At 65.6% G+C, this 43,993-nt stretch carries 36 protein-coding genes; 17 read left to right on the top strand and 19 right to left on the bottom strand.

The window, feature by feature from the left end; translation table 11 throughout:
- Both HV681_RS27015 and HV681_RS27010 read left to right on the top strand, forming a co-directional pair.
- On the top strand, positions 1-1,522 hold a 1,522-nt coding region (locus HV681_RS27015; RefSeq protein ID WP_217467872.1), incomplete at its 5' end, for a hypothetical protein.
- Positions 1,523-1,563: 41 nt separating this feature from the next.
- Positions 1,564-2,418, top strand: a complete 855-nt coding sequence (locus HV681_RS27010; protein ID WP_175126170.1) for a hypothetical protein — start codon at positions 1,564-1,566, stop codon at positions 2,416-2,418.
- Positions 2,419-2,501: 83 nt separating this feature from the next.
- On the opposite strand, the gene HV681_RS27005 is transcribed toward HV681_RS27010, so the two are convergent.
- The 13 genes from HV681_RS27005 to HV681_RS26945 form a co-directional block, all read right to left on the bottom strand.
- The gene (locus tag HV681_RS27005) at positions 2,502-3,773 is read right to left on the bottom strand and encodes a glycosyltransferase WbuB (protein WP_175126169.1); all 1,272 of its coding nucleotides are present in this window, start codon (positions 3,771-3,773) and stop codon (positions 2,502-2,504) included.
- Positions 3,770-4,330, bottom strand: coding sequence for a putative colanic acid biosynthesis acetyltransferase (locus HV681_RS27000; RefSeq protein ID WP_056563330.1), 561 nt, complete (start codon positions 4,328-4,330; stop codon positions 3,770-3,772). The genes HV681_RS27005 and HV681_RS27000 overlap by 4 nt, the downstream gene beginning before the upstream one ends.
- A complete protein-coding gene (locus HV681_RS26995) occupies positions 4,327-5,214 on the bottom strand; it encodes a glycosyltransferase family 2 protein (protein WP_175126168.1) in 888 nt (295 codons plus the stop codon). Before HV681_RS26995 ends, HV681_RS27000 begins: the two co-directional genes overlap by 4 nt.
- 13 nt (positions 5,215-5,227) lie before the next feature.
- Positions 5,228-6,358, bottom strand: a complete 1,131-nt coding sequence (locus tag HV681_RS26990) for a glycosyltransferase (protein ID WP_175126167.1) — start codon at positions 6,356-6,358, stop codon at positions 5,228-5,230.
- Positions 6,351-7,643 carry an O-antigen ligase family protein gene (locus HV681_RS26985; protein WP_175126166.1) on the bottom strand — a complete coding sequence of 431 codons (1,293 nt, stop codon included), beginning with the start codon at positions 7,641-7,643 and terminating at the stop codon, positions 6,351-6,353. The genes HV681_RS26990 and HV681_RS26985 overlap by 8 nt, the downstream gene beginning before the upstream one ends.
- A 28-nt stretch (positions 7,644-7,671) precedes the next feature.
- Positions 7,672-8,589 carry a glycosyltransferase family 2 protein gene (locus HV681_RS26980; protein WP_224776689.1) on the bottom strand — a complete coding sequence of 306 codons (918 nt, stop codon included), beginning with the start codon at positions 8,587-8,589 and terminating at the stop codon, positions 7,672-7,674.
- A 5-nt stretch (positions 8,590-8,594) separates the two neighbouring features.
- Positions 8,595-9,899 carry a lipopolysaccharide biosynthesis protein gene (locus HV681_RS26975; RefSeq protein ID WP_239213175.1) on the bottom strand — a complete coding sequence of 435 codons (1,305 nt, stop codon included), beginning with the start codon at positions 9,897-9,899 and terminating at the stop codon, positions 8,595-8,597.
- A gap of 44 nt (positions 9,900-9,943) precedes the next feature.
- A complete protein-coding gene (locus HV681_RS26970) occupies positions 9,944-10,897 on the bottom strand; it encodes a GDP-L-fucose synthase family protein (RefSeq protein WP_175126164.1) in 954 nt (317 codons plus the stop codon).
- 6 nt (positions 10,898-10,903) lie between these two features.
- Complete coding sequence (gene gmd / locus HV681_RS26965) at positions 10,904-12,013, bottom strand: GDP-mannose 4,6-dehydratase (RefSeq protein ID WP_175126163.1); 1,110 nt, start codon at positions 12,011-12,013, stop codon at positions 10,904-10,906.
- A gap of 10 nt (positions 12,014-12,023) precedes the next feature.
- Positions 12,024-12,386, bottom strand: coding sequence for a VanZ family protein (locus HV681_RS26960; protein WP_175126162.1), 363 nt, complete (start codon positions 12,384-12,386; stop codon positions 12,024-12,026).
- Positions 12,387-12,507: 121 nt separating this feature from the next.
- On the bottom strand, positions 12,508-13,938 hold the full coding sequence (locus HV681_RS26955; RefSeq protein WP_175126161.1) for a mannose-1-phosphate guanylyltransferase/mannose-6-phosphate isomerase: 1,431 nt from the start codon (positions 13,936-13,938) through the stop codon (positions 12,508-12,510).
- Positions 13,939-13,943: 5 nt separating this feature from the next.
- Positions 13,944-14,396, bottom strand: coding sequence for a GDP-mannose mannosyl hydrolase (locus HV681_RS26950; RefSeq protein WP_175126173.1), 453 nt, complete (start codon positions 14,394-14,396; stop codon positions 13,944-13,946).
- A gap of 46 nt (positions 14,397-14,442) precedes the next feature.
- Positions 14,443-15,852: an undecaprenyl-phosphate glucose phosphotransferase gene (locus tag HV681_RS26945; RefSeq protein WP_175126160.1), complete on the bottom strand. Its 1,410-nt coding sequence runs from the start codon at positions 15,850-15,852 to the stop codon at positions 14,443-14,445.
- Positions 15,853-16,092: 240 nt separating this feature from the next.
- On the opposite strand from HV681_RS26945, the gene HV681_RS26940 reads away from it, so the two are divergent.
- The 7 genes from HV681_RS26940 to HV681_RS26910 all read left to right on the top strand — a co-directional run bounded on the left by HV681_RS26940 (position 16,093) and on the right by HV681_RS26910 (position 25,767).
- Positions 16,093-17,229 (top strand): polysaccharide biosynthesis/export family protein, encoded by a 1,137-nt coding sequence (locus HV681_RS26940; RefSeq protein WP_175126159.1) that lies wholly within the window; start codon positions 16,093-16,095, stop codon positions 17,227-17,229.
- 65 nt (positions 17,230-17,294) lie between these two features.
- Entirely contained in the window at positions 17,295-19,556 is a 2,262-nt protein-coding gene (locus HV681_RS26935) for a GNVR domain-containing protein (protein WP_175126158.1), read from the top strand.
- 21 nt (positions 19,557-19,577) lie between these two features.
- Positions 19,578-20,975 carry a phosphomannomutase/phosphoglucomutase gene (locus HV681_RS26930; RefSeq protein ID WP_175126157.1) on the top strand — a complete coding sequence of 466 codons (1,398 nt, stop codon included), beginning with the start codon at positions 19,578-19,580 and terminating at the stop codon, positions 20,973-20,975.
- Between the two features lie 13 nt (positions 20,976-20,988).
- A complete protein-coding gene (pgi, locus tag HV681_RS26925; RefSeq protein WP_175126156.1) occupies positions 20,989-22,656 on the top strand; it encodes a glucose-6-phosphate isomerase in 1,668 nt (555 codons plus the stop codon).
- A gap of 12 nt (positions 22,657-22,668) precedes the next feature.
- Positions 22,669-23,733 carry a UDP-glucose 4-epimerase GalE gene (galE, locus tag HV681_RS26920; protein WP_175126155.1) on the top strand — a complete coding sequence of 355 codons (1,065 nt, stop codon included), beginning with the start codon at positions 22,669-22,671 and terminating at the stop codon, positions 23,731-23,733.
- A gap of 182 nt (positions 23,734-23,915) precedes the next feature.
- Positions 23,916-24,863 carry a serine O-acetyltransferase EpsC gene (epsC, locus tag HV681_RS26915; protein ID WP_175126154.1) on the top strand — a complete coding sequence of 316 codons (948 nt, stop codon included), beginning with the start codon at positions 23,916-23,918 and terminating at the stop codon, positions 24,861-24,863.
- 85 nt (positions 24,864-24,948) lie between these two features.
- Complete coding sequence (locus HV681_RS26910) at positions 24,949-25,767, top strand: NAD-dependent protein deacetylase (protein WP_175126153.1); 819 nt, start codon at positions 24,949-24,951, stop codon at positions 25,765-25,767.
- A 161-nt stretch (positions 25,768-25,928) separates the two neighbouring features.
- On the opposite strand, the gene HV681_RS26905 is transcribed toward HV681_RS26910, so the two are convergent.
- From HV681_RS26905 to HV681_RS26895, 3 genes are all read right to left on the bottom strand, one after another.
- Positions 25,929-26,783 (bottom strand): inositol monophosphatase family protein, encoded by an 855-nt coding sequence (locus HV681_RS26905; protein WP_175126152.1) that lies wholly within the window; start codon positions 26,781-26,783, stop codon positions 25,929-25,931.
- A 121-nt stretch (positions 26,784-26,904) separates the two neighbouring features.
- Positions 26,905-28,374: an NAD-dependent succinate-semialdehyde dehydrogenase gene (locus tag HV681_RS26900; protein WP_175126151.1), complete on the bottom strand. Its 1,470-nt coding sequence runs from the start codon at positions 28,372-28,374 to the stop codon at positions 26,905-26,907.
- Between the two features lie 143 nt (positions 28,375-28,517).
- Complete coding sequence (locus HV681_RS26895; protein WP_175126150.1) at positions 28,518-29,780, bottom strand: 4-aminobutyrate--2-oxoglutarate transaminase; 1,263 nt, start codon at positions 29,778-29,780, stop codon at positions 28,518-28,520.
- Positions 29,781-29,876: 96 nt separating this feature from the next.
- Here HV681_RS26895 and pdxR point away from each other — a divergent pair, with 96 nt between their 5' ends.
- Positions 29,877-31,388, top strand: coding sequence for a MocR-like pyridoxine biosynthesis transcription factor PdxR (pdxR, locus tag HV681_RS26890; RefSeq protein WP_367647278.1), 1,512 nt, complete (start codon positions 29,877-29,879; stop codon positions 31,386-31,388).
- Between the two features lie 7 nt (positions 31,389-31,395).
- On the opposite strand, the gene HV681_RS26885 is transcribed toward pdxR, so the two are convergent.
- Positions 31,396-32,310 carry a DUF72 domain-containing protein gene (locus HV681_RS26885; RefSeq protein ID WP_175126149.1) on the bottom strand — a complete coding sequence of 305 codons (915 nt, stop codon included), beginning with the start codon at positions 32,308-32,310 and terminating at the stop codon, positions 31,396-31,398.
- Between the two features lie 114 nt (positions 32,311-32,424).
- On the opposite strand from HV681_RS26885, the gene HV681_RS26880 reads away from it, so the two are divergent.
- From HV681_RS26880 to HV681_RS26850, 7 genes are all read left to right on the top strand, one after another.
- Positions 32,425-34,554: an ATP-dependent helicase gene (locus tag HV681_RS26880; protein WP_175126148.1), complete on the top strand. Its 2,130-nt coding sequence runs from the start codon at positions 32,425-32,427 to the stop codon at positions 34,552-34,554.
- A gap of 84 nt (positions 34,555-34,638) precedes the next feature.
- Entirely contained in the window at positions 34,639-35,649 is a 1,011-nt protein-coding gene (locus HV681_RS26875) for a magnesium and cobalt transport protein CorA (RefSeq protein ID WP_175126147.1), read from the top strand.
- Positions 35,650-35,738: 89 nt separating this feature from the next.
- A complete protein-coding gene (locus HV681_RS26870; RefSeq protein WP_175126146.1) occupies positions 35,739-36,419 on the top strand; it encodes a thermonuclease family protein in 681 nt (226 codons plus the stop codon).
- 198 nt (positions 36,420-36,617) lie between these two features.
- Positions 36,618-38,855, top strand: coding sequence for an ABC transporter substrate-binding protein (locus HV681_RS26865; RefSeq protein WP_175126145.1), 2,238 nt, complete (start codon positions 36,618-36,620; stop codon positions 38,853-38,855).
- Complete coding sequence (locus HV681_RS26860; RefSeq protein ID WP_056563262.1) at positions 38,852-39,829, top strand: ABC transporter permease; 978 nt, start codon at positions 38,852-38,854, stop codon at positions 39,827-39,829. The genes HV681_RS26865 and HV681_RS26860 overlap by 4 nt, the downstream gene beginning before the upstream one ends.
- Before the next feature lie 5 nt (positions 39,830-39,834).
- Entirely contained in the window at positions 39,835-41,346 is a 1,512-nt protein-coding gene (locus HV681_RS26855; RefSeq protein WP_175126144.1) for an ABC transporter permease, read from the top strand.
- Positions 41,343-43,034 carry an ABC transporter ATP-binding protein gene (locus HV681_RS26850; RefSeq protein WP_175126143.1) on the top strand — a complete coding sequence of 564 codons (1,692 nt, stop codon included), beginning with the start codon at positions 41,343-41,345 and terminating at the stop codon, positions 43,032-43,034. Before HV681_RS26855 ends, HV681_RS26850 begins: the two co-directional genes overlap by 4 nt.
- Positions 43,035-43,128: 94 nt before the next feature.
- Here HV681_RS26850 and HV681_RS26845 read toward each other — a convergent pair whose 3' ends face one another.
- Positions 43,129-43,674 carry a MarR family winged helix-turn-helix transcriptional regulator gene (locus HV681_RS26845; protein WP_175126142.1) on the bottom strand — a complete coding sequence of 182 codons (546 nt, stop codon included), beginning with the start codon at positions 43,672-43,674 and terminating at the stop codon, positions 43,129-43,131.
- Positions 43,675-43,701: 27 nt separating this feature from the next.
- The coding region (locus tag HV681_RS26840) for a hypothetical protein (protein WP_175126141.1) at positions 43,702-43,993 on the bottom strand (292 nt) is incomplete at its 5' end.

Here is a 43,993-nt window from a genome sequence, read left to right as displayed (position 1 = left end):
ATTTGCTGAAGTCCGTGTTGGCAGCACGATCGTCACGTACCGCGTGTCCAGCGCTGAGGCGCGCTTTCAATACGCCCAGTTTCATGGTGAGCAACACATGAACACCGAACGACTAAGGAAGTGGGGTATTACGGTCAAGCGGCCATTGCGCAATCAGGCGGCGACGGTGCTCCTATACGAAGAGGTGCGCGTGGGGGACCAGGTAAAACGCATTTCTTCCGCTCCATCTACAGTGAACAATCGACAGCCGTTCCAACTTGAAGGCAACGTGTTCAAGCGTATGTTGGAGCGGGGTCGTCAAAGTCCGGCCTACGGCGCCGCGCAGACTGGGATCGTGCGCGCCGAGTATGCATTCACGGGACTTGCCGCCGTATCAGCCATCATGGCACTGCGATCATCGATCAAAGATCTCGCAAACGGGAGGATTGATTTTTCATTTGCCGGATTCACTAGCGGCGCAAGTGCCTTGGCTGCAGTATCGGCCGTAATTAGCTCGGGCTTGTTCGTTAAGGCCGACCTGATCCAGCTGCGGACATTGGCCAAAGGAGAATCACTTGCCGCAGCACGAAAGGCCGCTTTTCCAGCTCGAACACTCGCCACAAAAGCTGGCGCAGTAACTACCGCATTCGGTGCCATCGCCGACGCGATTCGCGCTTCCCATGCCTTCACAATTCAACAAAATTCCGAGGCTGGTCGACTATATATGGCGTCAGCTGGATTTGGAGCGTTGGCGGCTGCTGGGTTGTTCCTAAGTGCCTCAGGCTTCGTCCTTGGTGTTGTCGGGTCAGTCGGCTGGATTGTGCTGGCCTTCATCGCCACTGCAGGCGTAATTTATTTCAGCATACAGGCCGCTCTCGCCAAATTTCAGCCCGACGAAGTCTGGTTGTCACACAGCTATTGGAGTCGGGGTGCGCGAGCTTATCGTTATAAGTCTTTAGACGAAGAACTTACTGCTTTCCATGGTGCCGTTTACGGCGTTCGCGCTGTAGCTAATTGGGAAGCTCCCTCGATGTCTGTGCGCGATATTGCAGTCCGCAGCATCCCTATTTATGGACTCTGGCAAGACAGCGTTGCTCTACGGCGCGATATCGCGAAGGACGGCATAGGAACTCTTTCGCTATCTGTAGTCCTCCCTCGCTATCCCACTCTGGGCGAAGATTCGCCGCTTATAAGACACGTCGACGTTTTCCAATACACGCTCAAAGCGAAGCGGAACGGCAAAATCCTGAATATGGTCCAGGGACCCATCGCAGCAGCCCCGGGCTACCACTTCCCATATGACACGGAATGCATGGTTACTGGCAAAGACTTCATTCGAGACGGTACCCGCCAGTTGAGCTGGCAAATCATCATGCGTGAAGACACGGAAGTCATGCTGGACTATTGTTACCGGCCAGACATCGTAAATCAGCCCAGCGTCGCGCTATTCCCGCAGCAGGAGCCGCTCGTCTTTACACGAGGTACTTGGCTTACAGATCCCATCGACGAAGCGTTGGTCGCTCCAGTGCGGGAGCCTCAGTAATGCGAACTACTAAGCGGCATAGGCAGGCGCGGCCATCGTTTATGGAGATTCAAAACAACTGGCGGCTCTTTCGCTTTGCAAGCACGTTATTGCCTACGGCCCCCGGCTCATACGAGACTCCTGCTATTCAAGCGGTCCGGTTCAATGATGATTGCATTGAAGTTGTTTCTGATACGCTGCAAACCGAACTAGAGGGATTTGGCCTTCGAGCCTTCACTTTCTTTGGGCTTCTTGTATTTCTCATCGCAGTGATCGTAGGTGTCGACAACTGGTTTGGAGTGGTTTGGGTGCCTATTCTAGGCCTTCCTGTCATAGGACTTCTTGGGTTCTTCCTTTCTCGCATCTTGTTGCCGCGTTACAGGTATCGCTGTTCGAAAGTCCGTTTCGACCGCCGATCCCGCCGCGTCTATTACGTCCCGTATCCCGAAGAAAGCTCGGACACCATATGGGAACTGGACTGGGATCGGTTGCAAGGCATTGATTGGACAACAGGTAGAGCACAACCTTATCTCTACCTTGTCGGTTATACCTGCAACCTGCCGGAGCCTCAGTTGGTCAAGATACCGGTGATGTATAACGGCGAGATTTGGGCAGACCATATCTGGGCTTGGCTTCATCGGTTTATGGCCCAGATCGAAGACTTGCCCCCACCCAAAATCATCACACTCCCCCAAAGTCCGCGTGATGTATTGATGCGCTACGGTGGCCGTTGGATCGTCAGGTCTCTCACCACAAAGAAGGGGCGGCTGTGGTTGCCGCTGACGATCTGGGTTGATTTGGCGATTCTGCTCGTGTTCATGCCGTCCATGGCCTTGCCGCAATTGATCGTTCTCCTATACCCGGAGATTCAATTTCCGGAAGAGAACAATCGACATTGTGGCTTTGCTTCAGGCTAAACAAGAACGGCGGGGCAAGGCGACGCTGTCCGTGGTGTCCCTTGTCCGCCAAGGCATGCGCCAAGTCCAGAACACGCCGCCCTTCAAACATCCCCCTCACTCGCCCGCGTTCCCGCCGGCGCTCCGCGGCCCTTGCGCTTCGCAATCGCCATAAACTCTCGCTCCGCCGCACCTAGCACCGCGTCCACATGCAGATGCGCCATCGCGTACTGCCGTGCCGCCGCGCCCAAAGTTTCACGGATTTGTGCGTTATAGCTGAGCTTGCGCACCGCCTCGGCCATCGCCACGGCATCCTCGGGCGGTGTCAGCAGCCCGCAGCGCGACACGACATTAGCAAGCTCCGTACCGCGCGCCGCGCCGCAGACCACCGGGCGGCCGCTGGCCAGCATGCCGGTCAGTTTTGAAGGCATCACCAGGTCGGCGGCGCCGGCGCGTTGGGGCAGGAGGTGGATATCCGCAGTGCCCAGCAGCGCGCCCAAGCGTTCCGCAGGCTGCAGATCCAGAAAGATGACGCGCGTCAGGCCGCGGCATTTTTCCTCCAGTGCCGCGCGTTCCGGGCCCTGGCCGCAGAACAAAAACCACAGGCGGTCCTCGCGGTTGAGACGCCGCGCCACGTCCGCCAGAATCTGCAGACCCTGCTTGCCGCCCATGTTCCCCGAATACAACGCAACGATGGCGTTATCCGGAATGCCGAGCTGCGCACGGTAATCGCCGCCTTCGGCCAGCGGCGTGATGGCGTTGACATCGATCCAGTTGGGCAGCAGCACCGCACGGGCGGGATCGATGCCTTTTGAAAGCGCCAGATCCAGCATCCGGTTTGAAATCGTCGACACGCGGTCAAACCGGCGCATCAACCAGCGCTCGGCGCGCTTGACCATCGATCGCAAGGCGCCGCCCTTCAGCAGCCCCAGTTCAAACGCCGCGTCGACCTCGAAGTCCTGGATGTGCAGCCAGGCGCGCGCGCCGGTCAGGCGCGCGGTCAGCCATGCGGCCGGGGCGCAGAAGAGGGCGGGTTCGACGACCAGGATGATGTCCGGGCGGCGCATTGCGGCGCGCAGCAGCGACGGCAGGCTGGACAGCGCGAAGCTTGCCAGGTGCACCAGGCGCTTGGCGCCGCCAGGTCTTTCGGGCACCCACAAGGGCGCGCGTCGCACGGTCACGCCGCGGCGCGTTTCCTTGGCATAGCGCGAGCCGCGGTAGCCCTCGTGCACCTTCCATTGCGGGTAGTAGGGCGGGGCGGTGACCACACTGACTTCGTGCCCGTGCGCGGCCAGCCATTCGGCCAGTTCGGCGGTGTACTTGCCGGTGCCGGTCAGTTCGGGCGCGTAGTTGATGCCATAGATGAGTATTTTCATGTTGGCGTGGCGGTGCGGGGCCGGATGGGTCGGCACGGGTTGCCGTGGCAGACCATTGCGGCCGGCATGTTGCGGAACACCGAGCTGCGTGCGCCGATGACCGCCTCGCGCGCGATCGTCACGCCCGGTCCGACGAACACGTCGGTCGCCACCCACGCGCCGTCTTCGACGCGCACGGCGCGTTCACGCAGCGGGAAGTCGGGCCGGCCGGCGTCGTGGTCCGCCGCGCACAGATAGCTGCGCTGGGACACCACGGCGTGCGCGCCGATGTGAATCGGACCCAGGCTGTAGATCACCGCGTCGTCGCCGATCCAGGCGTAATCGCCGATCTCGACCTTCCAGGGGTAGGTGACCGTGGCCGTGGGCCGGATCAGCACCTTGTGGCCCACGCGCGCCCCGAAGCACCGCAGCAGCCAGCGGCGAAAGCCGTAGGCCACCTGCGGCGACCAGCGAAAGAGCGTGCCTTGCACCATCCACCACAACTGCACGGTCAGCGCCGAACGCCCGCGCTGACCCGGCGCCAGCGCGAACTGGTCCAGGCGTTGCAAGGTGCTCATTTGGCCGCTCCCGCAACGGCATCGCGCTGCGACGCGGCCTCGCTGGCCCGGCGCGCCTTCAGGATTTCTTCGGTCTTGATGCGGATCTGCCAGTAGTACATGGCGCGTGCGACGGCGTAGTCATAGCCCGCCTTGCCGTCCAGGAAGCCCAGCTTGAAGACGTAGGAATGCAGAAACGAGATGGGCGCCTTGAACGGCATGGCCTGGAAGATTTTCTTGAGCAGCCCGCGTCCGCCCACATTGGCTTCGCGCGGGTCGTTCATCAGGCCCTTGGTGCGCAGGTTCGCTTCCCAGTCCGAATAGCGGTTGTGCTTGTCGAAGTAGTGATAGAGCGAATCGTGGTCGTTGTGCACCATGCGCTGGCGCAGCGCGAACGTTTCGCCCTGGACCTGCGGCTGGTAGTGGCCCTCGACCTCCCACATGTTGGCGACGTCCAGGTCGTCGTAGTCCAGGAAGCGCGAGCGGTCGCGCGCCAGCAGCGCCAGCTTGTAGACGCGATGGCCGTGTTCGAGCTTCTTGCCGCAGAACACGTAGTCGAACGGCACAAAGGCGCCGCCCGCGCCGGCCGCAAAGCGCGGCAGCACCTCGCGTATCTCGGCGGCGAGGCTTGGCGTCATTTCTTCGTCGGCGTCGACATACAGGACGACGGGGTGCGAAAAAGGAAGCTGCTCCAGGCACCACTGCTTTTTCTTCGGATACTTGCCGTCCCAATTGAAGTTCGAGACGTGCGCGCCCATCGCCGTGGCGATCGCGCAGGTCGCGTCCGTGCTGTTGGAGTCGACGACGAAGACCTCGTCGAACTCCACCAGCCCCTTCAGGCACTTCGCGATGTTGCGTTCCTCGTTCTTCGTCATCACCACGACGGATACCGGTATCTTCTGCATGATGCTGTCCTGTTCAGGGCGTTCCGCGCTGCATGAGCGGGCGGAAGAGATCGATGACGTTGCGGCAGTGCCGCTCAAGGGAAAAGGCGTCCGCGCGCTCGGGGCCCTGGGCCGCCAGCTTCTCGCGCATCTCGCCGTCGTAGGCCAGGCGCCGCACCGCCTCGGCCAGCGCCTCGGCGTCGCCAACCGGCACCAGCAGCCCGTAGCGGCCGGCGTCCAGGATCTCGGCCGGACCATGCGGGCAGTCCGTGGAGATCACGGGCACGCCCAGGCACAGGGCCTCCACCAGCACGTTGCCGAAGCTCTCGCGCACGGAGGTGAGCGCAAAGGCGCCGGCGCCGGCGATGACCGGAAAGGGGTTGTCGATATGGCCCGCCAACGTGACCTGCGTGCGCGATGGCCTGTCGTCGATGCGCTTTTGCAGGGCGGCGTGCTCGGAGCCTTCGCCCAGGATCGTGAATGCGATACGCGGGTCGTCCAGCAGCGCGGCTGCGTCGATCAAGGTGGCATAGTCCTTCACCGCCTCGAGCCGGCCCACGGCCACGACGTGGTAGGGCGACTCGCCACCGTCGTTCAGCCTGGGTTGCGCGCCTTGCCGGCGCACGTTGTCCAGCGGCACGCCGTTGTAGATGGTGTGGACCTTGCCGCGCAGCGGCGGGAACATGCTGACCAGGTCTTCCTTCACGCCGCGCGACACGCCCACCACGGCGTCATGGCGCCGGTAAGTCTGGCTGACCAGCCAGCACTTCAGACGGCGCATTTTCGATGCGCCGTAGTGGATGGCCGGGCTGCTGTGCTCGAAGGCCACGGTTCGGAAGTTGCCGCGCAGGATCTTTCTGGCCAGCACGACCAGCATGTTGCACAACAGACCGTGCGAGCAGACGATGGCGGGCTTTTCGCGGCGGATGTGCTGCAGCAGCTTGAAGAACGCCACGGGCAGCGCCAGCCGCAGCTTGGTTGGGGACTCGATGATCGGAAATGCGCGGGTGACCTTGGGATTGGCGATGGGATACTCGCGATTGCGCGAACGCAGCAGGAACAGGGCGGAGTCCACCCCCTGTTCGGGCAACGCATCCACAATGAAGGCGACGCATCTTCCGACGCCGCCATGCAAGTCCGGTGCGACAAACAAGACATCAGACATGGGGTATTACTCGCGTGGGTGGCGCCCGGCGCACGATATCCGGGCGAGGGCTGGGAGCGGGAGATTCTTGGCGAGGCACGGGCATGATCTGTGCATTGCGCATCAGCGACAGGCAATAGCACAGCAGGAAGCCGGTAAACGCGGTCTTGGGCGCATAGGCCAGACCGCCGGACATCGAGTCGATGAAGATGTAGATGGGCGCGGTGGCGAGCAGATATCGCCGGTGCATCTCCAGCCCGGGATGGGCGTAGCGCCGAAAGAGCGAGAACAGCAGGATCAATAGTGGCGGCAACATGATCATGATCGTGCCGACCACGCCGAACTTCATCAGGTAGAAGGCCCATGAGTTGTGCGCGAACGTGCTCAGCTCGAAGCCGTTTTCGCCCATCACCCAGCTGCGAAAGCCCGCGCCCTTGCCGAACACGGGGCTTTCCGCGAAGAACTGCATCTGGCCCTCCATCTCCTGGACGCGCGCGCCGTAGCTGGAGTCTTCGTCCAGGCGCTCGACGCTGAAGATCCGATCGGTCAGCACGTCCAGATAGCCGATGGCGCCGAAGATCAGCACCCCGGCCACGGCCGCGGGCGCGAAGATCATCACGGCGCGGCGCCGGATGTCGGCGCTGCCGGCCAGCAGCACGGCGATGATGACGGAGATCGCCAGCTGGAGGTACTGGCTGCGGTTCAGCGAGAACACCAGCGCCATCACCATGTACAGCGTCAACATGTAGGCCTTGGGGCCCGATACGTTCAGCGTGCGACGGAAGTACAGCAGTGACACCACGCCCATCGGGATCGCCCACACGCCCAGCCGCACGTTGCGCAGGGGATTGGCGACGCTGAAGCCGGCCGCCTGTTCCACCAGCATCAACGTGGCAACCGCCAGGCTCGCCGCAACGATGTACTTCTGCAGGATCGCATAGGCGTGCGGACTGTCGATGTCCTTGTAGCAAAGGAACGGCGTGCAAAGGAAGTAGAAGACGATGCGCAGGTCGCGCGCGACGTCGCCGGTCTCGATGCCGGGGTGATGGCTCGACACCACCAGCAGATAGATCACCGAGATCGCCTGGATGCCCAGCAGCACCCCCAGCGCGCCGCGCGGGAACGCGTACGCACCCGGGTCGGCCAGCCGGAGCGCCTTGACGCCCAGCATGGCCACGAACAGCAGGTCGAAGGGCGAGAGCTTGAAGCTCCCCACCCCGATGACGAACCTGTCGTCGTTCAGCGCCAGCGCGGTGAAGACGAACAGGCCCAGGAGGTGCAGGGTGGAAAGCCGGCGCGTAGTCATTGCAGTTCCGTATCAGTGTCGGTCCGGCCTAGTGCGCGGCCCAATCGTCGCGTCCGAAGATCTTGGTGGTCAGCTTCTCCAGCAGATACGTCAGATCGCCCTGGCGTGCGTGCGCGGCGACTTTCGAGGCGCGGCAGGACAGTTCGAACAGCTTGCCCAGACCCGGTTCGGTACGCCGGATGCGGCTGACGATCTGTTCGCGCTCTTCCAGCAGCACGTCCTGCATCAGTGCCGTCTTGGTCTCGTCGTGGGCGGTGTAGACGCCCAGCGCGTCCGGCACGATCAGGTTCTTGCCTTCGCGCAGCAGCCGGCTCCACAATTCCAGGTCCATGCAGTAACGCATGCTTTCCTGCAGCAGGCCGTACTTGCGCAGCAGGTCGCGGCGGAAGATGGCCGACTGGTTCGGGATCGACGCCTTCACCACCGTCAGCGTGCCGCGGTTGACGGGCGTGTAGTGGATCTTGCGGAAGATGTGGTTGTTGGCATCCGCCACGAACAGGTTGCCGCTGACGATCGGCGCGCGGCCCTTGGCGGCGGCCGTGCCCAGCTTGCGCAGCGCGCCCGGGAAATACAGGTCATCCGAGTTCTGCCAACCGACATAATCGCCCGTGGCGCGTTCGAAGCCCTTGTTGATCGCGTGCGACTGGCCGCGGTCCGGTGTGCTTTCCCAGTAGGACAGGTAGCGCTCGTACTTCTTGATAATGTCCACGCTGCCATCCGTGGAGCCGCCGTCGATGATGATGTATTCCAGCCGCGGATACCCCTGGTTCAGCACGGACAGGATGGTGCGCTCCAGGAACTTGGCCTGGTTGAACGAGGGCGTCACGATCGTCACCTTGGGCAGCAGGCCGCTGGCGATGGGCGCTGGCGGACGGAGCTCGCGGACGAAGTCGATGAGCTGGCGTGAATACTCGTTGTGGCGCTTGCGCATGTAAGACCTCAGCATGTTGGTTATCGGGTGGCCGCAGGCATGGCGCCCGGAAACTCGGGGCGGGATTGACGGATGGCGAGGGCCACGCCGGCCAGCGTGATCGCCGCGTAGGCCATGCGGCCCCAGGCTGCGGCGTGTTCCCCCGCCACGTGAACCAGTCCCGCCATGACGCACAGCATTGCCAGGCCGCCCAATCCGTTCAGGATCGCGACGGCGCGGGAATTGCCGAGCCCCAGCAGGGAGAAATGCGCCGCAGCGTTGAGGGACAAGAGGCCCGACGCCACGATCAGCAATTGGAATGTGCCCAGATGGCCGCCGGCGACGTTGTCGCCCAGCAGCACGTTCAAGAGCGGCCGGCTGACCGCCAGCACGGCCAGCGTGGCCCCGGCCGACAGCGCCAGGTTCCACAGCATCATGCGGCGGATCTCGCGTTCGGCCGCGCCCGGGTAGGGCGGCGAGACCGACAGGCGGGTCACGCGCGGCATGGCCTTCTGGAAGATGGCGACGGACGCGGTGTGGATGATCTGGCCCACTTGCACGCCCACGGTATAGATCGCCAGCGCCGCCGGTCCCATCAGGCTGCCGACCAGCACGCGGTCGACCGAGCCGAAGGCCAGCGCGCTCAGGCTGTTCAGCCACGACCAGCGCGAGAACCGGAAGGCGGCCATCATGGCGCCGCGATCGCGCACGGGCCGCACGATGTAGCGGTCGTAGGCGCGCGAGAACACGCGCATCTTGACGCTGCCCGCGATCAGGAGGCCCAGCGCCTGCGCCAGTCCCGTCCACGTGGGCGAGGCGGTGTACCAGGCGGCCGCGCACGCGAGCGCCATCGTGCCTGTGCGGCTGAAGACCTCGCACAGCGCGGTGGCGCGAAAGTCCTCGCGCCCCTTCAGGCAACCGGAAAAGAGCTGGTCATACTGCTGCGTGAGATAGATGGCGAGCGCCGGCATGGCCAGCATCGTCACCGCCACGCCGCCGAATGTGGCTTCTGGCCAGCCCAACCCCACCACGCCCCACAGCAGCACGGCAGCCAGGGTCACGACGGCCAGCGCACAGCCGATCAGCGACATGCTGACACCGGCCGCGCGATAGGCGCCGCCGGGTTCGTGCGCGCTCTCGGACACCAGCTTGGTCGCAGTCACCGCCGCGCCCAGGTTGGCCGCGTTGCCGAAGCCCGCCAGCGCGATGATCATCGAATACTGGCCGAAGCCGACCGTGCCGAGCTGGCGGAACAGGATCGGCAGCGCCACCAGCGCCGCGACGGGACCGATGCCGTACTCCACCAGCCCCCAGAAGGAGGCATTGCCGGCGATGTGTTTCTTCACGAATCCAAGCATCGGTAACCCTGTCTGTCATGCTGGCGCGGCCGTCAGGCCACCGGCAGCGCCTGTTGCGTGCGCTCGCGCAGGAAATGGCCGTAGGCCAGCGTGATGCCATGCGTCAGAGAGATCTCCGGCCGCCAGCCCAACGCCTGCACGCGCGACGAGTCCATCAGCTTGCGCGGCGTGCCGTCGGGCTTGGAGGTGTCGTAGACGATCTTGCCCTCGTAGCCGATCACGCGCGCCACCAGCTGCGCCAGGTCCGCGATGGAGATGTCCTGGCCGGCGCCGATGTTGTAGATGCCCTCGGCGTCCGGATGCTCCATCAGCATGACGCTGGCCTGCGCCAGGTCGTCCACGTACAGGAACTCGCGCAGCGGCGACCCGGTGCCCCAGATCGTCACGCTTTCCGCGTTGGCCTCGCGGCCCTCGTGGAACTTGCGGATCAGGGCCGGCAGCACATGGCTGCTGTGCAGGTCGTAGTTGTCGTGCGGGCCATACAGGTTGGTGGGCATGGCGCAGATGAAGCGCGCGCCGTGCTCCCGCTGGTAGGCCTCGCACAGCTTCAGGCCGGCGATCTTGGCGATGGCGTACGGTTCGTTGGTGGACTCCAGCGGACCGGTCAGCAGCGCGTCCTCTCGGATGGGCTGCGGCGCCTCGCGCGGGTAGATGCATGACGAACCCAGGAACAGCAGCTTGCGCACCCCGGCCGCATACGCTGCGCGGATCACGTTGCACTGGATCATCAGGTTCTTGTACAGAAAATCCACCGGATGCGTCTGGTTGGCCAGGATGCCGCCCACCTTGGCGGCGGCCAGGTACACCACGTCGACCGGCGTGGTCGAAAAGAAGCGGTGCACCTGGTTCTGGTTTTCCAGGTCCAGTTCCGCGCGGCTGCGGGTCAGCACGTTCTCGTAGCCGCGCCGGTGCAGTTCGCGGGTGATCGCCGCGCCCACCATCCCGCGGTGGCCGGCGACGAAAACGCGTTGGTCCAGGTTCGTCATGGCGGGCTACTCCTTGTAGGCGTAGATTTCGTAGCCGTTCTGTTCGACCAGCGCATCGCGCCGCGCGTCCTTCAGGTCCGCCTCGACCATCTCCTTGACGAGCTGCGCGAACGTGGTGCGGGGCGACCAGCCGAGCTTTTCGCGGGCCTTGGTGGGATCGCCCAGCAGGGTCTCCACTTCAGTCGGACGGAAGTAGCGCGGATCGACGCGGACGATGACCTGGCCGGCCTTGACGTCATGCACCGGCGAGAACAGCACCGTGGCCGTCTCTTCCAGGCCTTCGCCTTCCCACGCCAGCAGGATGCCCAGCTCGCGCGCGGCGGTGTTGATGAACTCGCGCACGCTGTACTGCATGCCCGTCGCGATGACGTAGTCTTCGGGCGTGTCCTGCTGCAGCATCAGCCACTGCATTTCGACGTAGTCGCGGGCGTGGCCCCAATCGCGCAGGGCGGAGAGGTTGCCCAGGTACAGGCATTCCTGCAGGCCCAGCACGATGCGCGCCAGGCCGCGGGTGATCTTGCGCGTCACGAACGTTTCGCCGCGCTTGGGCGATTCGTGATTGAACAGGATGCCGTTGCAGGCGTACATGCCATAGGCTTCGCGGTAGTTCACGCTGATCCAGTAGGCGTAGAGCTTGGCGGCGGCGTAGGGGCTGCGCGGGTAGAAGGGGGTGGTTTCCTTCTGCGGCGTTTCCTGCACCAGGCCGTACAGCTCGGACGTCGACGCCTGGTAGAAGCGCGACTTGTTTTCCAGCTTCAGGATGCGGATGGCTTCCAAGAGGCGCAGGGTGCCCAGGCCGTCGGCGTTGGCCGTGTATTCCGGTTCCTCGAACGAGACGCCCACGTGGCTTTGCGCGGCCAGGTTGTAGATCTCGTCAGGCTGCACCGACTGGACGATGCGGATGAGGCTGCACGAGTCCGTCATGTCGCCGTGGTGCAGGACGAAATTGCGGGGCTGGTCGTGCGGGTCCTGGTACAGATGGTCGATTCGCGCGGTGTTGAACAGCGAAGCGCGCCGCTTGATGCCGTGGACCTCATAGCCCTTGGCCAGCAGAAGCTCCGCCAGATAGGCCCCGTCTTGGCCAGTTACGCCGGTAATCAGTGCCCGTTTTGGCATGGTTGTGTCCTTAAGACTTAGTGACTGCACGAAAGGAGCCGATGGCTGCGTTACCAATGTGCAAAGAGATTACTGTTGCACCAGCCGCTGAGATATCGGCCAAAAGGTCTAAGAGTTCAGCCTCTCGGTAGGGAAAAAGGGACTGGATGGATTCGTCCACCACTCCCAATGCGGTAACCGTCAGCATGGCCACCAGCGCCGGGCGCCGGTTGACCGATACGTAGATCAGCCCGGTCAGGAAGGCGTAGGCGGCCAGATGCAGCCGCTTGTCGCCAAAGGCATCGGACATGTCCGCCGCCAGCCCGGGCAGGTTGCCCACCGTGATCAGAACGATGAAAAAGAGGGCCGCCACGGGCAGGCAGATCCTTGCCATGCCCGGGCGCCAAAAGGGAACCCGCTCCGGAGGAGGCTCTTCGCCGCCGGGCCGCCCCAAGGCGAAGACGGCCCCCTCGGGGGGCAGCAAGCGCGCGGAGCGTGTGCGGCGTGGGGGCTCCCTAAACACGGCCGTAGATGTCCTGGAAGCGCACGATGTCGTCTTCGCCCAAATAGGCGCCCGACTGCACCTCGATGATTTCCAGCGGAATCTTCCCGGGGTTCTCCAGGCTGTGGATCTCGCCCAGCGGGATGTAGGTCGACTGGTTCTCGGTCAGCAGGTACTGCTTGTCGCCGTTGTAGATGCGCGCCGTACCCGACACCACGATCCAGTGCTCGGCGCGGTGGTGGTGCATCTGCGACGACAACCGCGCGCCCGGCTTCACGGTGATGCGCTTGACCTGGTATCGCGGCCCCTGGCCGACCGAGTCGTACGACCCCCACGGCCGCTGGACCTCGCGGTGGTGGTTCAGTTCGCTGCGGTGCTGCGACTTGAAGACCTCGACCAGGCGCTTGACGTCCTGCGAGCGCGACTTGTGCGCCACCAGGACCGCGTCGGCCGTCTCGATGACCACGATGTCGTCCAGGCCCACCGAGGCCACCAGCCGGCTGGTCGAATGGATGAGGCAGTTGCGCGAATCCTCCACCATGACGTCGCCCGTGGTGGAGTTGCCTTCCACCGACTTCTGGGCGATGCCCCATACGGCATCCCACGCACCCACGTCGCTCCACGAGGCGGCCAGCGGGATGACCACCGCGCTGTCGGTGCGCTCCATGATGGCGTAGTCCATCGAATCGCTGGGGCATGCCTCGAACGCCGGGCCGTCCAGATGGAAAAGGCCGTTGTCGCCATGCCCCGTCGCCACGGCCGACTGCGCCTGCGCGAGGATCTTGGGCGCCAGCCGGCCCAGCTCGGCCAGGAAGACCGACGCCTGGAAGGCAAACATGCCGCTGTTCCAGTAGTAACCGCCGTCGTCGATGAAGCGCTGGGCGACCTCGGGCGACGGTTTTTCCACGAACCGGCGCACACGGCGCGCCGGGGCCATGGCGCCGGGCTCGTCCGCCTGGATGTACCCGTAGCCGCTGAGCGGCGCGGTCGGCTTGATGCCGAACGTCACCAGTGCGCCTTGGCGGGCCGCATCGTACGCCTGGGCAAACGCCGCGCTGAGCACCTCGCCGTCTTCCAGCACGTGGTCCGACGGCATGATGAGCATGATGGGATCCTCCCCCTCCTGCATGGCCCGCAGCGTGGCAGCAGCGATGGCCGGCGCCGTGTTGCGCGCAAACGGCTCCAGGATGACCTCGACGTCCTTGATGCCCAGCTCATCAGCCTGCTCCGCCGCGATGTAGCGATGCGCCTCATTGCAGACCAGGATGGGCCGCTCTTGCGCGCCCGCCGACTCCAGCCGTCGCAGGGTGTTCTGCAGAAGGCTGCGGTCATCGGTCAAACGGATGAACTGCTTCGGCAACAGTTCGCGCGACAGCGGCCACAGGCGCGAGCCTGAACCACCGCAAAGAATCACTGCCCGGTACGGAGGACGGGGGTTGGTCATGGCTCTCACTCCTTGAAGTAGGCCTGGGTGTACGGATGCACGCCGGGATCGGCGGCGATCACTTCCCGCGGCAGCCAGCGATAGCCGCTGTGCTGGGACAGGGGAAGGCTTGCGGTATCCAGAGAAAGCTCGGCCTCATACGCGAGGACGACGTAGTGGGTGGAGCGTCCCGCCTCACCCGCGAAATTGGTGCCGTAGAAGTGCTCGTACACGCCGCGCGGCGTCCACTCGAGGTCGGGCAACGACAGGCCCAGCTCGTCGTGGACGATGCGGCGCAGCGCGTGGCGCAGCGACTCGTTCTTGCGGATCCGGCCACCCGGCACGAACCACGCGCCCTGGGCGGGCGGATTGGCCCGCAGCCCGGTCAGGTAGTTGCCGGCGCCATCGCGCAGCAGGAGATCGATCGACACCAGGGGCAGCATTTCCACTGCCTGGCGGAAGTCCGAGCGGCCAAGCATGCCGCCACGAGGCCCCGGCGCTTCACGCACGGGCCATCCCAACGGTTCAGTAGACATTGCGGCCCGTCCATCCCGAAATCGCGGTGCGCGCGATGATCAGCAGGTCCATTCTGAACGTCCAATGCTGGATGTAATAGATGTCGTGTTCGACGCGGTCGCTCATCTTGCGCAGCGTGTCGGTCTGGCCGCGGAAGCCGTTGACCTGCGCCCAGCCGGTGATGCCGGGCTTGACGCGGTGGCGCATCATGTAGCGCTGCACCAGGTCCTTGTACATTTCGTTGTGCTCCAGCGCGTGCGGGCGCGGGCCCACCACCGACATGTCGCCCATCAGCACGTTCAGGAACTGCGGCAGCTCGTCCAGGCTGGTGCGGCGCAGGAAGCCGCCGATGCGCGTGACACGGTTGTCGTTGCGCGTGGCCTGGGTGACCACGCCGTGTTCCTGGTGCACGGTCATGGTGCGGAACTTGTAGACGTGGAACACCTTGCCGTCCACGCCGAGGCGGGGTTGCGTGAAGAACACGGGGCCGCGCGACGTCAGCTTGATCAGCATGGCCACGGTCAGCATGACGGGCGCCAGGCCGATCAGCGCGCACAGCGCGAAGCTGCGGTCGAAGGCCTCCTTGGCCCAGCCGCGCACGCCGGCGGCGGGCAGGCTGTTCAGTTGAATCGCGGGCAGTCCCAGGAACTCGCCGATGCGATGGCCCAGCAGCTGGATGGACATCACATCGGGAATCCAGCGGATATCCACCAGGTCGTTGCGCAGGTGATAGAGCACTTCGCGCAGCTCCTGGCCGGCTTCCATCGGCAGCACGATCCAGATCTCGCGCACCTTGTTCTCACGAACGAAGTCGGTCAGGTTGTCCAGGTCGTGCAGACGGCGGACCTGCGGCGGCAGGATCTCATGCGGTTCGGCGTAGATCCCCGATATCTGATAGCCGGCCTCGCGGTACTTTTCCACGCGGCGCCACATGTCGTGGCCCAGCGCGCCAAAGCCCACGAGCAGCACCCGCTTCTTGTCCATGCCGCGATCGCGCGCCGCGCCCAGCACCGCATAGACGGCGATGCGCACGCCGGCCAGCGCCAGCGCCGTCATGCCGAACCAGGTTGCAGCCCATAAGCGGGATATCGCGCCGGTCTGGTGCATGAGAAAACTGACGAAGATGCCCAACGCAAACACGGTGGCCCACGCGGCAAGGCTGCGCACCACCAGATCGGTGAGCAGGCGTCCGCGCCACGACACATACAGGCGGAAGGCCGGGAAGAGCGCGATCACGCCCAGGCCGCACAGATAGATCAGGAACAAATGAATCTGCGGAGGATCCGTGAAAGCATCTTCCGAGAACTTCAAGCCGGTGGCAGTCAGGCCGCAGGTGATGACGATCGCGGCGTCGAGCAAGCGATACAGATAGCTTGCCCCACTGAACCTTGCCGACGTGTCCGTTTGGGACGGGTCCATCGCGCACTCCTGTTCGGGGAAACGCCTTGCGCAACGCAAAAACTGTGCAGTGCCGCAAAGCATGTGGCTACCGACAAAATCTTATTGAGTGCGCAACTCACCCGAAACCTCCAAACGGTGTAGGAGAAGGCTTAGGGCATCCGTCGAATGTGCGGGCTTAGGAAAAGCGTGTGGAATGTCGCAACCCGTTACGCATCGGGCTCCTTTCCAGGCAACGAAGTCATTCACAGTGGATTCGCCATGACTACATTTTTCGGAACGATGAGCCGAGCCATAGCCGCTATCGCGCTCGTGTCCTCGCTAGGCGCTTGCGCCCTATCACCCGGTATGACGTTCAACGCCAATCAGCTCGCGGATCCGCTGGACCCGAACTCCAAGGCGGTCATCAAACAGATCACGCCGTCCCTCGTTCTTGAAGAGCAGCGCGCACGTGAAGCGCTGATCGATAACGAAGGCATCGGTCACCTCATCGGCAAGCCGGCTCCCTACCTCATCGGGCCGGGAGACATCCTCTCGATCGTCGTGTGGGATCACCCCGAGCTCGTGCTTCCGACGCAAACCTACGCCATCGGATCAGGGGCAACGGAATTAGCTATTGGGGATACCGCCTCGGGCATTCCGGGCTATACGGTCTCATCCGCTGGATATATCCAGTTTCCGTATACGGGACTGCTGAAAGTGGCGGGGTTGACTGAACTTCAGGCGCGCAATCTCATAGTCAATAGTTCGGGCAAGTACATACAGGACCCGCAGATCACCGTACGCGTTCTGGGATTCCGCAGCAAGCGCATCTTCGTCGATGGCGAGGTAACCACGCCGGGTACGGTTGCGATCAATGATGTGCCCATGACCCTGTTGGAAGCGCTCAACAGGGCCGGAGGCATCCTGCCAACCGGAGACCGCAGTGCGGTTTATGTGATCCGCGATGGCAAGCGTACTCGCGTGAACCTTCCCGCGCTGATCGAGCGCGGCCAGGACCTGAATCAGGTCATGCTCAAGGCAGGGGACATCGTGAGAGTCACGCCGCGCGAGGATAGCAAGGTGTTCGTGATGGGTGAGGTGTTCATCCCCGGGGCTTCCGTCATGCGTGATGGACGCTTGTCGCTGACCGAGGCATTGGGTCTTGCTGGCGGGCCCAACCAGATCACGGCCGACACCTCGCAGATTTTCGTCGTGCGCGCCACGGAGGAGGCAAAGCCTTTGGTGTATCACCTGAACGCCGCATCGCCGCAGGCACTGGCGGTGGGCGCCAAGTTTGAATTGCAACCCAAGGATGTCGTGTTCGTGGATTCGGCGGGCCTGGTGCGGTGGAACCGCTTCATCAGCAACCTCTTCCCGAGCGCGCAGACCGTACAGACCGTCAGGTCCATCGATTAGTCCGCCTCAAAACCCCGCCTTTGGGGGCGCCGCAACCGCGGCGGCGCCCTCTCCTGGAGAGCTGCATGTCGTTGCCCATCGAATCGTTCGAGCCGTCAGTACCGGCCCGTCAGCAGGAAACCCCGTTGTCGTCCCACGTGGACGCCATTTTTTCCAATCGCTGGATGATCATTGCGATCACCATGTTCGCGTTTCTCGGCGCGCTCGCCTATGTGATGGTGACGCCGTCGGTCTATTCGGCTGACATCATCGTGCAGGTGGAGGAGGAGCTCCCGAACGGACAGGCGCGCAGCCTGCTGGGCGATGTCTCATCCATGTTCGACACCAAGGCGGAAACGTCGGGCGAAATGGAAGTGCTGCGCTCGCGCATGGTCGTCGGTCCCGCCGTCGACAAGTTCCTGCTCTACATCCATGCGAAGCCGCGCTACTTCCCCGTGGTGGGCGAATGGCTGGCGCAGCGCTACGAAAGCCTGCCGTATCCGTCCAGCCTGCCGCGCGGGGGCTATGCGTGGGGCGGGGAGTCCATTGCAATCTCGCAACTGGACGTGCCCAACGAGTGGCTGGGCAAGCCGTTCCGGCTGACCACGCTGGGCGAGGGCCGCTACACGCTCAGCGACAAGCTGACCGGCGCCACGTTCACCGGCACGGTGGGCAAGCCCGAGCGCTTCCTGTTGCCGGGTGGCGGCGCGATGGACGTGCACGTCGACGCGCTGTCGGGCCGTCCCGGCACCGAGTTCACGGTGTCGCGCAGCTCGCGCCTGGCGGCCATCGAGGATGTGCAATCGCGCTTGGGCATCTTTGAGCGCGGCCGCACGTCGGGCGTGATCGGCGTCACGCTGGAGGGCAACGATCCGGCGCTGACCACCGCGGTGCTGAACCAGATCGGCCAGGAATACGTGCAGCAGAACGTGAACCGCAAGTCCGCGCAGGCCGAGAAGTCGCTGGTGTTCCTGGAGCAGCAGCTGCCGCAACTGAAGGCCGAGCTTGATGCAGCCGAAACCAAGTACAACCAGCTGCGCAACAAGCGCGGCACGATCGACCTGAGCGAAGAAGCGAAGCTGATCCTCGGGCAGTCGGTCGACGCCCAGACCCGCGTGATGGAACTGCGCCAGAAGCGCCAGGAACTGATCACGCGCTTTGCGCCGACGCACCCGAGCATCGTGGGCATCGACCGTCAGATCGCATCGCTGACGGGCGACGTCAACCGCCTGGGCAACAACATCAAGCAACTGCCGGATCTGGAACAGGACGTGGTGCGCCTGGTGCGCGACGTGCGCGTCAACACCGAGCTCTACACGGCGCTCTTGAACAACACGCAGCAGCTCAAGCTGATCCGCGCCGGCAAGGTGGGCAACGTGCGCATCCTGGATGCCGCCGTGCAGCCTGACAAGCCCGTGCGTCCGAAGGGCGCGATCATCATCGGCGTGGCCACCGCAGCCGGTCTGATCTTCGCCATGCTGTGCGCGTTCGTGCGCAACGCCTTGTTCGGCGGCCTGTCGGAGCCGGAAGACGTCGAGCGCCATACCGGCCTGCCGGTGCTGGCCGCCATTCCGTACAGCGACGTGCAGGACAAGCTGTGGCGCCGCAGCCGGCGCAAGAACGCCACCGTGCCTGCGCTCCTGGCGCAGAGCCAGGGCAACTCGCCACCGATCGAGAGTTTGCGATCCTTCCGCAACGTGCTGCAGGCCTCGCTGCGCCAGTCCGCCAACAACATGGTCATGTTCACTGGTCCGGTGGCGGGTGTGGGTAAATCCTTCCTGTCTGCAAACTTTGCCTTCATCCAGGGGGGCGTCGGCAAGCGCGTGCTGCTGATCGATGCCGACTTCCGCAAGGGCCAGCTCAACCGCTATTTCGGCGTGCCGAAGGAAGATGGTCTGTTCGAAGTGCTGACCGGCACGATCCCGCTCAGCCGCGTCCGCAAGCACAGCGTGTCCGAAGGCGTGGACTTCATCGCCACGGGCGCCGTGACGTTCGATCCGTCGGAGCTGCTGGCCTCGCCGGTGTTCGGCGAGACCCTGCGGGAACTGGCCACGCAGTACGACATGGTGATCCTGGACACGGCGCCCGTGCTGTCGTCGCCGGATGCCGCCGTGGTCGGTACGCATGCCGCGGCAGTCATGGTGGTGGTGCGGTCGGGCATGAATACGGTCGGCGAGATCCGCGAAACGGCCAAGCGCCTGATCCAGGCGGGCGCGCCGGTCGATGGCGTGGTCTTCAACGGTCTCAAGCTGCTGCCGGAACGTTTCGGGTTCCGGTCCAAGTACGGTGGTTATCGCTACTCCCGTGCGGCGTACTACGGTGATTTCAAACAGAACGGTCCCAAGTGAACGCCACACGGAGAAACTGGCATGCACGGAACTTTTGGCTGGGACACGCCGCAAATTCTGGATGCGGTTTTCAAGGCCTATGACATACGGGGAACGGTCCCGGACGAGCTGGATGCCAGGTTTGCCCACAGCCTCGGGATGGCGGTGGGCGCCAAGGCGCACGCACAGGGGGTGCGGTCGATCGTGGTGGGACGCGACGGCAGGCTGAGCAGTGTCGAGCTGTCCGCGGCGCTGCAGGCCGGGCTGCGCTCGGCCGGCATGCACGTGATCGACATCGGCATGGCGACCACGCCGATGGTGTATTTCACGGCCCGGTTGATGGACACCGGGACCGGCATCGCGGTGACGGGCAGCCATAACCCGCCCACGCACAACGGCTTCAAGATCGTGATGGAAGGCGGCTCGCTGTACGGCGACGGCTTGACCGCGCTGCGCGACGCAATGCGCCAGCCGATCGATTCGGCGCCCACGCCCGGCGGTCGCACCCAGATGCAGATCACGCCCTGCTACGCGGCGCGCCTCGTGGGCGACATCCGCATGGCGCGGCCCATGAAGATCGCCATCGACTGCGGCAGCGGGGTTGCGGGCGCGGTGGCGCCGGCGCTATTCCGGGCGCTGGGCTGCGAGGTGACGGAGCTGTTCTGCGAGGTGGATGGATCCTTTCCGGGGCATCACCCCGATCCGGCCGACCCCCACAATCTGCAGGACCTTATCTACTGCCTGCGCTATTCGGACTGCGAGGTCGGACTGGCGTTCGACGGCGACGGCGACCGGCTGGGCGTCGTCACAAAATCGGGACAGATCATCTGGCCGGACCGCCAGCTGATCCTGTTCGCCCGCGACGTGCTGGCGCGCAATCCGGGAGCCGAGATCATCTACGACGTCAAATGCAGCCGCCATGTGGCCCGCGCCATCACCGAGGCGGGCGGCAAGGCGACCATGTGGAAGACAGGGCATTCCCTTATCAAAGCCAAGATGCGCGAGTCGGGAGCGCTACTTGCTGGGGAGATGAGCGGCCACATTTTCTTCAAGGAGCGCTGGTACGGCTTTGACGACGGCATCTACGCCGCCGCCCGCCTGCTGGAGATCCTCTCGTCGGCGCCGGACCCCTCGGCATTGCTGGAAAGCTTGCCCCAGTCCTGCGCCACCCCCGAATTGAAACTGGAGACCACGGAAGGCGTCGAGCTGGTGCAGGCGCTGCGCGACCAAGGGGAGTTCCCCGGCGCAGTGTCCATCAACGAGCTCGACGGGATCCGTGTGGACTACGCGGATGGCTTCGGCCTTGCGCGACCGTCCAACACCACACCGACGGTGGTACTCCGGTTCGAAGGAGACAACGTGGCCGCGCTGGCTCGTATCGAGGAGGACTTTCGCAAGGCGTTCAGGCGCATTGCACCTCACATTCGTTTACCGTTCTAAGGAGCATCACGCGATGGGAAAGGCTCAACAGGCGATTGAGGCGTTAAGGGCAGACTCCGGACTGGCAAACAGCCCGGAGTGGGTGGCTTTCGCGCAGGCTGCGCAAAACGCTGAACTGGACGCCAGTGCGCTCAAGGTGATCGAAGCGGCAGGATTGTGCGTGGACTTGACCATGCAACGCCAGTCGGCGTCGCTGGACGGCGCGGGACAGGCGCTGCTGCAGGCGCGCGGATTGGAAGAGGCGCGCCGCGCGCTGTTTGCCGGGGAACCGGTCAATTGGACTGAAAACCGGGCGGCATGGCATACCGCGCTGCGCGCCGGTCGCACCCGCGAGCAGCCGGAAGGGCAGGACGCGGATTCCGTCTGCGAGTATTCGCGCATGACCGACTTCGTGCGGCGCGTGGACCAGACGGCGGACTTCTCCACCGTCCTGCACATCGGCATCGGCGGCAGCGACTGGGGTCCGCGCCTGGCCGTGCAGGCATTCGGCGGACCGCAGCAGCGCCGGCAGATCCGCTTCGTGTCCAACATTTGCGGCCATGCCTTCCATGACGCCGTGGCCGGGCTGGACCCGCGCCGCACGCTGGTCGTCATTTCCTCCAAGTCCTTCACCACGTCGGAAACGCTGCACAACGCTCGCGCCGCCATCGCCTGGCTCAAGCAGGGCGGCGTGGCCGATGTGTCCGACCATCTGGCGGCCGTGACCGCCAATGCGCCGGCCGCGCGCGCGCTGGGTGTGCCGTCCAGCCAGGTCTTCAAGATGTGCGACTGGGTGGGCGGACGCTACTCCGTCTGGTCGGTGGCCGGCCTGTCGATCGCGCTGACGGTGGGCTTGGACGTGCTGATCGGGATGCGCGCGGGCGCCGAGGCCATGGACCAGCATTTCCTGCAGACGCCGTTTGCGTCCAATGCGCCTGTGCAACTGGCGCTGGCCGGCCTGGTCAATTGCAGCGTGCTGGGATTCAACTCGCTGAATGTGGCGGCCTACAGCGGGCGCCTGCTGCACCTGGTGACCTATCTGCAGCAGCTCGAAATGGAATCGCTGGGCAAGCGGGTCGCCGGCGACGGCGCCGCGGTCGGCGTGCCGACGGCGCCCATCATCTGGGGCATGCCGGGTACGGACGGCCAGCACACCTTCTTCCAGTGGCTGCATCAAAGCGAGGAAGGCGCGCCGGTGGACTTCATCGCCAGCCTGCAAGGGCACGCGGACAGCCCCGATGCGCATCGCATGCTGCTGGCCAACTGCCTGGCGCAGCGCCAGGCGCTGATGCGCGGCAAGAGCCTGGAGCAGGCGCTGCTGGACGTCGCTCACATCGACAACCAGGAGCGTGCGCTGTCGCTGGCGCAGCACATGGTGCATCCGGGCGGACGGCCGTCGACGCTGATCGTGCTGCGTCAGCTCGATCCGCGAGGCCTGGGCGCACTGCTGGCCCTGTACGAGCACAAGGTGTTCGTGCAGAGCGTGGTCTGGGGCGTCAACCCCTTCGACCAGTACGGCGTGGAACTGGGCAAACGGCTGGCCAGCGGCATCGAGCGCGAGCTGGCGGTGCCGGTGTCGGCGGGCGTGGTCGACTGGGGGCATGACGCTTCCACGTCGTACTGGATCGACCGCTACCGCAGCCATGCGCAGGCCCCGCGTCCCCGCCATGCGTGGGTGCCCGGAATGACGGCCCACCTCTGACGGAGCATGGACATGCCGGACACGCAAGTGTTGGTGACGGGCGGCGCCGGCTACATCGGTACGCATACGCTGGTGGCGATGATCGCCGCCGGCCTGCGGCCGATCGTGCTGGACAACCTCAGCAACGGCAGCCGAGAGGCTGTTCGCCGGGTTGAACAGCTTTGCGGTGCGCCGATACCGCTGATCGAAGGCGACATCCGCTCGCGCGGCCTGGTCGCGGCCGTGCTGGCGGATGCGGCGGCGCGGGGCTCGCCCGTGCAGTCCGTGCTGCATCTGGCCGGCTGCAAGGCCGTGGGCGAATCGGTGGCTGACCCGCTCAAGTACTACGACAACAACGTGCAGGGGTCGCTTGTCCTGTTGCGCGCCATGCGCGAGACGGGCGTGTCGCGGCTGGTCTTCAGTTCGTCGGCAACGGTGTATGGCGAACCGCAGTATCTGCCGTTTACCGAGGCCCATCCGCTTGCGCCGGCCAATCCGTACGGCCGCACCAAGCTGATGGTCGAGGAGATGCTGCGCGACGTGTGCGTGGCGGATCCCGCATTCAGCGCCGTCACGCTGCGCTACTTCAATCCGATCGGTGCGCATCCCAGCGGACTGATCGGAGAAAGTCCGCGCGACCTGCCCAACAACCTTTTTCCGTTCATCACGCAGGTGGCGGTGGGGCGCCAACCGTTTCTGCGCGTATTCGGCGACGACTACGACACGCCGGACGGCACCGGCGTGCGCGACTATCTGCACGTCATGGATCTGGCGCGCGGCCACGTACAGGCGCTGACCTACGCGGACAGCCATCCCGGCTTCGTGGCGGTCAACCTGGGCACGGGGCAGGGCACCAGCGTCATGGAGCTGGTGCGCGCGTTCGAACGGGTCAACGGCTGCAAAATCCCGCTGCGCATCCTGCCGCGGCGCGCGGGCGACGTCGAGCGTATGTGGGCCAACCCCGATCTGGCGGCGACGCTGCTGGGCTGGCGCAGCACGCACGATGTGGAAGCCATGTGCGCGGACGGCTGGCGCTGGCAGCAGGGCAACCCGCAAGGGTATGAGGCGGAGCCGGGGTTGGTCCCGGCCGCGGCATAACCCCAACGCCGTGTCGGAGGACTTCCGGCGCATACGCCGGAGCGGTTACAGTTGACGGAATTATTGCGAAGCAGCATTCCCCGGGGCATTGCGCGGGGGGCTTCGCATCGTCAGCGAGGCAAACCCATGTTCGTTATCCATCCTTCTGCCGCACGCGCCGGCTCCCTGTCCGGAGTCCGGCAATGAGCGGCCCCAGCTATTTCCCCACGGCGCACTGGAACCTGGACGGCATCGTGTCCGAACTGCGCGATGCGCGCGTTGCGTGGCGCGGTCCGCGCGGCCGCCTGCGCGACGACGCCGGCCTGCGTGAATTCCCTTCGCAGGAAAGCCTGCGCCAGATCATCAAGGACCTCTGTGGCGCCTTGTTCCCCATGCGCCTGGGGCCCATCGACTTGCGCGAAGAGGTCGAGGACTTCTACGTCGGCCACACCATCGGCGCCGCGCTCGATGCGCTCTTGCATCAGGTCTGTCTGGAACTGCAATACGAAGGCCGGCATGATCCGGCCCAGCAGGCGGACACGCAGCAGCGCGCCACCGAGATCGTGCGCCGTTTCGGCGCCGAGCTGCCGGCCGTGCGCGCCGCGCTCGATCTGGACGTGATGGCGGCCTACCAGGGCGACCCGGCGGCGCACAACGTGGACGAGGTCCTGCTGTGCTATCCGGGTGTCGCGGCCATGATCCATCACCGCCTCGCCAACGTGCTGTACCGGCTGGGCGTGCCGATGCTGGCGCGCATCGTGGCCGAGATCGCCCATGCCGACACCGGCATCGACATCCACCCGGGCGCGACCATCGGCCGCAGCTTTTTCATTGACCACGGCACGGGCGTCGTGATCGGCGAAACCGCCATCATCGGCGACCGCGTGCGGCTCTACCAGATGGTCACGCTGGGCGCCAAGCGCTTCCCGCCAGGCGAAAACGGTGAACTCAAAAAGGGCTTGGCGCGCCATCCCCTGATCGAAGACGATGTCGTGATCTACGCCGGCGCCACGATTCTGGGCCGCGTCACCATCGGCAAGGGCTCGACCATCGGCGGCAACGTCTGGCTTACGCGCAGCGTGCCGCCGGGCAGCAACGTGACGCAGGCCAGCCTGGTCAGCGACATGCCCGATTGCGGGCTGGGCGGTTGAACGCTGCGGGCCGCGCGGTCTGATTAACCCGCGGCGGGCCGCGCGGCCTGATTGCCGCGCGGTAGCGGGACGCAAGGAGCGAGGATTGGATACTGCACTTCCGGAGCTGGCCGCGCTGCGCGGCTTTATAGACCGCCATCCGCGGCTCTTCGTCCTGACCGGAGCCGGGGTCAGCACCGATTCCGGTATTCCGGACTACCGCGACACTGAAGGCGAATGGAAACGCCAGCCGCCCATGACGCTGCAAACGTTCATGGGCCCTGAGCTTTCGCGGGCGCGATATTGGGCGCGCAGCATGGTGGGCTGGCGCCGCTTTGGACACGTCAAGCCGAACGCGTCGCATCTTGCGCTGGCGCGACTGCAGGATCGCGGTCACGTCGCCATCCTGGTGACGCAGAACGTGGACGGCCTGCACGAAGCCGCGGGCAGCCGCGATGTCGTGGACCTGCACGGACGCCTGGATGCCGTGCGCTGCATGAACTGCGACTGGCGCGGCGGCCGCCACGACTGGCAGGAAAAATTGCACGCGCTGAACCCGGACTGGGTGCAACTTGAAGCCAGCGACGCGCCCGACGGCGACGCCGATCTGGACGGCTACGATTTTTCGCGGTTCACGGTGCCGCCGTGTCCGCGCTGCGGCGGCATCGTCAAGCCCGATGTGGTGTTCTTCGGCGAGACCGTGCCGCGCGAGCGCGTCGAGCGGGCCAATGCCGCCCTTGAGAGCGCCGACGCGGTGTTGGTGGTGGGATCGTCCCTGATGGTGTATTCCGGCTATCGCTTCGTGACGGCCGCCTCGCGAGCCGGCCTACCCATTGCCGCCATCAACCTGGGACGCACCCGCGCGGACAGCCTGTTGACCCTGAAAGTGGAACAACCCATCGCGCTGGCGCTGGAAGCGCTTTAGAAAGAAGCGGGGGCGGCCGGTTTTTGACCGGTCTAAGCAAGTGCTTGCCCGGCAACGATTTTTTCGGCCGGTTACAGACCTTTCCATAGGGTTGTCCACAGGAACTGGGGATAACTCCTAGGGATAACCCCAGTTTTTGAGGGTGGTCCCGGCCGCTGTTGTCAAGTCTCGATGCCTTCCAATGCGTCCCCCAGCAGCGCCTTGCGCGCCGCGTGCCAGCTGCCCGCGTCGGGCGCGTAGAGCAAGCCGCCCGTGCGATGCGTGGGCTTGTAGGGGGAGCCGTCGAAATGCGCTGCATAGCCACCGGCTTCCCGATGCAGCAGCCAGCCTGCAGCGTGATCCCACGCCGTCAACTGGTTGTACAGCGCGACGTGGCAATGGCCGGCGGCGATCATGCGGTATTCATGCGCGGCGCAGCGCAGCGAGGCCGTGCTGCCCAGGCGCGACAGGTTGCTGTTGACAGTCGTGCGCAGCGGCTCGGGCAGGGCGCCGGTGGAGATCAGGCCGTCCATGTCCTCGGGGGGCGCGGGGCTGGCGACGGCCAGCGGCAGCCGCTTGCCGTTTTCGAATTCGAGCCAGGCGCCTTCGCCGCGCACGGCCAGCGCGCTGTCGCGGCTGACCGGATCGTAGATCACGCCCGCAATCACGTCGCCGCGATGGCAGGCCGCGATCATCATGCCGAACAGCGGCAGGCCCGCCACATAATTGCGCGTGCCGTCGATGGGATCGATGAGAAAGGCGAGGTCGGCGTCGACCAGCATGTTCAAGAGAGCGGGATTGCGCGCCGAGGCTTCTTCGCCGATCAATACGGCGCCCGGATGCAGCTTGGACAGGCGCGCGGCGATGAGGCGTTCGGCGGCTTCGTCGGCGTCGGTGACCAGATCGCGCGGCGAGGTCTTGCCGCGCACGGCGCCTTCGGGCAGGTTGCGAAACCGCGGCATGACCTCGGTCTGCGCGGTTTCCGCCAGGATGGCCGCCAGCTTGCGGGTGTCCTCAAGGGTGAAAGTTCTGCTCATACGGACTCGTCCAGGGAACGCGCAAATCTAACATGCCTGGATGGTATCCGAGTGAACGCGGCGCATACATCGGCCACGCGGACGACAGGCGCGCGCGGCAGGACGCCGCGCGCGCCGGACTTCATGCGCCGAGGTCGACGCAGAGGTATTTGATCTCCAGGTACTCTTCGATGCCGTACTTGGAGCCTTCGCGGCCCAGGCCGGATTGCTTGACGCCGCCGAAGGGGCCGACTTCGTTGGAGATGAGGCCGGTGTTGATGCCGACGATGCCGTATTCCAGCGCTTCGGACACGCGCCAGATGCGGGCGTAGTCGCGCGTGAAGAAGTAGGCGGCCAGGCCGAAGATGGTGTCGTTGGCCATGCCGATGACTTCGTCTTCCGAATCGAAGCGGAACAGCGGCGCGACGGGACCGAAGGTTTCCTCGCTGGCAAAGCGCATCGATTGCGTCACGTCGCGCACGACGGTCGGTTCGAAGAACGTGCCGCCCTTGGCATGGGGCTTGCCGCCGGCGATGACCTTGGCGCCGTTGGCCGTGGCGTCGGCGATGTGCTCCTGCACCTTTTCGATGGCGGTCTTGTCGATCAGCGGGCCTTGCGTCACGCCGTCTTCAAAGCCGTCGCCGACCTTCATGGCGTTGACCTTGTCGACCAGGCGCTTGGCCACTTCCTCGTACACGCCGGCCTGCACGTAGATGCGGTTGGCGCACACGCAGGTCTGGCCGGCGTTGCGGTACTTCGATGCCAGGATGCCGTCGACCGCGCGGTCCAGGTCGGCGTCGTCGAACACGATGAAGGGCGCGTTGCCGCCCAGTTCGAGCGACAGCTTCTTGATGGTGGGCGCGCATTGCTCCATCAGCGTGCGGCCGACTTCGGTGGAACCGGTGAAGCTCAGCTTGCGCACCACGTCGCTTTCGCACAGGGCCGCGCCGATGTCGCGCGAGCTGCCCGTGATGACGTGGAACACGCCTGCCGGCACGCCGGCTTCTTCGGCCAGCACGGCCAGCGCCAGCGCGGTCAGCGGCGTCTGTTGCGCGGGCTTGACGACCATGGTGCAGCCGGCGGCCAGCGCGGGGCCGACCTTGCGGGTGATCATGGCGGCCGGGAAGTTCCACGGCGTGATCGCGGCGGTGACGCCGATGGGCTGCTTGAGCGCCATCAGGCGCTGGCCGGCCTTGGGGCTTTGCAGGATGTCGCCGTCGATGCGCTTGGCTTCTTCGGCAAACCATTCCAGGAACGACGCGGCGTAGGCGATTTCGCCCGCGGCTTCGGTGACCGGCTTGCCCTGTTCGGACGTCATGATGGCGGCCAGGTCTTTCTGGTGCTGCATCATCAGCTGCGCCCACTTCAGCAGGATCGCGGCGCGTTCCTTGCCCGTCTTGGCGGCCCACGCGGGCAGCGCGGCCTGCGCGCTGGCGATGGCCTGCTCGGTTTCCTTGCGGCCCAGCTTGGGCACCGACACGATGGTCTTGCCGGTGGACGGATTGTCGACGGGGATCGATGCGCCTTCGCCGGCGCCGACCCACTTGCCGTCGATGTAGCAGGCGTCGCGCAGCAGGTCGGGACGGGCGAGGGGATGGGACAGTGCTGTCATGTTGGAAGTCTCCTTGATGGGTGCGGCGGGCCAAGCGATTGCGGGCGTGGCGGGCGTGCGGCCTGTTCATCAAGCCGCCTGCCTGCTACGCCCGCAATCGTTGTTCCTGCCAGCCGAATAACCGGTTATTCAGGGCCTTTGCCTCAAGCGGCAAGCGCCTCGGACAGGATGTCCAGCGCGCGTGCGAACTGGGCGTCGGGAATGGTCAAGGGATACAGGAAGCGCAGGACGTTTCCGTATACACCGCAGCTTAGCAAAATCAGGCCGGCGTCGAGCGCGCGCTGCTGCACGCGCTTGACGGCTTCGGCGTCGGGCTTGCCGGCCGCGTCGTTCAGTTCCAGCGCGACCATCGAGCCCAGACCGCGCACGTCGGCGATGCCCGGCACCTTGGCGCGCAGGCCTTCCAGATGCGCGCGCAGCTTTTCGCCCAGTTGGGCGGCGCGTTCGCACAGCTTTTCTTCGGCGATGACGTCCAGCACGGCGTGCGCCGCGGCCACGGCCAGCGGATTGCCGGCGTACGTGCCGCCCAGGCCGCCCGCGGCGGGGCCGTCCATGACCTCGGCGCGGCCGACGATGCCCGAGATCGGGAAGCCGCCGCCCAGGCTTTTGGCCATGGTGATGATGTCGGCCTGCACGCTGTGGTGTTCCATCGCGAACAGCTTGCCGGTACGGCCAAAGCCCGTCTGGACTTCGTCGGCGATCAGCAGGATGCCGTGCTCGTCGCAAACCTTGCGCAGCGCGGTCATCAGTTCGGGCGGCGTGATGTTGAAGCCGCCTTCGCCTTGCACGGGTTCGATGATGATGGCCGCGACGCGCTTCGGATCGATGTCGACCTTGAACAGCAGGTCCAGCGCCTTGAGCGAATCGGCCACGCTGATGGACTGCGTGGCGTTGGGGAACGGCACGTGATAGATGTCGCCCGGCATGGGGCCGAACGACAGCTTGTAGGGGGCGACCTTGCCGGTCAGCGCCATGCCCAGCATCGTGCGGCCATGGAAAGAACCCGAGAAGGCGATGACACCCGAGCGGCCGGTGGACGAGCGCGCGATCTTCACGGCGTTCTCGACGGCTTCGACGCCGGTCGTGAAGAAGGCGGTCTTCTTCAGGCCGTCGATGGGGGCGAGACGATTGATGCGCTCGGCCAGCGAGATGTAGCCTTCGTACGGCACGATCTGATAGGCCGTGTGCGTGAAGTTGTCGAGTTGGGCGGCGACCGCGGCCTTGACCTTCGGGTGCAGGTGGCCCGTGTTCAGGACGGCGATGCCGCCTGCGAAATCGATGTATTCCTTGCCTTCGGCGTCCCACAGCGTGGCGTTTTCCGCGCGCACGGCGTAGAAGTCGCACATGACGCCGACGCCGCGCGGCGTGGCCAGGGAACGGCGGGTATTCAGATCCTGATTCTTCATCTCGGTCTCGATGAGAGTGATGGGCGGTAAAGCACTTATTTAATGCTACGATGGCCCCACTTGTGGGAACCACTTTGATAAATCAGGTAGAACCAATTGCGGTCCATCGTCGGTGACTTGCTGCTGCTGCGCCTGGCCGACGGCGCCAGCGAGCCCATGAACAAGCGGCTCTATCGCGGCATCCGTGAGGCCATCCTGGATGGATCCATTGCCGCGGACTCGCGCCTGCCCGCCACCCGGGACCTCGCGGCCGAACTGGGCATTGCCCGCAACACCGTCGTTCACGTCTACAGCCAGCTGCTGGCCGAAGGCTATACCCGCAGCCGGCAGGGCAACGGCACCTTCGTCAATGCCTCGGTGCCGGATTCGTATCTGGCCAGCGGCCGCCGCGCGCGGCAGGCGCAGCAGGCGCCGTCGCGTCCGGCGCTGTCGCCGCGCGGCGCGGCCATCGTGGATGGCGTGTCGGCATCGCCTTACCAATGGGGCGCGTTCATGCCGGGGGTGCCGGACCTGACCGAGTTCCCGCACAAGAAGTTCGGCCGCATCTTCAGCGCGCTGTGGCGCAATCCCGCGCCGGATCTGCTGACCTATTCGTATGGCGGTGGCCTGCCGGCGCTGCGCGAGGCGCTGGCGCAGCATCTGGCGCTGACGCGGTCCATCGACTGCGATCCCGAGCAGATCATCATTACCGAGGGTTCGCATCAGGCCATCGACCTGACCACGCGCATCCTGGGCGAGGCCGGTGAAACGGCGTGGGTCGAAGATCCGGGCTATTGGGGCGCGCGCACCATCCTGCAAGCCAACGGCCTGCGCACCGTGCATCTGCCGGTGGATGAAGAAGGCATGCGTGTGCCTGACGCCGTGGACACGCCGCCGCGATTCATCTTCGTCACGCCGTCGCATCAGTATCCGCTGGGACCCGTGATGTCGCTGGCACGCCGGCGGCAGTTGCTGGCGGTGGCGCGGCAGTGCGGCAGCTGGATCATCGAAGACGACTACGACAGCGAGTTCCGCTTTTCCGGCCGGCCGATCGCGTCGCTGCTCGGTTTGGAGTCCGATGCGCCGGTGATCTACATGGGGACCTTCAGCAAGACGCTTTATCCGGGCCTGCGTGTGGGGTATCTGGTGCTGCCCAAGACGCTGACGGCGGCTTTTCAGGCGGCGCATGCCGAGCTGTACCGCGAAGGGCACCTGATGACGCACGCGGCGCTGGCCACGTTCATTTCCGAAGGCCATTACGCGGCGCACATCCGCCGCATGCGCATGCTGTACGGCCGCCGCCGCGCCATGCTGGTCAACCTTATCGAGCGCCGGCTGGGTCCGGACTGGCTGCATCGCGATGCCAGCATGGCGGGTTTGCATCTGGTCCTGACCCTGCCCGCGGACATGGACGACCTGCGCGTCGTTGAGGTGGCGCGCAGCAAGGGCGTGCTCACGCGCGCGCTGTCGCGGTATTACGTCAACGAGGAAGGGCGCCGGCCGGGGCTGCTGCTGGGATATGCCTGCGTGCCGGAGCACGACATCGCGCGCAAATTTGAAGTGCTGCTGGAGAGTCTGGCGGAGGTGGCGCGGCCGGCGGTAAGGGCGGGTACGAAGGCGGGTGTCTGATCCCCAGTCACAGGCCCGGCAATTGCAACGCCGACGCGAAGGCCGCCGCGTTGCGCATGCCCTGGTCTTCGAAGTTGGTGTTGAACACTGCATGCGCCTGCGCCGATTGCGAGGCCAGCCGCGTGAAACGTGCGACCAGTTCGGCCAGTTCCGCTTCCGAATATTCGTACTGAAACCGCCCCGAAGACGCCGGCCCCGACGCGTTCCACTTGGCCGCATTGCGCCCGTGCAGGCGCAACAGCGTCAGCTCCGGATGGGTGCTTTCCCAAACCGCGGGCACGGTGTTCTCGAACCCCTGGGGCGCGTCGACAACCGTGTGCACGACACCCAGATCCCGTTCGAAGGCCAGCGTGTCCGCCGTGGCCGCCGGGCTTTCGAACCAGCTGTGGTGGCGGAATTCCACCGACACCAGATGTTCCTCCATCCGCCGCGCGCAGGCCGCCACGCGCGCCATGCCGCGGGCGTCGCGCCGTACCCAAGGCGGAAACTGGAAATGCACCGCGCCCAGCTTGTCCGCCATCCGCAACGGCTCGATGGCCAGCTGGTAGCGCCGCCAGAGCTCGTCGCGCAGGTCGCCCGGCATGCGGTCGTGGTAGATGATGGGCTCCGGCCAGTCCGCCAGTTCGCGCCGGATGTCGCCGGGCAGGGCGGTGAGCGGCGTCTGGTGGCCGGTAAATAGCCGGAACGCCTTGATGTTGAAGACGAAATCGTCCGGCGTGCGGGTGGACCACAGGTAGGCGTTGTCCGGCGTGGGCATCGCGTAGAAGCTGGAGTCGACCTCGGCCAGCGAAAAGCGCGACGCATAGAACCGCAGCCGCGATTCGGCGCTGCGTGCATCGGGCGGGTAGAAGCGGCCGCAGGCCAGCAGGGTGGGGTCGGTCCAGGAGGCGGTGCCGGTCAGGATGCGGGGAAAATCGGGCATGGCGCCGGGCGGTTCAGACGGAAGTCAAAAAATTCTGTATAAATATACAGTGTTCACCCGGAGCCAGCCTTGGCTCCTTCCTTTTTTGCGGCCGCAGCGCTGCGGCTCCGCGACATGCCAGACCAAGATCAGACTCCCAGCACGCCCGACAACCCCCAGACCGCCGCCCGCCCGGCCGAGCGGCCCGATCCGCTGGCCGACCTGAATCCCGCGCAGCGCGAGGCCGCCGAATTCGGTGTGGCCGGCGCGCCCGGCAACGACGGCCCGCTGCTGGTGATTGCGGGCGCGGGGTCCGGCAAGACCAATACGCTCGCGCACCGCGTGGCGCATCTGATTCTGAACGGGGCGGACCCGCAGCGCATGCTGCTGCTCACGTTTTCGCGCCGCGCGGCATTGGAAATGGAGCGGCGCGTGGGGTCGGTACTGCAGCGGGTGATGAATCTGCGTTCGTCGCAGCAGGCGCCGTCGCTGCCGTGGGCGGGCACCTTCCATGCGATCGGCGCGCGTCTGTTGCGCGATTGCGCGCTGCGCATCGGCCTGTCCGAAGCCTTCACCATCCACGACCGCGGCGACGCCGAGGACCTGATGGGCATGGTGCGGCACGAGCTGGGCCTGTCCTCCACCAAATCCCGCTTTCCGCTCAAGGGAACGTGCCTGGCGATCTACTCGCGCGTGGTGAACAGCCAGACGCCGGTGGGCGACGTGCTCAAGACGTCGTTTCCGTGGTGCGCGCAATGGGAAGACGAGCTCAAGAACCTGTTCCGCGCGTATGTCGCGGCCAAGCAGGACCAGCAGGTGCTCGACTACGACGATCTGCTGCTGTACTGGTCCGAAATGATGTCGGACGCGGAGATTGCAGCGGATGTCGGCGCGCGCTTCGATCATGTGCTGGTGGACGAATACCAGGACACCAACCGGCTGCAGTCGGCCATCCTGCTGGCCATGAAGCCCGACGGCCGCGGCCTTACCGTGGTGGGCGACGACGCGCAATCCATCTACTCGTTCCGCGCGGCCACGGTCCGCAACATCCTGGATTTTCCCAACCTGTTTCCCGCGCCCGCGCGCGTCATCACGCTGGACCGCAACTACCGGTCGTCGCAACCGATCCTGACCGCCTCCAACGCCGTGATTGCGCAGGCGACCGAACGTTATGCCAAGGACCTGTGGACCGACCGCAAGTCGTCGCAATTGCCCGAGCTGGTCACGGTCAGCGACGAAGCCGGGCAGGCGCGTTGGGTGGCCGACCAGGTGCTGGCGCAACGCGAGGGCGGCGCGACGCTCAAGTCGCAGGCGGCGCTGTTTCGCACCGCCAGCCACAGCGCCGCACTCGAATTGGAGCTGACCCGCCGCAACATCCCCTTCGTCAAGTTCGGCGGGTTGCGCTTTCTGGAAGCGGCGCACGTCAAGGACCTGCTGTCGATCCTGCGCTGGGCCGAGAACCCGCGCGGCCGCATGGCGGGATTCCGCGTCGCGCAGCTGATGCCGGGCATCGGCCCCGCCACGGCGGGCAAGCTGATGGACGCGATGTCCGCGTCCGCCGAGCCGCTGCGCACGCTGCGCGAGTTCAAGCCGGGCGCGGCGGCGCAGGAAGAGTGGGGCGCCTTCGCCGACACGTACGCCGCGCTGTGCGACCCCACGCTGAAGTGGCCGGCCGACGTGGACCTGGCGCTGCGCTGGTATAGCGGCCAGCTCGAGCGCCTGTACGACGATGCGCGCGTGCGCAAGACAGATCTCGACCAGCTTGTGCGCATTGCGTCGGGCTATCCGACACGCGAGCGCTTCCTGACAGAACTGACGCTGGACCCGCCCGACGCCACCAGCGACGAATCCGGCGCGCCGCTGCGCGACGAGGATTACATGATCCTGTCCACAATCCATTCCGCGAAAGGCCAGGAGTGGAAGGCGGTCTACGTGCTGAACGTGGTGGACGGCTGCATCCCGTCCGACATGAGCACGGGCACGGCCGAAGAGATCGAGGAAGAGCGCCGGCTGCTGTATGTGGCCATGACGCGGGCCAAGGAACGGCTGCAGCTTGTCGTGCCGCAGCGCTTCTACGTGCATCAGCAGACGGGGATGGGCGACCGGCACGTGTACGGCTCGCGCACGCGGTTCATCACCAACGCCATGCTGCCGCTCTTTGACCACCTGCCCAAGCTGCCCGATCTGCCGCCCGGACGGGCCGAGCCGCGCGAGCCGCAGGCGCCGCGCATCGACGTGGCCAAGCGGGTGCGCAACCTGTTCTGAGGCGTCGGCCCGCCCGGAGGCTGGGCTATCATCGGCCGATAATCACACGCTGCACCGCAGGGATCGATTTGTCCGAGGATGTCTATGTCTACTGAAGAGCAAGCCGCCGACGCGCCCAAGGGCGAGGTCGTGGCATCGATCGCCTACGTGAACGGACGGCGGGACCGCGAGGTCCCCATCGAAGAGGCCGGCCAGTACGTTGCCCAGCGTCAGGGCCAGAGCATGCTGTGGATCGGGTTGCGCAACCCCAGTCCGGAGACGCTTGCCAAGGTGTCGCGCGAGCTTGGCGCGTGCGATAAGAACCAGGAAGAGATGCTGGAAGCCCACCGGCGTCCCAAGATCATCGACTACGGCAACATGATTCTCATCGTCGCCGTGACGGTCGAAGTCGAAGCCGAGCGGCCCATCTTCGGCGAGACGCAGTTCCTCATCGGCGACGGCTTCCTGGTCACCGTGCGGCGCGGCGCCACCGCCGGGCACAGCCCGCTGCGCGAGCGCCTGGAAGCCTCGCCCGACCTGCTCAAGCGCGGCAGCGACTACGTGGCGTCCGAGCTGCTGGACTGGCTGGTGGATCGCTACGTGGCGGCGGCCGTCAAGATCGAAAGCGTCGTCGAAGGCGCCGAACAGAAGCTGCTGATCCGAGGCGCAAAGGACTCGGACATCCGCAGGCTGTACCGGCAGCGGCGGGATCTCTTGCGCATCCATACCGTGGTGTCGCCGCTGGCCGAGATCTGCCGCCGGCTGGCGCGCGTCGAAATGTCCGCCGTGGACGAGCATGCGCGGCCTTACTTCGGCGAAGTGGCGGATCGCGTGCTGCGCGTGGATGAGCTTTTCAATTCGCTGCGCGAATCGCTGGCGTTCGCCTTTGAAGCCAGCCTGATGATCGGGCAGGCGGCGCAGAACGACACCACCCGCAAACTTGCGTCCTGGGCCGCCATCCTGGCCGTGCCCACCGCGATCGCCGGCATTTATGGCATGAACTTCGAGTTCATGCCGGAACTGAAATCCCCATGGGGCTATCCGGTCACGCTGGGCGTCATCGCGTCCGTGTGTTCCGTGCTGTATTGGCGGTTCCGGAAGTCGGGCTGGTTGTAATCCCGGGGTGTCAGACGACATCGATCAGGCGTCTGCAGCGAGCTCCCTTGTGGCAAACTCGCTGTCGTTTTCCCTCTGGAGTTTCGCCGGTGCGTGGCAAATCCCCCTTTCGCGGCGGCAGCAAGCTGACCGCCCTTGTCGTCGCCCTGGTTCTGGCGGCGGCGGGCGCCATCGTGAACTGGCTTTCCCCGCAGGATTCCGCGCCGCAGCGCCCGGGGCCGACGGCAACCGGCAAGCCCTCGGGGACAGCGCCGGCGGGCGGTAAACCGTCGGCCACGGCGCCTGCGGGCGGTGTGCCGCAAGGAAGCTACACGCTGACGGGCACGATCGTGAATGTGGCGGACGGCGATACCGTGACGCTACGGGCGCCCGACGGGCAGCGGCGCATCCGGATGGACAGCATCGACGCGCCGGAAGAGGGCCATGGCACGGATCAGCCCGGCCAGCCAGACGCCGAAGCGGCGCGCAAGCATCTGGCTGGACTGGTGGCCGGCAAGACACTCACCGCGCAGTGCTACGAGCAGGATCAATATGGCCGCGATGTCTGCGCGCTGATCCTGGACGATGGGCGCTCGGCCAACCGCGTGCAGGTCGAGGCTGGCTACGCCTGGGCCTACACGGCCCGCAAGGGCGATTACCTGCGCGACAAGGCCATGCCGGATCTGCAGCGCCAGGCCAAGGCGGCGGGGCGCGGGCTGTGGGCGAGGCCGGATCCCGTGCAGCCCTGGAAATGGCGCTATGACTGCTGGCGCCAGCGCCAGTGCGGCTGAGCGCCGCCATCGGGATTTCTCGCCGCCGTCGAAATTCCTCGCCGCCATCGGGATGCCACGCCGCCATCCCGCCGCCCAGCCGCCAGCCCGACCCGCGCCGGCCCGATCCGCCCGTAGCGCCTCTAAGGGCATGCCGGGGTATTTCCCCGGCCCCCCTTTTGCTATCCTCTGTCGCTACGAAACGAAGGGAAGGTTTCCATGGGTGTACTGAAGCGGCTCTGGGCGTCGGCCATGCTGCTGTCGCTGGCGTTGGCGGGCTGCTCGCAAGAAAGCCCCATCAACAGCCCCTATCCATCCGGCGCCGAAAGCCAGAACACGCTGTATTCCGCGTTCGTCAAACGCTCCCCGAAGTACCTGGACCCGGCCAGTTCCTATTCCGGCGACGAAACGCCATATACCTACAACATCTATGAGCCGCTGTACGGGTATCACTACCTGAAGCGGCCCTACGAGCTGATCCCGCGCGCGGCCGCGTCAATCGATCCGCCGGTGTACCTGGACAAGGACGGCAACACGCTGCCTGCGGACGCGCCGGGCGAACAGATCGCGCAAAGCATCTACGACATCAAGATCCGGCCGGGCATCCGCTTCGCGCCGCATCCGGCCTTCGCCCGCAAGCCGGACGGCAGCTACGCCTACTTTCCGCTGGCGCCCGGCGAACTCGACGACAAGTTCTACATTCCCGACTTCCCGCTGACGGGCACCCGCGAGCTCACCGCCGACGACTACGTCTATGCGTTCCGGCGCCTGGCCAGTCCGCGCGTGGTGTCGCCCATCTATTCGCTGATGGCCGAACACGTGCAGGGCCTCAAAGACTACGGCGACCGGTTGCGCAAGCGCGACCAGGACCTGCGGCGCGACGTGCCCGGCGGCGCGGGCGCGTCGCCCTGGCTGGACCTGCGCGAGGACGACGGCTTCAAGGGCGTCGAGGCGCTGGATGCCCACACGCTGCGGATCCGCGTCGACGGCAAGTATCCGCAGTTCAAGTACTGGCTGGCCATGACCTTCACCGCGCCCATCCCGTGGGAAGCGGACCGGTTCTACAACCAGCCCGGCATGGCCGCCCACGACCTGTCGCTGAACACCTGGCCGGTGGGCACCGGCCCGTACATGCTGGTCGAATCGCTGCAAAACCGCCGCCACGTGCTGGGCCGCAATCCCAATTACCACGGCGAGCCCTATCCCTGCGAAGGCGAACCCGGCGACAAGGCCGCGGGTCTTCTGGCCGACTGCGGCAAGCCCACGCCCTTCATCGACCGCGCCGAGTTCAGCGTCGAAAAGGAAGCCATTCCGCTGACCGGCAAGTTCATGCAGGGCTATTACGACGTGCCGCAGATCGAGCGCGGCGAATACGGCGTGGCCATGCTGGTGGCGGCCGGCGACAGCCAGGACAAGGCGCGCAAGTATCAAGAGCATGGCATCAAGCTGCCGACCACGGTCGAGACCGCCAACTGGTACATGGGTTTCAACTGGCTGGATCCGGTGGTGGGCAAGGGCGACACGCCCGAGCAGCAGGAACGCAACCGCAAGCTGCGCCAGGCCATCAGTATCGCCTTCGACTGGGAAGAGTACGTGGCGGTGTTCGAGAACAGTCAGGCGTCGGTGGCCTATGGCCCGGTTCCGCCCGGCGTGCTGGGCTACCGAGATCCGCCCGAAGGCATCAATCCTGTCGTGTATGACCTGGTGGACGGTAAACCCGTGCGCAAGTCCATCGACGTGGCCAAGCGGCTGCTGGCCGAGGCCGGCTACCCGGACGGCCGCAACGCGCAGACGGGCGCGCCGCTGGTGCTGTACTTCGATTCCATGTCCGGCGGCGGCTCCAACCCGCAGTCCGACTGGATGCGGCGCCAGCTGGCCAAGATCGGCGTGCAGCTCGACGTGCGCGCCACCGACTACAACCGCTTCCAGGACAAGATGCTGCGCGGCGCCGCGCAGATCTTTCTGTGGGGCTGGAACGCCGACTACCCCGACGCCGAGAACTTCCTCTTCCTCTTGTACGGCCCCAACGCCAAGGCCAAGGGCGGCGGTGAAAACGCGGCCAACTATGCCAGCCCCGAGTTCGACAAGCTGTTCGAGCAGATGAAATTCCTGGATGACGGCCCCGAGAAGGCCGCGCTGATCGCCGATATGATCGCCGTCGTCCAGCGTGATGCGCCATGGATGTTCGGCTACTTCCCGATGTCGGGCGGGGCCTATCAGCAATGGGTCGGCAACGCCAAGCCCACGCAGATGGTGCGCAACACGCTGCAGTACATGAAGATCGACCCGGCACTGCGGCAGCAGAAGATCGACGAATGGAATTCGCCCATCTGGTGGCCCGTCGGCGTCTTCATCCTGCTGCTGGCGCTGGCGATCTGGCCTTCGTATGTGGCGCTCAAGCGGCGTGAACGCCAGACGGCGTTTGTGCCGCCCGAACGCAAGGAGCATCAATCATGATCGGCTATGTCATCCGCCGGCTGTTGTACGGCGTGCTGATTCTGATCGGCGTCAATCTCTTTACCTTCATCCTGTTCTTCGCGGTGAACACGCCCGACGACATGGCGCGGCTGGCCATCGGCGGCCAGCGCGTCAGCCAGGACGCGGTCGAGAAATGGAAGGCCGAACGCGGCTACGACAAGCCGCTGTTTTTCAATGCCGAGGCCCAGGGCACGGCGCAACTCACGGACACGGTGTTCTACCGGCGTTCGGTGCCGCTGCTGGTGATGGATTTTGGCGCGTCGGATGGCGGCCGCGACATCGGCCGCGAGATCAAGACACGCATGGGGCCCAGCCTGGCGCTGGCGGTGCCCACGTTCTTTCTGGGGTTGTTCGCCAGCATCGTGTTCTCGCTGACGCTGGTGTATTTCCGGGCCACGCGGCTGGACTTCTGGGGCGTCGTGCTGTGCGTGATGCTGCTGTCGATATCGAGCCTGTTCTACATCATCGCGGGGCAGTGGCTGTTCGCGAAGCTGCTGCGGCTGGTGCCGTTCTCGGGCTATTCGGGCGGACTGGATGTGATCAAGTTCCTGGCGCTGCCGGTGCTGGTGGCGATCGTGTCGCGGCTGGGGCCCGAAGCGCGCTTCTACCGCACCCTGTTTCTTGAAGAGATCGGCAAGGATTACGTGCGTACCGCGCGCTCAAAGGGCCTGGCCGAACGCGTCGTGCTGTTCCGCCACGTGCTGCGCAACGCCATGCTGCCCATCCTGACCAGCACGGTCGCCGCGCTGCCGCTGCTCTTCATGGGCAGCCTGATCGCCGAATCGTTCTTCGGCATTCCGGGGCTGGGCAGCTACACCATCGACGCCATCAATGCCCAGGACTTCTCCATCGTGCGCGCGATGGTGTTCCTGGGCGCCGCGCTTTACATCGTGGGGCTGATCCTGGCCGACATTTCCTACACGCTGGCCGATCCCCGCGTGCGTTTCGAGTAGCCGCCATGCCCAAGTTCGTCTTTCTCTGGACCGATATCGCGCTGTGGCTGATGGTGGCAGGCGCGCTGGCCTACGTCTGGCACGTGCGCCGCAGTCCCAACCTGCGCGCCACCTGGGCGCGTGTCGCGCGCGATACGCCCGCCATGTGTTCGGCCGTCATCCTGGTTGCCTTTTCGGTGGTCGGCCTGCTGGATTCCGTCCACTACCGTCCGCTGCTGCCGCCCGCACCGGGCGCCGCCGCCGACGCCCCGCCGGTCTATGCGCCCGCGGTGCGGTCCGCGCTGGACGGCCTGTTGGCCGGCACCGTGCTCACGCGCCCCGAAAAAACCTATTCCGAGCCGCTGGCCGCGCATCAGTTCACCAAAGAGACCATGCTGGTCGACGATAAGCCGGTGCGCGATTTTCCGCGGCTTCGCGGGGCGGCGCTGCACCTGACCGATCCCGAGAAAGAGCGCGGCGGCGATATCGCGATGCGGCTGGGATGGGGACTTGCCGCGGGGCTGGCCGTTGCGTTGGCCGGCGCGGTCCTGCTGTTTGCCTGCCTGACGCGCGCCACCGGATCGGCGTCCCATGCCGCCGAGGAATTGCTGGCCGGCCGCGCCGACATTCCCTGGCGCGCCATGACGATCACCTTCGCCCTGTTGTGCCTGACGGTGGGAGCGCTGGCGGGGCTGTCCACCGGCTATCACGCGCTGGGCACCGACCGCATCGGCAACGACGTGCTGTGGCAGGCGCTGAAAAGCATCCGCACCGCGCTCGTCATCGGCAGCCTCACCACGCTGGCGATGCTGCCGCCGGCCATCATTTTTGGGATCGCGGCCGGGTACTTCAAGGGCAAGGTCGACGACGCCATCCAGTACCTGTACACCACCATCACCTCGATTCCCGGCGTGCTGCTGGTGGCCGCCTGCGCGCTGATGATGCAGGTGTACATCGACAACCATTCCGACCTGTTCGACACCTCGGCGGCACGCGCCGACCTGCGGCTGTTCCTGTTGTGCATGATCCTGGGCCTGACCGGTTGGGCCGGGCTGTGCCGCCTGCTGCGCGCCGAAACGCTCAAGCTGCGCGAGCTGGAATACGTGCAGGCCGCGCGCGCCTTCGGCGTGTCGCACTGGCGCATCATGACGCGCCACCTGCTGCCCAACGTGGCGCACCTGGTGCTGATCACCGTGGTGCTGGAATTCTCGGGCCTGGTGCTTTACGAGGCCGTGCTGTCCTACCTGGGCATCGGCGTGGATCCCAGCATGAATTCGTTCGGCTCGATGATCGACGGCGCGCGGCTGGAAATGTCGCGCGACCCCATGATCTGGTGGAACCTCATGACCGCTTTCCTTTTCATGCTGGCGCTGGTGCTGGCGGCCAACCTGTTTGCGGACGCGGTGCGCGACGCCTTCGACCCGCGCACGCGGCGCTACAAGCCCAGCCGCCTGGCGCGCCTGGGCTTTCTTGGCCGCCGTCCGGAAGCCATGCTGGCGGCGGACGGCCGCGCCTCCAAGACCGGAGAGGCGCCATGAGCTACGACACTCCCTTGCTGACCGTAAACGGCCTGGACGTCGACGTCGCGGGCGAAAGCGGCATGACGCATGCGGTCAAGCGCCTGCAACTGGCGATCTCGCAGCGCGAGACCTTCGCGCTGGTGGGCGAATCGGGCTGCGGCAAGAGCATGACCGCGCTGGCGCTGTTGCGGCTGCTGCCGGACGCCGGACGCATCGTGGGCGGGCAGATCGACCTGGACGGCGAAGACCTGAACCGCCTGCCGGAAAGCGCCATGCGCGGCGTGCGCGGCGGGCGCATCGGCATCATCTTCCAGGAACCGTCCACCAGCCTGAATCCGGTCATGCGCGTGGGCGACCAGATCATCGAGACGCTGACCGCGCACACGCCGCTGCGCGGAGCCGCAGCGCGCGCGCGGGCCATCGACTGGCTGCGCCGGGTCGGCATTCCCGATCCCGACCGCCGCATCGACGACTATCCGTTCCAGTTTTCCGGTGGCCAAAAGCAGCGCGTCATGATCGCCATCGCGCTGGCGGCCGAGCCCGTGCTGCTGATCGCCGACGAGCCGACCACCGCGCTGGACGTGACGGTGCAGGCGCAAGTGCTGGACCTTTTGGCCAGCATCCAGCAGGAAATGGGCATGGCCGTCCTGCTGATCACGCACGACCTGGCCGTGGTCAAGAACGTGGCGCATCACGTTGCCTTGATGCGCAGCGGCGAGATCGTCGAAAGCGCCAGCGCCGAGGAATTCTTCCGCGCGCCGCGCCATCCGTATGCCAAGCAGCTCTTCGAAGCCATCCCCACCTTCGATAAGCGTGGCGTGCCGCTGACCGAACAGGGCCGCGCCGTGGCCGCGCAGCAGCGCCAGCAGGCCGGGCCGGATCGCACGGCAGGCGTGGTGCTGGATGTGCAGGATCTGAAAGTCCATTACCCGGTACGCAAGGGGCCGCTGCGCCGCATCGTGTCGTGGGTCAAGGCCGTGGACGGCGTGACCTTCACGCTGCGCGCGGGGGAAACGCTGGCGCTGCTGGGCGAATCCGGCTGCGGCAAGACCACCACCGGCAAGGCCTTGCTGCGGCTGATCGACGGCGCGCGCATCTCGGGCCGCGCGATGCTGCAAGGCCAGGACCTGCTGACCGCCGACCGCCGCCAGTTGCAGCGGCTGCGGCAGGACATTCAGATCGTGTTTCAGGACCCGTATGCATCGCTGGATCCGCGCATGCGTATCGGCGAGATACTGGACGAGGGGCTGGCGTCGCTCAAGCGCGGCATGAGCCGGCAGGACCGCGAAAAGCACGCCGCGCAGCTCATCGAGCGCGTCGGGCTGCCCGCCAACACGCTGACGCGCTATCCGCATGAATTCTCGGGCGGACAGCGCCAGCGCATCGCCATTGCGCGCGCGCTGGCGGTCGAACCCAAGGTGCTGATCTGCGACGAGCCCACGTCGGCGCTGGATGTGTCGGTACAGGCGCAGATTCTGGATCTGCTGCGCGAATTGCAGGCCGATCTGGGCATCGCGTATCTCTTCATCACCCACAACTTCGGCGTGGTCGAGTATCTGGCGGACCGCATCGCGGTCATGGACAAGGGCCGCATCGTCGAGCTGGGTCAGGCCGAATCGGTGTTGCTGGCGCCGCGCCAGGAGGTCACGCGCCGGCTGCTGGCCGCGGTGCCGCGTCTGCATTTCGGGCCGCCTGACGCGGATTGATCCGTCTAATGCCGCGTGAATGGGTTGAAGCCGGATCCGGCCGATGTGGCCGGATCCGGTTGAAGCGGCAGCAGGGTTTAGGCCCTGCCGCCGCCTACCCAGGCTGATGCGCGCTGCCCGCCTCCAGCCAGTCCAGCGTGTCTCGCTTCACGCCGCGGCCGCAACGCGTCAGGAACCCGTGCACGGCCTCCAGGTCCGCGGTGTCGTAGTTGCAGGACGTCATCGCGATGGTTTCGGCGATCCACTGCCGCTCCTGCGCGAGCACCCGGCACTGCGCCTCGACCGGCCGGATCACGATGATCCGGCGGTCAAGCGGGTGGCGGCCGCGTTCCACATAGCCGGCCGCTTCCAGCCGGTTGATGAGCGCGGTGGCGCCACCCGAACTGATGCCCATCAACCGCGCCAGATGCCCCGTGGGCAGGGCATCGAACGCCATGACCAGCTCCAGGGCCTTCAGGTCCGCCACCGTCGTGCCCAGCTTCTCGGCCAAGGCCGATTGGCAGGCGGTGTTGTAGGCGGCAAACTGCCGGCCGAGCAGCAGGCCGATCTCGTCCAGCATCCCGGACCGCCGGCTGCTCTTTGATGGCTCGACCATGCCGGTCATGGGCTCGTGGTGATGGTAGGTCTGTTGTTGCAGCATGATGTGGTTTCCTGGCGATTAGGGGGATTACTTCTTGCCGGCCAAGCCGCCGAGCAACCCGCCGAGCAAGCCGCCGTTGGGCGCACCGCCCGTCGTGCCACCTGTCGTGGCGCCCGTCACCCCCACCAGCAGACCGCCGAGCAGGCCGCCGTTGGCTGCGCCACCCGTCGTTCCGCCCGATCCTCCCGAGCTGGCCGGCGCGCCGGTGGTGACACCTGCGCCCGCGCCAGCGCCCGCACCCGCCGCGACGTTCACGCCACCCAGCAGCCCGCCCAGCAGGCCGCCGCCGTTCGTGCCGGCCGAGGCGCCTGCACCAGCC

The organism is Achromobacter animicus (genome assembly GCF_902859585.1).
Taxonomy (GTDB): domain Bacteria; phylum Pseudomonadota; class Gammaproteobacteria; order Burkholderiales; family Burkholderiaceae_B; genus Achromobacter; species Achromobacter animicus.
The sequence above is the reverse complement of the archived record's forward strand: the minus strand, read 5'-3'. Positions and strand labels throughout refer to the sequence as shown.

Bases quoted from the DNA above. Each gene is read 5' to 3' on its own strand.
- HV681_RS26950 (WP_175126173.1), bottom strand. From the start codon at position 14,396: ATGCTTGGCCGCTCGGACTTCCGCCAGGCAGTGGAAATGCTGCCCCTG.
- HV681_RS26985 (WP_175126166.1), bottom strand. From the start codon at position 7,643: ATGACTACGCGCCGGCTTTCCACCCTGCACCTCCTGGGCCTGTTCGTC.
- HV681_RS27005 (WP_175126169.1), bottom strand. From the start codon at position 3,773: ATGAAAATACTCATCTATGGCATCAACTACGCGCCCGAACTGACCGGC.
- HV681_RS26875 (WP_175126147.1), top strand. From the start codon at position 34,639: ATGTCTACTGAAGAGCAAGCCGCCGACGCGCCCAAGGGCGAGGTCGTG.
- HV681_RS26850 (WP_175126143.1), top strand. From the start codon at position 41,343: ATGAGCTACGACACTCCCTTGCTGACCGTAAACGGCCTGGACGTCGAC.
- HV681_RS27010 (WP_175126170.1), top strand. From the start codon at position 1,564: ATGGAGATTCAAAACAACTGGCGGCTCTTTCGCTTTGCAAGCACGTTA.
- pgi (WP_175126156.1), top strand. From the start codon at position 20,989: ATGGGAAAGGCTCAACAGGCGATTGAGGCGTTAAGGGCAGACTCCGGA.
- HV681_RS26885 (WP_175126149.1), bottom strand. From the start codon at position 32,310: ATGCCCGATTTTCCCCGCATCCTGACCGGCACCGCCTCCTGGACCGAC.
- HV681_RS26930 (WP_175126157.1), top strand. From the start codon at position 19,578: ATGCACGGAACTTTTGGCTGGGACACGCCGCAAATTCTGGATGCGGTT.
- galE (WP_175126155.1), top strand. From the start codon at position 22,669: ATGCCGGACACGCAAGTGTTGGTGACGGGCGGCGCCGGCTACATCGGT.
- HV681_RS26935 (WP_175126158.1), top strand. From the start codon at position 17,295: ATGTCGTTGCCCATCGAATCGTTCGAGCCGTCAGTACCGGCCCGTCAG.
- HV681_RS26905 (WP_175126152.1), bottom strand. From the start codon at position 26,783: ATGAGCAGAACTTTCACCCTTGAGGACACCCGCAAGCTGGCGGCCATC.
- HV681_RS26980 (WP_224776689.1), bottom strand. From the start codon at position 8,589: ATGCTGAGGTCTTACATGCGCAAGCGCCACAACGAGTATTCACGCCAG.
- HV681_RS26995 (WP_175126168.1), bottom strand. From the start codon at position 5,214: ATGCAGAAGATACCGGTATCCGTCGTGGTGATGACGAAGAACGAGGAA.
- HV681_RS26895 (WP_175126150.1), bottom strand. From the start codon at position 29,780: ATGAAGAATCAGGATCTGAATACCCGCCGTTCCCTGGCCACGCCGCGC.
- HV681_RS26990 (WP_175126167.1), bottom strand. From the start codon at position 6,358: ATGTCTGATGTCTTGTTTGTCGCACCGGACTTGCATGGCGGCGTCGGA.
- HV681_RS26960 (WP_175126162.1), bottom strand. From the start codon at position 12,386: ATGGCAAGGATCTGCCTGCCCGTGGCGGCCCTCTTTTTCATCGTTCTG.
- HV681_RS26970 (WP_175126164.1), bottom strand. From the start codon at position 10,897: ATGACGAACCTGGACCAACGCGTTTTCGTCGCCGGCCACCGCGGGATG.
- HV681_RS26860 (WP_056563262.1), top strand. From the start codon at position 38,852: ATGATCGGCTATGTCATCCGCCGGCTGTTGTACGGCGTGCTGATTCTG.
- HV681_RS26880 (WP_175126148.1), top strand. From the start codon at position 32,425: ATGCCAGACCAAGATCAGACTCCCAGCACGCCCGACAACCCCCAGACC.
- HV681_RS26955 (WP_175126161.1), bottom strand. From the start codon at position 13,938: ATGACCAACCCCCGTCCTCCGTACCGGGCAGTGATTCTTTGCGGTGGT.
- HV681_RS26855 (WP_175126144.1), top strand. From the start codon at position 39,835: ATGCCCAAGTTCGTCTTTCTCTGGACCGATATCGCGCTGTGGCTGATG.
- epsC (WP_175126154.1), top strand. From the start codon at position 23,916: ATGAGCGGCCCCAGCTATTTCCCCACGGCGCACTGGAACCTGGACGGC.
- HV681_RS26940 (WP_175126159.1), top strand. From the start codon at position 16,093: ATGACTACATTTTTCGGAACGATGAGCCGAGCCATAGCCGCTATCGCG.
- HV681_RS26900 (WP_175126151.1), bottom strand. From the start codon at position 28,374: ATGACAGCACTGTCCCATCCCCTCGCCCGTCCCGACCTGCTGCGCGAC.
- HV681_RS26845 (WP_175126142.1), bottom strand. From the start codon at position 43,674: ATGCTGCAACAACAGACCTACCATCACCACGAGCCCATGACCGGCATG.
- HV681_RS26865 (WP_175126145.1), top strand. From the start codon at position 36,618: ATGGGTGTACTGAAGCGGCTCTGGGCGTCGGCCATGCTGCTGTCGCTG.
- HV681_RS27000 (WP_056563330.1), bottom strand. From the start codon at position 4,330: ATGAGCACCTTGCAACGCCTGGACCAGTTCGCGCTGGCGCCGGGTCAG.
- gmd (WP_175126163.1), bottom strand. From the start codon at position 12,013: ATGCCAAAACGGGCACTGATTACCGGCGTAACTGGCCAAGACGGGGCC.
- HV681_RS26945 (WP_175126160.1), bottom strand. From the start codon at position 15,852: ATGGACCCGTCCCAAACGGACACGTCGGCAAGGTTCAGTGGGGCAAGC.